This window comes from Citrobacter sp. RHBSTW-00859, from assembly GCF_013729795.1.
In the GTDB taxonomy this organism is placed as follows: domain Bacteria; phylum Pseudomonadota; class Gammaproteobacteria; order Enterobacterales; family Enterobacteriaceae; genus Citrobacter; species Citrobacter braakii.
In genome coordinates, this window is record NZ_CP056285.1 from 113,109 (window position 1) to 170,779 (window position 57,671).

Sequence of the window (57,671 nt, forward strand, 5' to 3'; positions counted from 1 at the left end):
CATCAATAAAGACATGTTCTATGGCGTAGAAACTAACCAGCCATATGAAAAGGTTGTTCAGAGGTTAGCTTATCTCCAATTGATTCATTCCACGTTGCCTGATTTTCCCTACATGGCTAATTGCCTGGAACAGGCCGATGCAGTAGAACTCTATTGTCGAATCTTTGGTGGTATTCCTTTAAACACAAATCAACATTATACCGCAGAGATTGATTTATATAGGAACTGGGAAATAGATACACGCGAACTCGTTAATGACATTAATTGCCAAAATTCAATTGCCATTTCCGGCTGCGTAGAAAAAATATTTAAATACATTGTTGAAAACTCTGTTCAGATCTATCAGCTCACAAAAGAAGCTTATAAATTAGGGCAGGGCATGACTAATAATGAAAAAGAAGAAATGGCTCTTTTACTGATTTATATGGATTGGCAACTTCAAAGGATGGATCGTGTTTTAATGGGAGAAAAAATTCAAAAGGAATGGGATTGGCACGATTTTGAGGGAAGGTTGATTTCAGACATTTCGTATACACACACCGGACAACCTGACCTATACATCCACAAAGATTAATGTCATTGACGCACAAGCTGAATATATTTCGACCTTGCACAAATAGCAAACAAACACATTAGAAAGAATTAACCATGCATCTATAATGGATTCTGTTAAGCATAAAATATGGGTAGTAATAGATCCGTTATTGAAAATGTAAGACATGCTGGTAGAGTAAAACGAATGATAACCGTTTACCTTCTCTGTTCTGGCGGATGCCAGTTTATGGATGTGCATACTGGAACTATTTGAAATATGTAGGTAGAGGGATCTACTTACTATGTAGTGTGATTAAAAATATTCTGTTTTCTATGTGGTCAAAAAGTTCAGTATGAGTGATATATGATTGATGATTACAAAAGCTTCCTCAAAAACCCCGGGAATTTACCGGAACTAATTAGTTACTCTCCGTCAGGCAGACCTAGCTTAACGAGACGAGTTGAAGATCGCCTTAAATGCGCCCTTATCCTCGGCTACCTCAAGCCCGGTGATAAGTTGGTAACAAAAAACATCGCCGATGCTATGAAAATGAGCGTCACGCCCGTCCGTGAAAGCCTGATACGTCTGTCTGCCAGTAGTGCTCTTGCTTTGACTCCATCACATGCCTTTTTTGTTCCCATCATCACCAGTGAGCAGTTCAACGAGTACATGAGAATGAGGCGATTGATTGAGCCAGAACTGGCAGAAAAGGCCGTACTGAAAATGGATGCCAATGGCTTTGAAGAATGCCTGTCTTTGTGCCAAAAGCTGCGTTCCGCATATGAACGTAGGGATGTTTATCTGGCGCACCAGCTAAACCTCACTCTGCGGCTGAAGCTTTACATATACGCCGGTCTGCCTGAGTTTTTCAAAATTGTAACCCAACTGTGGATTAACCTGTGGCCAACTCTGAGTTACACGTTCGAATCTGACTCGGAGGATAAATGGCCAATATTTTTCTCGTCGCTTGAACTCGCTCTTTCAAACAGGGATGCAGGGGCAGCAGCAGATGCCATTAGAGAGTCACTGGATAAGGGGTTGCGGATCTATCTCAGCTTGTTAACCGAGCAAGGTGAGTAAACCGGCTACTAGTAGCCGGTTCGGATTCAACGTTTGAGGGTTTGCATCATCAGGGAGGGTTTAGGAATTGGTTCTTTCTGCTCAGCAGGCTTATCCGAATCAATGATGGTTGTTGCTCGGATACCTGTGGCCTGGGTTTCCACTGGTGAAGAATTCCGTTCAACGGCAATGCCCAGCGTTTGCGACAGAATGTTGCTCAGCGTTTCGGCATTAAACGATGTCGTGGTTTGTGCGGCCAGCAAATTTATTAACCGAGGGTCGAGCTCATGCAAGGCAGACGCAATTACCAGTGCCTTACGGTAAAATTCCCCCCGGGATCGGCGGGGTAAGCGCTCCATAATATCAAGAGCTTTACCGTCTTCTGGATTATTGCCGGGGCGGAGCCAGACGAGTAAACGTTTATCTTCTTCCATCACATAACCTCGTTTAGACGCTTGCCATTGCTTTGACGAGCGCGAGCTGCGCGTCAGGCGCTTTGATGACATCCAGCTTAGGGAATAGTTCGACAATATGAGAATGGATGAGCTCAGCACCGCCCCCGGCCAGTATGATTTTGTGGACGCTGTTCTGACGACGTATATCAGCTGCAACAGCTTCGGCCAGATTTTTCGACTCAGAATCGATAACGTCAATGATGGCATCAATTTTAGAGTGATCATTGACCGCAGAAGCAATCAACGCTCTATCATGACGGTTTTTAATGATGATATCCGCAATGGCATAACTACTTGGAGACTGGGCATCCTGGAGCGCAGCCATAACAGCTTTTGTCACTCGTGAAACGCCAACATCGCTGTTGCCAAAGATATCAGATATGCCCTCCATTGCCCCCTGAATGATGGCCAGGTCTAGGGTTGTTCCCCCCAGATCGACAACCAGGGTTCGTGTAAGCTGCGTGGTTGTTTTAGGATCAATCAGATATTCAGCCGCAGGTACTGATTCAGGCATTACGTTAACTTTTACAACATGAAAAGTTTCGCCATTATTCAGGGTTATTGGGCCCATAACGTTGGCCTTTTTCTTTTCAATATTAGCTTCGTTCAACTGCGCATCGCTCGTGAAGAACATGGCCACCGGCAGTGTCACTGTAAGTTCAACATCCTGTGGCTCAAGACCGGAAGTCAAAAGGGCATGATGAATTGCTACGCGACTTACAGCGTCGAACTGGAAAGAGGTATGCGTTGTTGTAATTGCAGATGTTGAACCAATGTCGTGAGTAAATTTCCGCCCATCAATGAGATAGTTGTAGATAGTTTTACCACCAAATGCGAGTGGAGTAGCCCAGCCTTCGCGGAAGGCGTTCTGCGAAACATGAGTTTTGATTTCACCATTCTCAATCCAGGCAAGTTTTACGTTCGTTGAGCCGTCATCACAAGCGATGTTCATCATGGTATATACCTCATTAAAATGTTCAAAAGTATCAAAAATCTCTGCCATTTTAGATAGTAAGCCATCCTGAAGCAAGGAATGCGCACCTGTAGCGCACGTTTAATGTCCACAAAATGACTATGAAAAGTGAATTACGAGTGAGTAAAACAGGAACGATTCTATCGGATTGAAATCTGGCGGGGTAAACGAGAAAGAGGGATGTATACGTACATGCAGAGGTCGGTAGCCCTGGAACACCAACGGAAAAAGTAACAAACCACCCGAAAAATGAACCAGTGCCACCAGACTAAATTGTGACAATCGATAGCCAATACTGCAAGAGAACCTAAGAATAAAAGGTATCGCTATATGACAGCTCAGTCGGTAAAATCGAGGAAACCATGTCGGATCACCATTGTAGTTTCTGGTTAGTTCAATAATGAGGTATCCCCAATGACATCCATTCTGCTTACTTCTGATTCTGTTGATGGGTACACTTTTTGTATTTCTACTGATGGTAATGGATGTAAGCTGTCAGTCAGGCCAGAATACCGGCGCAATGGCACACAAACTTATGATGGCTGGTTTCCCAGATACTACTCAAAGCCTCAGTATGCTAAAGCAGCGTTAACAAGGTTCCTTGGAGAATCTGTTAACTGGTCACCACGGACGGGGCTCAGTTAGTCACAGGATACGTAACAGCCTGAGTCCGAGGATACCAACAAGTCAAGAGAACCCCCTGATAAACCCTTAACAATCAACACCTTACCTTGGTGCGCTTAATGTATTGAACATGTTAAATGGCTGCATGAAGTGCAGACATTTAGCCTTCAGCGATGAACTTTCAGACAGTTAATATCGTCTCTGATGCAGCAACATCACTGAAACTCAGATTTTACAGATTGCCCTGATGTTTATTTGTTAAGTATATAGTGCAGCTATTTATAGCATTATCATCATTTTACAGCAATGCAGTTAATGAAGGGATTCCTGATTTCCCACTGAAGCCTGAGCCAGTTCAGGTAGGATACATAAATCTGTGTATCACCCTCCGTCATGTAACTGTTTCGCTGAATCTTTCTGGTCAGGGGATAGAATGCCACCGTACCATAGGGTGTTTCTGAGATAATGATTTTAGTATTCCCGTTATATGCAATTTCATAAACAATATTGTTTTTCTTAAGTTCATCCTCCGTATCCATAACTATTTCATTTCGTATTTTATTCACTTCGTGATAATGCTGGCTCAGTATCTTCATTGCTGAGCGTCGTAATGCTGCTTCCTTTGCATTCTCCATTGTACTGATGAAAGAAACTGTGTCCGGGGAATAGAAACGACGATGTGAAAAATCTTTATCCAACTCATATTCTCCGGGGTTATTTTTCCAGCGGGCATAGCCATTAAGTTTTGGAAGGTCATCGCAGAAATGCTGGAAGTTATGCCATCTTTCGCAAACCGTCACTCCCTTATATCCTTTAAAATATTGTTTCCCTTTAACTGTCATGTAGCACCTTGCCAACATATTATGCCAGAGAATGAACGCTCTTGTTCTCTGATGGCTTCGGGTGTTTTCAATTGTGGAATGCTTTCCATTTCCAATATATCCCACATCATAATAACGGGGCTTCATCAACAGTGTTATTCGTTCATCTTCTGAGGACGGGAACGCGTCACCTGAGACTGCACCTGATTTAATATGCGTACCGTAGGCCTCTTTGATTATGCCGCTGTCTTTAAATTGCACAACATAATATCCGCGTCTTGATTTATCTTCGGAGCGACCAAGAACAGAGCATTCACCATTATGCTTCGTGGTAAATACAGCACCGGGAAATAACGTGTTATGGTTGTAGTTCTGGTGGTATCTCTTGTTTCGAAAAAGCGTCATTTAATATTTCCTGAGTAAAGAATTGGAGGGAGAAAAAGAATCGGGTCGGGTCCTGTTTTTCCCCTTTAACTTCTGTCAGGCCAGCACTCCGGGTGGAGGTCAGGAATTAAATTTAAGAATCCATTCAAAAAAATAAAATTTAAAATAATACAGACAATGCAATGTGACAGGTATCGTGTCGTTCTGTCAGCAGTAATCTGAGGTTGTCACAAAGCAGGCTCAGCACCCTGCCTTATCATGCACTGGTGCGCTCAGAATGCGCTACAGGCACTGTAAATACGGGTCAGGGCAGGGTGTGCAGAGTCTGTCTGATGGCAGGATTCCGGCATATGCACCACTGTTCATTTATACAGTTAAATGAAATTAGTGCAGATTGTGACCGGAGGTTGCACTGGCGTGATTGTGGGCTGTTTCAGGGCTGAAGTATGGCTTTGCACCGACTGCATTCCCCTGATGGCCTGTAGCGCGTTATATGCTTCTGGTTATGCTGATGTGCTGTGCCGGAATCACCCGATAGGGTGGTAAAATAAAAATAAATATAATCAATTTACAGATTCAAATATCCATGCTACCATCGCCAAATCGCCAACCGGGGTTAAACCCTTATTATGATATATTTATTCTTAATCGGTTTTCTGTACTTACTCTGAACCTCTCAATATTATCCCAATATTAAGCCCTCCGCAGGAGAGCCATACGGCTTGAGTTAACAAAGAATCAGAATAAAAAAATAAGAATCTCCACCAAAATGAAGACCCTTACATGTCAGCATCAGAGAAATATCAGCAATCTACTTTATCAAAGTCTATCCTGAAATCATCTTTCATGGCATCGGCATTATTCATTTGCTTTCCATTTCTTAATAACTGAAGCTCTTTGAGTATTTCCTTCTGAATGTCCGCCTGAGTAAACAGAACTGTTTTTAGCTCATAGGATGTAATGCTTTTGATTATCCATGCAGCACAGACAACGGTGATAATGATTTTTGCCGTATCAAAGCTGATGAAAGCATACCCCTGAAGTATCGAATACCATGACGGGTTGTCAGTTCCAATAAAATAGAGCCAAATCAGTATGGTTATTGTAAGATTGATAGCGAGCGTTAATTTTGAAAGATGTTTTGTCAAAAATGAACTGTTCATTTTTTTGTATTCCTTTTTAGTTTTGTTTTCCAGTGTTGCATCCGGCGCGATATGCCTGAGTAACTTCAATATGCTCGGCTCGTTCCATTCCTCGTAAGTTTTCCGTCTGTTTATTAAATTTCTTTATTTTCTTCTCACAGACGGAATTGCGATGCTGTATTGCGTCCCTGGCTCCGGTTATACATGCGCCATAAATAACATCCGGGTTGGCAATTCTGGAAAAATTTGCGTAAGAATCACATGTAGCAGTCACTCTCATCTGCATCTGTGATTGCGTAATCGCCAGTGACTGATTTGCAAATAACAAACCGGCGATTGATATCAATAAGGGAAGGGTGGTTGAATTTTTCATTCAGCACCTCCCTGTAAAATACAATCAATTCCCATTGCATCAGTACCCCAAAGCTTGATATCCGGTTCACCACCTGATGCACCCTGAGTGCTCATATCCAGAGCAAGGATATAGAAACTGTTTTCATCAACATCAAACTCGTAGTTAACAAGTGGAGCGCCACTGGTCTGATACACCGATTGCTGAATATCCTGAATACGTTTTTGTGAGATGAGCTTGCCGTGATGCAGTAACTTTATGACGCCAGCGTCTTTCATGTAGCTCATGAATCCACTACTGGCACTACCGGTAACGTGTCGCTCAATGCTCCAGCCATCATGACAAACAATATTGTCTGCCATTGCAGTAACCGGAATGGTCATACTGGCGGCAAAGGTAAGGATTGGTATCAATCGTTTCATTCGAATCAGGTCCTAAGAAAATTATCAGGACGCCCGGTAATCTCAGTGAAGGCCGCAAGACATTTCAATCGTTATGCGCAACAGAGAGTACGGGCAACACAGCCAGCACAAGGATGACCATAAAACATCAGATTCAGCCTTTATCTACGTTTGTCAAAGCAAGTTTAAAATGTCACCTCTTTGTGCAAGATAGAAAGGGCACTTTCAGCCTATGTAATCATATTAATGTGACTGCTGCGTTATCCCACTCAACCAATTAATAAAGCAAAAGTTAAATATGAAAGACTGGAATAAAAATATAACGAAAACATCTTAATATGGAAATATCTGTGTCAACGGGATCTTTAGTTATTGAATATCTGGTTCTAAATAGGTTCTACATTCAACGGGAAGGGAAACCAAATATCTATATGTTTTTTATAAATACCATTACGTGGCAAACAACAATCTGCATATTTTTTTAAAGAATCTCCACATGGACAAATATTTTCTGGCGATAATACTCCATCATGTTCTTTCGCCTTAAATCTCCAGGTCGTAATATTGAAAATTTGATGTGGGGATTGTATGTATTTGACAACACTAATTAAAGTTGAATAGTTATAATGATCACCATCATTGGAGAAAAAAACACTACATTTGTTAACGGGATTACTAACTATGTCATAAGTAATTAATTCAAAATCGATCACTTCATCAAAGCAAAGAACTCCATTATAAAGTTTATTTTTAACATGACCACAATCATTAATAAAACTACGGGTTGTATTACATACTGAACATTTCACTTCTTTTATTATTTCACGAGAACTACCGAAGATTTTATATGGGAATAACGCCTGCCAATTACATACCATTCTCGCTAAGAAGTTAACACCATAGAAATTAACCTCAGGCAGAAACTCATTATTTTCTTTAATATGTATTAAATCTATTTCTATCCTTTCAAGTTCTACCCATGCTTCATAAAAATCACCTCTTGTAAGTAAATTAATGACTTGAATATATTTTAAATGGGCTAGTAAAATTGTTTTGTATAAAAACAATCTGTTTGATTCATTATTCAAGCTCAAGGATTGAGCTTTTTTTAACTCAGCATTAAGATAATCAAGAATAGCACTATCTTCTTGAGTAATACACATCCAACGCTTTAACTTTTCGTGAATATTCATAATATCTATATAGATTTTTATTTGATTTTGTTAATTACTTTTAAAACATCGTCTACTTTTCCAGAAACAGTGTATTTCACATGTTTTCCTGATTTATTTTTTTTAATTATAGAGACTTTAACGTCTATATCTCTAGTTCCAAAGTTATCAATTTTTTTCTGAATATAATTTGAAACAAGATTTACTAAAAAAGGTATCATTACTGATGTGGCAAAGAAAGTGCCTAACGCTAACGTTATACTGTTTAATTGCAGGTACGAAACACCATTAGAATCTCCGTACACTTTAACATTAGAATGTGATTGCTTGGTGAACTGGAAAAAATCCAGTGCATTACCTCCAGTAATTTTTGAACTATCAAAAACGATCGCAATCTCATCATCTTGAGGTTCATATGAAGAAATGATTTTTACCTCTTCATCTTCATCACTCATTTCACTCAAAGTAATGGGGTTCATTCTCAACTCCTTGTTTTATATTTTTACATTCAAATTTTACTATACGACTGGTTAATTGCTCCTGTCCAACACACACCAGAGTTCATATGCTTAGCATACAAGGGACCAATGCCAGTAGCGACAGGCTAGTGTGTCAAAAAACCACATGAAGATCAATCTCCTGCGGAAAATTTGGCCGCAATTAGTTTCATTGTCCTTTCCATGCCTTGATAAACTGTCGCATCTGTAATGTTTAACCTTGCGAGTTCCTTAAGTATTCTAGCTTTGTTTCTGATCACTATTTTTTCTACTTTAAACTCTTGCATAGCATCATCAGGGTTTGAAACTAAATCGGGATAAACAGCATTATTCCCAAATAATAAGAATGCACCTGACTGTGATGACATCCTTTCATTATTATTTCTTCCTTTAACGAAAATTAACCTTTCCAAATCTGATGGTATAATTACATCTTTAAAATAAGGTTTTTCATCTTTAATGTAATGTATGAGTTTTTGACAAGCTTCAGTTTTATTGAAAGCCTCCTTGTCCATTTTACAATCCAGCTGATCTTTCAGTGTTTGACTTAGCATTGATATATTTGATATGCAACTTACTGTATCAGAGTCAAAGAATTTTATACGATCCCTTTTTGTTTTGAAAATAATAACATGTCCATCAACCTCATTTGTATTTTCATTATTACTAATGTCGCAACAAGCGAAATACAGAGCGATTAGTGGATTTGATGTTATATCCAACAAACGAGTTGGTAGTCCGTAGTGTTGCATCCTTACTAACTTGTCTAGCATTGTTTTATCATCAACAAACTCAGTTGGCCTTGCTGTTAGGGCTTCACGGACTAAATTTGATTCACTGTGCAAATGCTTGAAGTTACCTTTTTTGTTTTTCCTGAAAACTGATGGAGCCAACTCGTAAGATACATCAGAATGTCCACGATAAAATATTTCTGCATCTTCTTCATGATCTTGTTCTAAAACACGCGCCATGAAACTTTGAACATTATCTATTATTGGGTAGTTATCAACTTCATCAGGAAGTGCTTCAGTAGGAGGAAGTGGTGTACTTCTTGTCGTTATATTTAGAAGTGCTAATGTTTGATTTAAATCACGTGCTTTTATTCCCCAGTGAGTCCGTTTCAGCCCATATGCACCTAATTCTAAAGCTGTTTGATATAACTCTTTGTTTATCACTACGACATCATCTTGTGAGTGAGTGATTCTGAAATCAAACTCAACATTTTTGTTAACTGTTCGTAGATTTGAAATTACACCAAGTCGCAAAGTAATGTATTCAACATTGTCTCGGGAATAAAGTTCTGACATAAAAAGCGTAGGTAATTTCTCAATATAAGATAATGCTTTATCATTCAAAGGCGTTAACTTCAACCGGATGTCATCAGAGGTGCCTTCTAACATACGTGATATAGGAAAATCACAACTCCCACTAACCCGTTCATACATGGGCCAATGTTCAAAATAGTCAGGTTCTCCGCCCATAATTAGATTAAACATTAAAACTAAATCCTTATATTTTACTTAATGAATTATTTACAATCCAATCAATTGCGCCAGAGGTGCGAATCCAAGGCTTTATATTATGATTCACATAATAAATGGCTTCATCCATTCCACCTAACGTGATATATCCACTGTTAGACTTGATCTGTAATCTGCACTTCGATAACAAGCCGGGGATGTGTCTATTAGAATCAATCGCAGCTTTAGCGATATCATCGGCATCCGGGGATGACTGTCGGTAGGCGAGTAGGGCGCGTGTATACTGAAAAAACGAACGCATATCCCCAGGATAATCGTCCAGTAGCAAGGCCAGATCATCCACCATTTCAAGCTCAAGGTAATAGTTCGCTAATAAATGACGAATCCCCTGGTTATCGTTCGGGTTGAGCTTCAGCATTTCGCGGCTATGAGCCATAGCCGGATAAAAATTACCAGACTCCCATAAGGCCTCAGCCAAAGCTGCTTTTGCTCTCATATATGGACGTGTTTCGACAAATCCCCAGAAACGTCCTGCGAACTCCTGAAAATCCTCGCCAAGTGCAATGCTGGCTGCGTACAAAGCAGTCTCCAGCTTCCCGATTTTTGACTCAGGAGGTTCTTGAGATATCTCGCAGTAGAATGAGTATGCGTCAGCACAGAGCGGGGATTTCTTGATAGCTTTTCTGATGAGTTTCAGCACAACTTCCAGGTCATCATTTTCCCAGGCATCGAACATGAACTCCTGAGCCGCAACCAGATCTAGATGTAATTGCTCAGAGCTGACAGCAGTTTTATACAAATCAACGCGCTTTGTAGTCGGGAATTTAATCATCTCAAGTATCCTTTTGGGGACTCACTGTTCCGGTACTTTGCAGCACTGATGGTCGATTCTATCGCTTTGAACTTGCCACAAACAAGCTCGGGTCTGCCAGAACGGGATTGATAGCCCGGAGCTGTTCCTGGATGCGCACCTGAGCCTTACGGCTGGGCGATTTTTTGCTTCGTTCCCGTTTGCCTTCGCTTTCCCGCTCATCCTGTTTTACCTGAGCCAGTCGGAGTACAGTCCCGAGACGTTTGTTATCAACAATCTGCCCCTGGTCGACACAGGCCAGCTTATCAAATGCCTGGCACTTAAGGCTCCGGTGCCCATAGAGGAAGGCGAGGGTGCCATCGGGATAATCCAGTACTTTAATTTTTTCACCGGCAAGACGGCTATTTTCTTCTGTGGTGTCCATGAGATAAAGGATCTTATCGTACTGGAAGGTCAGTGATTTCGACACGGTACGAACATCATGCCAGGCAAAGATGTCTCTTAATTCATCGGGGCTTTCCTGCACCGGACGATGCAAATCTTTGGGGAACTTAGCCGGTCGTGAAAACCGGCTGTTAAAGTCAGCGATGAAAGTGGCAAGCCAGGCATTTGCGGCCTCAATGCCGGTTATACCTTCCAGACGCATTTCTTTGATCAGCCGATCCTGAAGTGTCTGATTCGCACGTTCCACGCGGCCTTTAGCTTCAGAGCTGTTGGCACAAATAAGCTCGATTGCCAGGTCATAAAGCACACGTCCGAACTGGGTAACGGTGGTATTGCGTTTCTCCGGACCACTGACGCGAAATATTGCGTGTTTGTCACTGTACAGCGATACCGGCTTCCCATGCTGCTCGATGTATTCCCGGGTTGCCAGCATGTAGTCAAAGGCTGTTTCTGACTCGCTGAACCGCAAATGCATCAGACGCCCGGTGGCATCATCGATAAAGACCAGCAGGCAGCATTTTGGCGCACGGCCTTCAAACCAGTCATGGTGGGAGCCGTCGATCTGGATAAGTTCACCCAGACAATCACGCCGATGTCGGGGTTGATAAACCCGTGACTTACGGCGAGCATGCGGGACCCAGAGTCCGTCAGACGTCATCCAGTTGCGGACGGTCTCGATTGAAAGCCGGATATTATGGCGCTCTCTGAGTTTTTCTGCGGCCAGTGTGGGCCCAAAGTCACTGTAGTTTTCACGTATCAGCGTGAGTACTCGTAGTTTGAGAGATTCGGTCAACCGGCGGTTGCTGGGCTGGCCGCGTTTGCGGCTGACAAGTCCTTCAGCACCAGAAACTCGGTAACGATTGATAAGTCGTTGCGCCTGACGTTCTGAAATGCCAAGCTGTGATGCTGCATCACGACGGCGTAGACGCTTTTCACAAACTGCCTGTATCACCGGTAGGCGGTGGATCTCTTTATCTGACATGGTCACCAACATGCGTTGAGCCCCTTAGAATTGCATTCAGTTTAGCTTACTCTAAGGTGACGTTTCTATCTGGATAAAAAGTGACATTACTAAATGGTTCTAACAATCTATGTCAAGGCTCAATTGAAATGTCCGTTATCCAGCTCAATTAAAATGACCACTTTGATCTCTCATTCTCTTTACTGATAGACTTTCCTCCGACTGAAACAACAGGATGATTGAGCCCATGCTTCGATACGAGTTAACGCCGAACAATGCAGGTTTTATACTGTGGGGAGATTCAGAAGCCCTGAATGAATTACATGAACTCATTCATTACATCGTGGATGAAAGCCCACTGATTAAAGTTAAAGACGGATTTATGTTATCCCTTGCCTATGATATTCGTAAAGCACGGGAAGGTAATCGTCGTGTTGAGCAACATCAGTATGATCAACATGATACATATAAGCTTTATGGTGTTGAGCTTTTATGGCCTCTGGTCCTGGTACAGTCCTCAATACTCAGAAACTCAATGGGTTATATTCAGACAGACAAAAACCAGCTGTCTGTCATGTATGCCTTTGAATACCTGATAGAATCAGCATTAACAGAGTCTGAGAGAACAACGTCGAATGATATTATGCTAACAGTAAAATATGCATCAGACTCTGATTTTAATTTCATTGAGGATAATATTGACAGCAGGTGCTGCTATTTTATCAGCCTATCTCCGGAGCAAAGAAAAAAGCAGTTAATCAGTATTGTTCGTTCTTTTCATTCATTATGGGGTAAGTATGCCCGTGAAAAGCAGGACATAAAGATGCTGAACGAAATGAATAATACATCATGGGTCTGGCCGGACAATATCAACTGGTGAGCAACCACTGTCCGGCCAGTGAGTACCATCAGCGGGCTCTTTTACCAAAAATGTCCTCTGAACGTGACTGAAGCTGTTTGAGTGCTTCGAGCATGTCATCATTATCCAGTGAGCGCTGGGATTTCTTCCCTTCCTGCTTTGGCCGTCGTCGGGAAGGGCCATCTCCAGCGGGAATTGACTGAGAGCGCGTGTTATCCCGCTTGCTCTGCACCAGACTGATAAACTCCAGGGTTCGGCCAAGACGCTTGTTATCGACAATCGCGCCCTGGTCGATTTCTGACAGTCGGTCGTAGGTAGAGTAGGGAAGTAGCGTACCGTTCAGGCGCAGCTCTTTTCTGCCATCAGGATAGTGATACACATCGATATATTTACCTATTGCACGGCGACTCAGTTCGCTGTCTTCAATCAGGTACAACATTTTATCATATTGTATCGTCAACGATTTTGAGACTTTACGTTTTTCACGAACAGTGAAAATAAGCCCCAGGTCCTCATCATGTTCTACAGCACGGTGTACGTCAAAATCATGTCGCGGTACTTTGCCAAAACGGCGGTTATAGTCAGCCATATAGGCCTCAGCGAAGTCATTTGCAGCCTCCATTGAACAAATGCCCTGTAACCGCAGCTCTTTGACCAGACGATCCTGTAAAGTGAGGTGAGCTCGTTCTACACGCCCTTTGGCGGGACTGGTTTCTGCACAGATAGTCTGGATGTTCAGTTCATGCATGGCTCGCCCAAACTGAGTATGCCCGTCTCCGCCTGTGGCGTGTTTATTGTTAACACGAAAAACACCGGCTTTATCGCTGTACAGTGCCAGCGGTTTACCATGCTTATCGATATAGCGCCGCGTGGCTTCGAAGTAAGAAAACGTGGACTCCGATTTAACAAACAACAGTTCCATCAGTTTGCTGGTTGCATCATCAACATAGACCAGCGCGGTGCAGGCCGGGCCACGGCCTTCAAACCAGTCGTGATCACAGCCATCTATTTGTATCAGCTCACCAGTACACGGACGCCGGTACCGTGGTTGAGGGATCCTTGCGGCACGTTGTTTACGGGGAACCCATAAGCCAGCCCGCACCATGATGCGCCGGACAGTTTCTTTGCCAAGAAACAGTCCGTGGAGTTCTTCGAGCTTTTCACGCGCCAGAGTCGGACCGAAATCAGCATAACGCGTCTTGATCAGTTCCAGAGCCTGATCTGCGAGCCCGGGTGGCAACTGGCGGTTACCACGCATGCCACATCGTCTGCTGGCCATACCAAGCGGTCCGCCTTCACGGTAACGGGCAAGAAGTCTGCGGCATTGCCTGTCGCTGATACCGAGGTGCTCGGCCGCACGGCGCGTTGTGATGCGACGTTCAATGACGTCCTGTATAATCTTGATCCGGTTGATCTCTTTCAAAGTAAACACTCCTGAGCTTTCTGCGCTCATGATATGCCTCCCGGTAGTTTAAACGGACCAGTGAAGCTTACCATAGCGCGGACATCTGAATTGAGCCACAGGCGGACATTACTATTGAGCCATTACAATCTATGTCAAGGCTCAATTGAAATGTCCGTTATCCAGCTCAATTAAAATGACCACTTTGATCTCTCATTCTCTTTACTGATAGACTTTCCTCCGACTGAAACAACAGGATGATTGAGCCCATGCTTCGATACGAGTTAACGCCGAACAATGCAGGTTTTATACTGTGGGGAGATTCAGAAGCCCTGAATGAATTACATGAACTCATTCATTACATCGTGGATGAAAGCCCACTGATTAAAGTTAAAGACGGATTTATGTTATCCCTTGCCTATGATATTCGTAAAGCACGGGAAGGTAATCGTCGTGTTGAGCAACATCAGTATGATCAACATGATACATATAAGCTTTATGGTGTTGAGCTTTTATGGCCTCTGGTCCTGGTACAGTCCTCAATACTCAGAAACTCAATGGGTTATATTCAGACAGACAAAAACCAGCTGTCTGTCATGTATGCCTTTGAATACCTGATAGAATCAGCATTAACAGAGTCTGAGAGAACAACGTCGAATGATATTATGCTAACAGTAAAATATGCATCAGACTCTGATTTTAATTTCATTGAGGATAATATTGACAGCAGGTGCTGCTATTTTATCAGCCTATCTCCGGAGCAAAGAAAAAAGCAGTTAATCAGTATTGTTCGTTCTTTTCATTCATTATGGGGTAAGTATGCCCGTGAAAAGCAGGACATAAAGATGCTGAACGAAATGAATAATACATCATGGGTCTGGCCGGACAATATCAACTGGTGAGCAACCACTGTCCGGCCAGTGAGTACCATCAGCGGGCTCTTTTACCAAAAATGTCCTCTGAACGTGACTGAAGCTGTTTGAGTGCTTCGAGCATGTCATCATTATCCAGTGAGCGCTGGGATTTCTTCCCTTCCTGCTTTGGCCGTCGTCGGGAAGGGCCATCTCCAGCGGGAATTGACTGAGAGCGCGTGTTATCCCGCTTGCTCTGCACCAGACTGATAAACTCCAGGGTTCGGCCAAGACGCTTGTTATCGACAATCGCGCCCTGGTCGATTTCTGACAGTCGGTCGTAGGTAGAGTAGGGAAGTAGCGTACCGTTCAGGCGCAGCTCTTTTCTGCCATCAGGATAGTGATACACATCGATATATTTACCTATTGCACGGCGACTCAGTTCGCTGTCTTCAATCAGGTACAACATTTTATCATATTGTATCGTCAACGATTTTGAGACTTTACGTTTTTCACGAACAGTGAAAATAAGCCCCAGGTCCTCATCATGTTCTACAGCACGGTGTACGTCAAAATCATGTCGCGGTACTTTGCCAAAACGGCGGTTATAGTCAGCCATATAGGCCTCAGCGAAGTCATTTGCAGCCTCCATTGAACAAATGCCCTGTAACCGCAGCTCTTTGACCAGACGATCCTGTAAAGTGAGGTGAGCTCGTTCTACACGCCCTTTGGCGGGACTGGTTTCTGCACAGATAGTCTGGATGTTCAGTTCATGCATGGCTCGCCCAAACTGAGTATGCCCGTCTCCGCCTGTGGCGTGTTTATTGTTAACACGAAAAACACCGGCTTTATCGCTGTACAGTGCCAGCGGTTTACCATGCTTATCGATATAGCGCCGCGTGGCTTCGAAGTAAGAAAACGTGGACTCCGATTTAACAAACAACAGTTCCATCAGTTTGCTGGTTGCATCATCAACATAGACCAGCGCGGTGCAGGCCGGGCCACGGCCTTCAAACCAGTCGTGATCACAGCCATCTATTTGTATCAGCTCACCAGTACACGGACGCCGGTACCGTGGTTGAGGGATCCTTGCGGCACGTTGTTTACGGGGAACCCATAAGCCAGCCCGCACCATGATGCGCCGGACAGTTTCTTTGCCAAGAAACAGTCCGTGGAGTTCTTCGAGCTTTTCACGCGCCAGAGTCGGACCGAAATCAGCATAACGCGTCTTGATCAGTTCCAGAGCCTGATCTGCGAGCCCGGGTGGCAACTGGCGGTTACCACGCATGCCACATCGTCTGCTGGCCATACCAAGCGGTCCGCCTTCACGGTAACGGGCAAGAAGTCTGCGGCATTGCCTGTCGCTGATACCGAGGTGCTCGGCCGCACGGCGCGTTGTGATGCGACGTTCAATGACGTCCTGTATAATCTTGATCCGGTTGATCTCTTTCAAAGTAAACACTCCTGAGCTTTCTGCGCTCATGATATGCCTCCCGGTAGTTTAAACGGACCAGTGAAGCTTACCATAGCGCGGACATCTGAATTGAGCCACAGGCGGACATTACTATTGAGCCATTACAATCTAAGTGCGCATAATGAACCTTATGTTGAATTATGGTTAAGTAGTCGATTTTATGGTTGGAAGTGCCTGTTTGCAGTAAAAGGGGTCGGTTCCGGCTGAGGGCGAAATGACACCCTAAGCTTTCGGTTCCTTGGGCCAAAGATATTCGCCAGTCAGTAGAATGTGCGCCCAGCCCAATGGGGATATGTGGGGAAGAAATTCAGGGGGAACATCCAACCCTTCGTTCCGCCGCTCCGTGACGGCATGACCAAGATGGACGGTATTCCAGTAAATGATCACCGCAGTCAATAAATTGAGCCCAGCGATTCGGTAGTGCTGCCCCTCTGTCGTGCGATCGCGAATTTCCCCCTGCCTCCCGATACGGAGCGCATTTTTGAGCGCATGGTGGGCCTCTCCCTTGTTAAGACCGATCTGAGCACGCCGCTGCATGTCCGTATCCAGGATCCACTCAATAATGAAAAGGGTCCGTTCAATACGACCAACTTCACGAAGCGCAACTGCAAGGTTGTTTTGTCGTGGGTAAGAAGCGAGCTTGCGCAGGAGTTGGCTGGGCCTGATTTTGCCAGCGGTCATCGTCGCGGCACAACGGAAAATATCAGGCCAGTTCGCAACGATAAGATCCTCCCGGGCTTTTCCACCTACCAACTTGCGTAACTCCCTGGGGGTCGTATCGGGATTAAATACGTACAACCGCTTCGATGGCAGATCCCTGATTCGCAGAACGAGATTGTAGCCGAGCAGGCTACTGGCTCCGAACAAATGGTCGGTGAATCCTGCTGTATCGGCATACTGTTCGCGAACATGGCGACCGACCTCGTTCATCAGTAGTCCATCGAGAATATACGGTGCCTCGCTCACGGTCGCCGGGATCGACTGACAAGCGAATGGCGCGAACTGGTCGCTTACGTGAGTATACGCTTTGAGGCCGGGAACAGAACCATATTTGGCATTGACCATGTTCATGGCTTCGCCATGCCGCGCTGTCGGGAAAAACTGACCATCGCTCGATGCTGACGTGCCCATCCCCCAGACGCGTGACATCGGCAGTTTACCCTGCGCGGCCACCACAATTGCCAATGCCTGGTTCATGGCTTCGCTTTCAACATGCCAGCGGGCAAGGCGTGAGAGCTGCCAGTAATCATGCGTGTTTGTAGCTTCCGCCATCTTACGCAGGCCCAGATTGAGCCCTTCAGCGAGCAGGACGTTGAGCAGACCGATCCGGTCGCGACATGGAGCCCCGGTTCTCAGATGGGTAAACGCATCTGTGAAACCAAGGGCTGCATCAACTTCAAGCAGCATGTCGGTAATCCGAACGGACGGCATTCGGCGATACAGATCCAGTATGAGTGCCTCGGCACCATCCGGCACGTCTGCTGTCAACCTGTCGATCCGCAACGTTCCATCTTCTATGCTACCGTGCGGAATAGTGCCGTTACGGGCAGCCCGGGCCAGCCGCTTAAGAGCGATCGTGAGTCGCGCCTTTCTGTCTGCCAGCCAATCCTGTGGGTTGGAAGGCACGGCCAGTTTTGCATTTTCCTGCGCCGCGATCATCGGCACCAGTACCTGCTTGAGGTCACCATAGCGGCGCGAATGAGCGAGCCAGATATCTCCGGAACGAAAAGCATCCCGGAGGTGAAAGAGTACCGCCACTTCCCAAAGACGGGTATCTCCTTTTTCCTGAGCTCGTAAATGACGGTTCCATTTGGAGCTGGGCCGCAGGAAACGCCTTTCTGGCGATGCAACACCTTTCATCTCTCCGATCGACAAAGCTGCTGCTACCAATGGTCCGGCGACCGGCGCGGCTTCGAGCTTCAGACTGCGCAACATGCGGGGCGCATAACGACGAAAGCGATGGTATCCCTGCCCGACATATGCAAGAGGCTCATCGGCTAGCGTGTTGCTGAGTTGAGTCCCTGTCGCTACCAGTTGAGCGAGCCGGTCCCATGCAACCGAACTGGCGACAGCCATCTCCAGCGGGGTTCCGTCACTGCGGGCCTCAAGCAACGAAGCTCCCAGCGCGGTGAAGGTACGGATCGTATCCGTGAGTGTGGCTTTAGAGCCGGAAATTGTTTCGTCATGCTGGCGCTTCGCTTCCCGCCAGGTTTTTCCTACGATCCTGTCATGGGTTTCGACTATGGCATCAGCAATCGCCGCTTCCCACTCCACAACACAGACGGCAAGGATCGCCCAGCGGCGGTCCGAAGTGATGTCACGCAAACCGTCGGTGAAGTAGCGTTCACCCTGCCGACGCAGCCGGGCAATGCGATGGGCAGGTATGCTGGCCAAAGCACTATGATTGATATTCAGGGTACGCAGAAATTCGAGCCTGTCGAGCAAACGGTTAGCAGCAGCCGAGTTGTTACCAACCTCGAAGTTGCGAAGCCAGATGAAACGACTGATATTGCCGGCGAGCATTTCACTCAGAAGTTTGTCCAGGTGATCGCGAACATCCGCTGTTAAATTTTCCGCAATCCGCGTTTCAATCCGCCGCTCAGCGGCGACCAGAGCATCCGCGCACAAGCGCTCGATTGTCGATACTGCGGGCAGAATGGTGGAAGTTTCCCGACACCGCACAATAAAACGATGAGCAAGATCCTCGTTTGATCTGGCATCTTCGGCCTGGCCGAAAGTCCACTCCCGCAGATCACGGGCACCACGGCCCGTGAAGGTCTTGTAGCCGTAAATTTCGCGCAGCGTGTCCATGTGCTGCTGACGGGTTTGGCGCCGTGTGGCATAAGTGAGAAGCGCATCAGCCGGAACTCCAAGCTGAGCACCGACGAAGGAAAGGACTTCACGCGGGATCATCTCACCAGGAGCCAGTGCACGGCCCGGATATCGTAAGGCACAAAGTTGCAGGGCAAAGCCAATCCTGTTTTCCGGTCTGCGGCGCTGCCTAATGTTTTCCAGGTCATCATCGCCCAGCGTGTAGAACTTCAGTAGCGACAGTTCGTCCGTGGGCAGATCGAACAGCGCTGCTCGCTGCCGTTCGGTGAAAATATGGCGTCGTGACATACAAATTCGTCCCTTTTGAAGTATAGTCTGTTTTGGACAACAGCCAGCCCATATAAATCAGGGCGTTCCGATACAAAAATCCAGGAGGGTTCAATTGGGACATCGTGCCGCCATTTACTGCCGGGTTTCAACAGCGGATCAGTCTTGTGAACGCCAGGAATTTGATCTGCGAGCCTTCGCCGGCCGTGCCGGCTACGACGTGGTGGGAATATTTAAGGAAACAGGTTCAGGAACTAAACTCGACCGGGCCGAGCGAAAGAAAGTCCTGGCGCTTGCCCAGTCCAGACAAATTGATGCAATCCTGGTCACTGAGCTTTCCCGGTGGGGGCGCTCGACGCTCGATCTGCTCAATACGCTACGTGAACTGGAGAACTGGAAGGTTTCCGTGATAGCCATGAATGGAATGGCGTTCGATCTTTCGTCGCCGTATGGACGAATGCTGGCGACGTTTCTTTCCGGCATTGCGGAGTTTGAGCGGGATCTCATCAGCGAGCGGGTCAAGTCAGGCCTTGCTGTTGCGAAGGCACGTGGTAAGAGGCTTGGTCGTCAGGCCGGAGTGCGACCAAAATCAGACCGACTTTTGCCTAAGGTGGTTGCGATGAGGGCCGAGGGACGCAGCTATCGCTGGATCGCACGCGAGCTCGGTATCAGCAAGAATACCGTCGCTGACATCGTGCAACGACACAGAGCTAACGCTTAGGGTGTCATTTCGCCCTCAGCCGGAACCGACCCCTTCAAGCGTCATGAGTGGGATTTCACTGAACCAAAATATGTGGATTTCCCGTCACGCGGTATTTTCCATGTGCAGGTCGGCGGCGGTGCCACCACTGGCGTGGTGAGCGCGGTCAATAACAACAGCAGCAGCTGGATGCGCGCGAAGCTGGCGGCCTATCGTAATAACCCGGTTAAACTCAAAGATTGATCGATTAAGATCGTGTTCTTTGTCTGAAACGGAAAAGCCGACGCGTTATGCGTCGGCTTTTGTTTTTTGGTTTTCCACGGTGGCGGCGCGCTGCGTCTGTCCGGGCTACCGATTATGCGGCTGTCTGGTAGCCCGGACAGGTGCGCAGCACCGCCTCCGGGAATGACTCAGGCCGTGCGCCACTTGCGCGTCAGCGGCTTCTCAATTTCCACAATCAGGAACATCACAAAACCGATAATAAAGGTGATCACCCAGTAGCGGAACGGCAGCGCTTCGGTACCGAACAGCATCTGCATAAACGGCGCGTAGATAATCAGCAGTTGCAGCACCAGCAACACGCCGCTGACAATCCAGATACCCCGGTTCGCCAGCAGCCCTTTGCTCAGTGAGAAACCATCCGCCACCCGGCAGTTGAGCATATAAAACCACTGTGCGGTGACCAGCGTCTGCAACAGTACGGTGCGGATAAACTCAGGTGAGTAGCCTCGCGGCTGTAGCCAGGCCTCCAGCACAAAGGCGCTCACGGCGATCATCGAACCGACAAAAATTACCCGCCAGATGGCAAAGCCGTCCATCGCATGCAGCTTAGGATCGCGCGGCGGACGGCGCATGATGTTCTTTTCACCGGCTTCGAACGCCAGACCAAACGACAGCGTGGCCGACGTCGCCATGTTCATCCACAAAATCAACACCGGCGTCAGCGGAATCAAATTCCCCGCCAGCAGCGCGATAATGATTAACAACCCCTGCGCCAGGTTGGTTGGCATAATGAACAAGATCGTTTTCTTCAGGTTATCGTAAACCCGCCGCCCTTCCCTGACTGCACTGGCGATGGTGGCGAAGTTATCATCGGTCAGCACCATATCAGCGGCCTCTTTGGTCACTTCGGTGCCCTTGATGCCCATCGCGATACCAACATCGGCCTGCTTCAGCGCCGGGGCGTCGTTCACCCCATCACCGGTCATCCCGACCACCTCTTTCCTGCTTTGCAGCGCCTGAACCAGACGGAACTTATCTTCCGGACTGGTACGGGCAAAAATATCGAATTTCTGCGCCGCTTCACTCAGTTGGGTATCGTCCATCACCTCCAGCTCGCGCCCGGTAATGGCGTTCCCGGCGTTGCCGATCCCCAGCATCTTGCCGATACTCATCGCCGTTTGCGGGTGGTCCCCGGTGATCATCTTCACGCGGATCCCCGCCTGCAGGCAGTCGCCGATAGCGGTAATGGCCTCTGGTCGCGGCGGGTCCATCATCCCGGCGATCCCTAACAGAATGACGCCATGCTGCAAATCCTGATGGGTGAGTTCGGTTTGCCCGTCAGCCGCCGGTTTCCACGCTGCCGCCACCATGCGCAGCCCTTCCCGCGCGTACTCTTCAATTTTCGCTTCCCAATACGGCTGGTCCAGCGGCTCCAGCCCATGGTCGGTTTGCTGATGCTGACACAGGCGGAACAGCACATCTGGCGCACCGGTAATTAAAATCGTCTCCTCATTGCCGATGCGGTACAGCGTTGACATATATTTGTATTGCGAATCAAAGGGGATCTTACTGCGCAGTTCGGTGCTCGCCGGCGAAAGCGTCACTTTCGCCGCCAGCACCTTCAGCGCCCCTTCCGTAGGGCCGCCAGTGATTTTCCACAACCCGCTTTCATCTTTGATTAGCTGGCTGTCGTTACACAGGTCGATGGTGCGCAGATAGCGCTCCAGCAGCGTGCCCGGCGCGACGGTTATCGGGTCCGGCTCATCGATCGGGTGAATATTCCCCACCGGCTCGTAGCTGTCCCCTTCCACCCGATAGACTTTATCGGCGGTGATAACGGCCTTAACCGTCATCTCGTTCATGGTCAGCGTCCCGGTTTTATCCGAGCAAATAACCGTCATCGCCCCTAGCGTTTCGACCGTCGGCAGCTTGCGGATAATCGCCTTCTGCCGGGCCATGGTTTGCACGCCAAGCGAGAGGATAATCGAGATAATCGCCGGCAGCCCTTCCGGTACCGACGCCACCGCCAGGCTAATCAGCGACAGCATCAGTTCAGAAACCGGCATATCGCGGAACAGCAGGCTAAAGACGAATAGCGCAGCCATCATCACCAGAATGATGATAAAGATGGCTTTGCCGAGCTTATCCATCTGCACCAACAGCGGAGTACGGTGTTTCTCGATATCCGCCATCATCTGGTTAATGTGGCCCAGCTCGGTATCGCCACCGGTTGCCACCACCAGGCCTTTGCCACCGCCGGAGCTTACCGTGGTGCCTGAGAACAACAGGTTCGTCCGGTCACCCAACGGCAGTTCGCCGCTAAGCGCTTCGGTACTTTTCTCCACCACCGTTGATTCACCGGTCAGAATCGCCTCTTCCACCCGTAGGTTATGCGCTTCGATAACCCGCAGGTCTGCTGGAATGCGGTCGCCGGCGCGGATCACCACGATATCGCCGGGAACCAGCGCCGTGGTCGGAATGGTTTCATGATTCCCCTGACGAACCACCACCGCTTCGCTGGAGAGCATATTGCGAATGCTCTGGAGCGATTTTTCGGCGTTACTCTCCTGAATATGACCAATCAGGGCGTTGATCACCGCCACGCCGAGGATCACCAGAGTATCGACCCAGTGGCCCATCACCGCCGTCAATAGCGCCGCCGCCAGCAAGACGTAAATCAGCACATCATTAAAATGCGCCAGAAAACGCAGCCATGCCGGTTTACCCGCTTTTTGCGGTAGCGCATTTTCACCGTACTGCTGTAAGCGCGCCGTCGCTTCAGCGCTGCTGATGCCATCGGGAGTGCTGTTGGTGCTGGTCAGGGTTTCATCCACGGAGAGCTGATAAAACGGGCCGCCCGGTTTTTCTGTATTCATAGTTATCTCCTCACTCCTGTAACGGAAATCAGGACAGCCTCAGGCTGCCCTTAGCGCACCACAAAAACCGGCACATGGGCATAACGCACGATACTTGCCGCCTCTGAACCCAACAGATGGGTTTGAATATTGGGATTGCGTGAGCCAATGATCACCACATCCGCCTTCAGTTCATCTGCCAGTTTCGTCACTTCATCGCGGACGTTGCCGCTGCGAATATGAATCTGGACATCGCTTTCCTTCAGAGAGAGTTTATTGATGAGTTCAGCGAGTTTTTCTTTTGAATTATTAACCAGATAGTCTTCCATTTTTCGCGCATCGGAAATAAATCCGCGCGTCAGTGCAGGAGAAAATGTCGGGATGACGTTGAGTAAATGAATCTGCCCGGAGGAGCTTTGCGCGAGGAATTGAGCATGGGACAAAGCCTTGTCCGCAAGGCCGGTTTCAAACACATCAACCGGGACGAGGATATTTTTATACATAGAGACAATCCTTTTATTACCTATAAAAAAAGGTGGTGAAAACAGCGCAGACAATGGCGCTGAGGAAGAAATCTCGATTCGAAGTATGATGGGTATAATTAAACGTAGCACACGGCGATTAACATTATTAAGATGCCAATTAATATATTGAAAAATATCACAGACTCAGTCGACCTCAGACAATTCAACTGAAAACCCAGCAAAATCGTCAACATTACCGCAAATTTTACTCTTTTTAACATTTCCTTTTTTCAACGACTATGCTCATTATCAGAGGCCTGCGCGCCTCTAAAAACCATTCAACAATTATGTAGATAAGAATCTACTTAGCACAAGGTTGATACCAGAGGAGGAGCAATGTTCGGCTACAGCCTGTTTCGCCTGAGCCTGTTTATTGCCCTGGCAATAATCGCCTGTACGGCTTCCGGGTTATTTACCTATTTAGTGGTCTCAGCGCTGGCTGAATAAAGCCGGCATTTGTGAAAAATATGTAAAATAAAACCTTTAGCACCGAGGGGAATACAGTGAACCGTTATTTTTCTCTCATTCCCGTTGTTATTTTAATAACAACGGCTTGCGATCAGAAAGCACCGCAAGTTACCCCGCTGCCGCGGATGGTAAAAGTTGCGGATGTCGTCGCCATTGGTGATTCACAGCAGCGCATTTTTCCTGCCCGTATTGAATCCGGGGATTCTACCGATCTGTCGTTCAAACGCGGCGGACAGATTGAATCCCTTGATGTGCGTCAGGGAGCCAGTATCTCTCAGGGGCAAGCGCTCGCCCGGCTCAACGCCCGGGAAGCGCAGCAACGCGTCAACGAACGGCAGACCGCAGCAACCCTCGCTCAGCGGCAGTTCGACCGCTTCCAGACGCTGGCCGGTCGCCAGGCCATTTCAAAAGCGGAAATGGATATCCAGCGGGCCAACCGTGATTCCGCCAACGCTGCGCTAAAAATCGCCCGCGAAGAGCTAAGTCAAATGACGCTCACCGCGCCGTTTAGCGGTATTGCCGCCAGCGTCCCGATCCGTAATCACCAGGTTGTCGCCGCCGGACAGCCGATCGTCACCCTGACGCGAACCGATCTGCTCGACGTGGTGTTCAGCATTCCGGAGAATCTTTTTACGACTATTGATATCCGCAATGCGCAGTATCGTCCGGTGGTGAAAATCAACTCTATGCCGGACCGTCAGTTCACCGCCGAATATAAAGAACATACCGGTAGCAGCGACAGCAACACTCTGACCTGGCAGATCATTTTAACCATGCCGCGCCCGGCCGATTTTCCGTCAGTGGGCGGCGTGAGTGGGACCGTGACGGTCAATCTGGCAAACCTGCCCGCCAGCGCGGGCGATAAAGCCGTCGTGGTGCCGGTTGAAGCGGTATTTAATCCGGATAATCGCCAGCGCAATGAGCCCCACGTCTGGGTAGTTAAAGGCGAAGGCGAACAGCTACAGCTTGAGGACAGAAAAGTTGGCGTCGGCCAGGTCACCTCTCAGGGAGTGGTCATTACCGAAGGGCTTAGCGTCGGCGAGCGCGTCGTGGCGGCAGGCGTCAGTGAACTGCATGCGCAGCAACCGGTTCGAATCTGGACGCGTGAACGAGGTTTGTAATGGATATCTCTCGTCAGTTTATTAACAACCCGATTCGCGTCTGGCTGACTATTTTACTGCTGGGCATCGGGGGTATTTTCGCCCTGCTGAATATCGGTCGCCTGGAAGACCCGGCGTTTACCATCAAGACCGCCGTGGTCATCACCCACTATCCGGGAGCCTCGGCGCAGCAGGTTGAGGAAGAAGTCACCCTGCCGCTGGAGAACGCGCTGCAACAGCTGCCCTATCTGGACAACGTCAGCTCAATTTCCTCCAATGGTCTGTCGCAAATCACCGTCAATATCGCCTCGAATTATCACTCCAGCGAGCTGCCGCAAATCTGGGATGAGCTGCGCCGTCGGGTAGGAGACGCCGCCCGGATGTTCCCGCCCGGCGTGGCCTCCCCCTTTGTGAACGACGATTTTGGCGATGTCTTTGGCTTCTTCTTTGCTATCTCCGGCGAGAGCTTTACCAACCCTGAGCTGGTCCGCTACGCCGAGCAGCTCAGGCGCGAACTGGTGCTGGTTCCCGGCGTTGGCAAAGTCGCTATCGGCGGTGCGATCCCACAACAAATCAATATCGATATCTCGCTGGCAAAAATGACCGCCCGCGGTATCACGCTCAACCAACTGGCGGCAATCCTCAGTCGCTTGAACGTAGTGTCTAACGCCGGTGAGATTAAATCCGGCAGCGAGTCAATTCGCCTGCATCCAACGGGGGAGTTTGAAAATCTCGACGAGCTGGGCGATTTGTTAATCAGCCCGCACGGCTCAGGTTCAGCGACGCGATTGCGCGATATTGCCACGCTATCGCGCGGACTCAGCGAATCTCCTTCCAGCATTTATCACGCTAATGGCCGCCAGGCGGTCACTATGGGGGTGTCGTTTATTCCCGGCGTCAACGTCATTGACGTTGGTCGCGCGCTGGAAAGCAAACTGGATCAGATGTCGGCGGAAAAACCGGCAGGGATCAAAATTGACCTGTTCTACGACCAGGCTGCAGAAGTGGCTCACTCGGTGAACGGCTTTATCACTAACTTCCTGATGGCACTGGCCATTGTCGTCGGCGTGCTGCTGATCTTTATGGGCGTGCGCAGCGGTATCATTATTGCCCTGTCGTTAGCGCTTAACGTGCTCGGTACGCTGCTGATTATGTATCTGTGGGGCATCGAGCTACAGCGTATCTCGATGGGGGCGCTGATTATCGCCCTGAGTATGCTGGTCGATAATGCCATCGTCATCGTCGAAGGGGTACTCATTGCCCGCCAGCAGGGGTCGACGCTGCTCACGGCGATTAATTATGTGATTCGCCGCTCGGCGCTGCCGCTGCTGGGGGCGACGGTGATTGCTATTCTCGCCTTTGCGCCGATTGGCCTGTCGCAGGACTCCACCGGAGAATACTGCAAATCACTGCTCCAGGTGCTGCTGATTTCACTCATGCTGAGCTGGTTCTCAGCGTTAACCATCACGCCAGTACTGATTAAATGGTGGCTGTTCAAAGGGCAACAGCCGCCTGCTGAAACCTCGGATACCGACCCCTACAGCGGGCGCTTTTATCGCATTTATCAGCAGATTCTGCACACCCTACTGATGCGCAAAGCGATCACCCTGACCGTCATGGCGGCGCTGCTGGCAGCTTCAATATGGGGATTCGGCTCGGTGCGGCAGAACTTTTTCCCCTCATCGAACACGCCTATCTTCTTTGTTGACCTCTGGCTTCCCTATGGCACTGATATTGCGACAACCGAAAAGATGGCCAGCGATATTGAAACCTCGATTAACGGCCAGCCGGGCGTTGTCACCACCATCGCCACCGTTGGTCAGGGCAGTATGCGTTTTATCCTCACCTACAGCGGGCAACGGCAATACAGCAACTACGCGCAGATCATGGTACGCATGGACGACCAGCGCAGTATTAACGCTCTGACGCAGCATGTTGACAGCTATATTGCGCGCAACTATCCGCAGGTTAATGCCAGCAGCAAACGCGTGATGTTCGGCCCTTCCGGCGATAGCGCCATTGAAGTGCGCATCAAAGGCCCGGATCCCGACCGCCTGCGCCTGCTCGCCAGCCAGGTGGGCGATATTCTCTCCGCAGACCCGGCCACCGACGGCGTGCGCAACGACTGGCAGAACCGCAGCAAGGTTATCCGCCCACAATATTCCGCCAGCTTAGGCCGCGAACTGGGAGTAGATAAACAGGATATCGATAACGCGCTGGAGATGAATTTCTCTGGTAGCCGTGCGGGACTCTATCGCGAAGGGGCTGACCTGCTGCCGGTGGTGGTTCGCCCACCAGCCGCCGAGCGCCAGGATGCTAACCACCTGAATAATGTGCTGGTCTGGAGCCAAAACCGCCAGCAGTATATCCCGCTCAGTAACGTGGTCAGCGGCTTTAATCTCGAGTGGGAAGATCCTTTGATCCTGCGCCGCGACCGCAGCCGCGTACTGACCGTGCAGACCGACCCCGATCCGCTGAGCAATCAAACCTCAGGCGATATTCTGGCGCGCGTGAAGCCGCAAATCGATGCCCTCGCCCTACCGCACGGCTACAGTATTGAGTGGGGCGGCGACGCGGAGAATTCCCGCGAAGCGCAGCAGGGGTTGTTCACCACCCTGCCGCTGGGTTACCTGGTGATGTTTGTTATCACTGTGCTGATGTTCAGCTCGCTGAAAAACGCGATCGCTATCTGGCTGACGGTGCCGCTGGCGCTGATTGGCGTAACGCCAGGCTTTTTGATTACCGGTATTCCTTTTGGCTTTATGGCATTGATAGGCTTGCTTAGCCTGAGCGGGATGTTGATTCGTAACGGCATCGTGCTGGTTGAGGAAATTGAGCAGCAGAAGCAGGAAAAAGCGCAGCAGGAAGCCATTATTTATGCCGCCACCTCGCGTCTGCGCCCTATTCTGCTGACCGCCTTCACCACCGTTCTCGGTCTGGCCCCTTTATTATTGGATGTCTTCTTCCAGAGTATGGCGGTAGTTATTATGTTTGGTCTGGGTTTTGCTACTATTCTGACGCTGCTGGTTCTGCCAGTGATTTACGCCTGTTTCCATAATAAGAGCCTATCCCAGTAGGCGTATATTGTTGCAGCCAGTTTGGGCACGGACAGCGCGCAACAACCGAAGCGTACACGCAGTACGTGAGGCTTGTGAGCACTGCCCAGGACCAAAATGGCAAATAAAATAGCCTAATGGGATAGGCTCTAAGGATATGAAGCCACAATAATGAACAGTACCGGATTAAATATTATTAAAACGCTGGGATGCATGACGGCGGTGACCTTCTTCACCATTTATAACACCCGGGATCACTATGATTACGACTATCACTGGATCCTCGGTTTTCTGACGTTTATTTCGACCATAGCCACGCCGCTGTTTTTTGTGGTGGCGGGCTATCTGGATTCGCAGTCACGGCACGATGCGCAGTGGCAAATGGGTAAAATCAAAAGCGTAGTTATCGTCTTCCTGTTCTGGATGACAGTGTACTATCTCTGGGAACCCTACCAGCGCGGTTATCTTATCCAGCCGTGGTTTGTTTTTGCCTTTATTGTGATTTACACCTTTCATCCGCTTATCGAGTGGCTCAGCCAGCGACGCAAGCTATTTTTCGGCGTGGTATTTGCGCTGCTGTTGCTCTCATATGGCTACGATCTGCTGTCCGCGCTGTATCCTGATGTTCATGCGCTGAGCCTGGCCCCGCAGTACCGTTTGTGGACCTGGCTGCTGTTTTACCTGACCGGCCAGCTGTTCAGCGATCCGCTGGTCGCCAGTTGGCTGACCCGCGAGAGAGTGGTGAAAGGCGCGATGATCGCCATTCCGTTTATTTATCTCTTCACCTGGTTTTACGAGCGCCATTTCTTCTTCGCCCTGTTTAAGGCTGACAGAAATGCGTTCATTCTTACCGGATCACAAATTTATATTTTGGTGGTGGCGCTGGTGATTGCCGCCAACGGCGTGCGGTTTCGTAAAAACAGCGAGTTTAAAGAGACCATTCTGGCGACTATCAGCAAAACGATGACCGGCGTCTATATTCTTCACTACTCCGTTTTTCATCTGCTGACCGCGCTTATCCCAATTAGCTCGCTGGGAACCAAGTTAATGCTGATTGTCCTGACGTTCATCGCCTCGGTGTTAATTTCAATGCTAGCGCTGTCCAATTCGCTGGTGAAAAAGGTGATTACGATTTGATGCCCTCTTAAAAACCGTAGCGCAGCCACGCAAACAGCACGTTGCCGTTATTGTAGGTGCCGGGAATATAGGTGAACTGCACGCTCAGGCGGCGATAGCTGGCGGAAAAGAGCGGCAAAATAATCGGTAGCGGTACGTAGTTGGCGAAGTCTTCTCGGGCGGTGATCCCGGCGGTCACCCCAAGCCCCAGGCGAAAATCGCGACTACTGTCCAGATACCAGCCCTTCTCCCAGCCGTAGCCGATAATCGGCTGCCACTCGTTGTGCGAATCCTTAAACATCATCGCGTAGAGTGAGCTCCAGTTACCTTCTTCGTTATATCTTGAGACACCAAATCCCCCGCCCCACGGCATCTCATTGTAGTTATCGGTTTTCTCTTTATCGTACATAAAGCGGTTGTGCCAGCTGAGAAATGGCAGATACAGGTCGTAGTTTTGCGGCTGATTCCAGGTTTGCGAGACATCGTCTTTTAGCCAGTTCCACCAGCCGCTGACGCGTTGTTCGCCATAAACCTTTGTTTCCGCCTGTACCGCAAAGGCGAAAATAAACAGAGTTCCCCACACTATCCGCAGACAACGTCGCATTGTTTTATCCTTAAAGGGGTCGTCTCAGAATTCGGAAAATAAAGCACGCTAAGGCGTAGTCACCCCGTGACTCCCCCGCGCCGATGCAGCGAGCTTCGTTCCGTCTTGCAGTGACGCAATCAGCGGGCAGGAAACGTTCCCTTTCCGCGCATGGCAGGCGCACACCAGTTCAGACAGCACGGCCTCCATGCGTGCCAAGTCGGCCATCTTCTCGCGCACATCCTTGAGCTTGTGCTCGGCCAGGCCGCTGGCTTCCTCGCAATGGGTGCCATCCTCCAGCCGCAGTAGCTCGGCGATTTCGTCCAGGCTAAAGCCCAGCCGCTGGGCCGATTTCACGAACCGCACTCGTGTTACATCCGCCTCGCCATAGCGGCGAATGCTGCCATAGGGCTTGTCTGGCTCCGGCAGCAGGCCCTTGCGCTGGTAGAACCGGATGGTCTCCACATTGACCCCGGCCGCCTTGGCAAAAACGCCAATGGTCAGATTCTCAAAATTAATTTGCATATCGCTTGACTCCGTACATAACTACGGAAGTAAGCTTAAGCTATCCAAACCAAATTTGAAAGGACAAGCGTATGTCTGAACCACAAAAGTCTGAACCACAAAAGTCTGAACCACAAAAGTCTGAACCACAAAACGGGCGCGGCGCGCTCTTCGCCGGTGGGCTGGCCGCCATTCTTGCGTCGGCCTGCTGCCTGGGGCCGCTGGTTTTGATCGCCTTGGGGTTCAGCGGGGCATGGATCGGCAACCTGACGGTGCTGGAACCCTATCGCCCGATCTTCATCGGCGCAGCGCTGGTCGCGCTGTTTTTCGCCTGGCGGCGCATCTACCGCCCGGCGCAAGCCTGCAAACCGGGTGAGGTCTGCGCGATTCCCCAAGTGCGAGCTACTTACAAGCTCATTTTCTGGATCGTGGCCGCGCTGGTCCTGGTCTCGCTCGGATTTCCCTACGTCATGCCATTTTTCTATTAATCACAGGAGTTCATCATGAAAAAACTGTTTGCCGCCCTCGCCCTCGCTGCCGTTGTTGCCCCCGTGTGGGCCGCCACCCAGACCGTCACGCTGTCCGTGCCTGGCATGACCTGCGCCTCTTGCCCGATCACTGTCAAGCACGCGCTTTCCAAGGTTGAGGGCGTGAGCAAGACCGACGTAAGTTTCGACAAGCGCCAGGCCGTCGTCACCTTCGACGATGCCAAGACCAACGTCCAGAAGTTGACCAAGGCGACCGAGGACGCGGGCTATCCGTCCAGCCTCAAACGCTGATCCGTTAACCGAACTCGGGAGCGACACATGGGACTCATCACGCGCATCGCTGGCAAAACCGGCGCGCTCGGCAGCGTCGTTTCCGCGATGGGCTGCGCCGCCTGTTTTCCTGCCATCGCCAGCTTTGGCGCGGCCATCGGACTGGGCTTCTTGAGCCAGTACGAGGGGCTATTCATTGGCATCCTGCTGCCGATGTTCGCCGGCATCGCGTTACTCGCCAATGCTATCGCTTGGCTCAATCATCGACAGTGGCGACGCACGGCGCTCGGCACGATAGGCCCGATCTTGGTGCTGGCAGCGGTGTTTTTAATGCGGGCTTACGGCTGGCAGAGCGGTGGACTGCTCTATGTCGGCCTGGCCTTGATGGTTGGGGTGTCGGTCTGGGATTTCATCTCGCCAGCACATCGCCGCTGCGGGCCGGACAGCTGTGAATTGCCAGAACAACGTGGCTGACGGCAACAGCCGTAGCCACCACAGAAAAGGAAAAATACATGACCACCCTGAAAATCACCGGGATGACCTGCGACTCGTGCGCGGCTCACGTCAAGGAAGCCTTGGAGAAAGTGCCCGGCGTGCAATCGGCGCTGGTGTCCTATCCGAAGGGCACAGCGCAACTCGCCATTGAGGCGGGCACGTCATCGGATGCGCTGACTACCGCCGTGGCCGGACTGGGCTACGAGGCAACGCTTGCCGATGCGCCACCGACGGACAACCGCGCCGGCCTGCTCGACAAGATGCGCGGCTGGATAGGGGCCGCTGATAAGCCCAGTGGCAACGAACGCCCGTTGCAGGTCGTCGTCATTGGTAGCGGTGGAGCCGCGATGGCGGCAGCACTGAAGGCCGTCGAGCAAGGCGCGCAGGTCACGCTGATTGAGCGCGGCACCATCGGCGGCACCTGCGTCAACGTCGGTTGTGTGCCGTCCAAGATCATGATCCGCGCCGCCCACATCGCCCATCTGCGCCGGGAAAGCCCATTCGACGGCGGCATGCCACCCACACCGCCGACGATCTTGCGCGAGCGGCTGCTGGCCCAGCAGCAGGCCCGTGTCGAAGAACTCCGTCATGCCAAGTACGAAGGCATCCTGGACGGCAATTCAGCCATCACCGTTCTGCACGGTGAAGCGCGTTTCAAGGACGACCAGAGCCTTATCGTTAGTTTGAACGAGGGTGGCGAGCGCGTCGTGATGTTCGACCGCTGCCTGGTCGCCACGGGTGCCAGCCCGGCGGTCCCGCCGATTCCGGGCTTGAAAGAGTCACCCTACTGGACTTCCACCGAGGCCCTGGCGAGCGACACCATTCCCGAACGCCTTGCCGTAATCGGCTCGTCGGTGGTGGCGCTGGAGCTGGCGCAAGCCTTTGCCCGGCTGGGCAGCAAGGTCACGGCCCTGGCGCGCAATACCTTGTTCTTCCGTGAAGACCCGGCCATCGGCGAGGCGGTGACAGCCGCTTTCCGTGCCGAGGGCATCGAGGTGCTGGAGCACACGCAAGCCAGCCAGGTCGCCCATATGGACGGTGAATTCGTGCTGACCACCACGCACGGTGAATTGCGCGCCGACAAGCTGCTGGTCGCCACCGGCCGGACACCGAACACGCGCAGCCTGGCATTGGAAGCGGCGGGGGTAGCCGTCAATGCGCAGGGGGCCATCGTCATCGACAAGGGCATGCGCACCAGTAGCCCGAACATCTACGCGGCCGGCGACTGCACCGACCAGCCGCAGTTCGTCTATGTGGCGGCAGCGGCCGGCACTCGTGCGGCGATCAACATGACTGGCGGCGATGCGGCCCTGGACCTGACCGCAATGCCGGCCGTGGTGTTCACCGACCCGCAGGTCGCCACCGTGGGCTACAGCGAGGCGGAAGCACATCACGACGGGATCGAGACCGACAGTCGCCTGCTAACACTGGATAACGTGCCGCGTGCGCTTGCCAACTTCGACACACGCGGCTTCATCAAGCTGGTCATCGAGGAAGGTAGCGGACGGCTCATCGGCGTGCAAGCGGTGGCCCCGGAAGCGGGTGAACTGATCCAGACGGCGGTGCTCGCCATTCGCAACCGTATGACCGTGCAGGAACTGGCCGACCAATTGTTCCCCTACCTGACCATGGTCGAAGGGCTGAAGCTCGCGGCGCAGACCTTCAGCAAGGACGTGAAGCAGCTTTCGTGCTGCGCCGGATGAGGAAAAGGAGGTGTTCAATGAGCGCCTACACAGTGTCCCGGCTGGCCCTTGATGCCGGGGTGAGCGTGCATATCGTGCGCGACTACCTGCTGCGCGGATTGCTACGGCCGGTCGCGTACACCACGGGCGGCTACGGCTTGTTCGATGACACCGCGTTGCAACGGCTGCGCTTTGTACGGGCTGCCTTCGAAGCGGGTATCGGCCTGGACGCACTGGCGCGGCTGTGCCGGGCGCTGGATGCTGCGGACGGTGACGGTGCGTCTGCGCAGCTTGCCGTGTTGCGGCAACTCGTCGAGCGTCGGCGCGAGGCCCTGGCCAGCCTCGAAATGCAACTGGCCGCCATGCCAACCGAACCGGCACAGCACGCGGAGAGTCTGCCATGAACAGCCCAGAGCACTTGCCGTCTGAGACGCACAAACCGATCACCGGCTACTTGTGGGGCGCGCTGGCCGTGCTCACCTGTCCCTGCCATTTGCCGATTCTCGCCATTGTGCTAGCCGGCACGACGGCCGGCGCGTTCATCGGGGAGCACTGGGGTATTGCAGCCCTCACGCTGACCGGCTTGTTTGTCCTGTCTGTGACGCGGCTGCTGCGGGCCTTCAAGGGAAGATCATGACCGCTTCCCAGCCAGCCGAGAGTGGGCAGCTTTGAGCTTCGCTACCAATCTGGAGGAGTACCACCATGAACGCAAACGCCCCGAACACTGCCAGTTGCACCACCTGCTGCGTATGCTGCAAAGAAATTCCGCTCGATGCCGCCTTCACCCCGGAAGGCGCGGAATACGTCGAACATTTCTGCGGGCTGGATTGCTATGAACGCTTCCAGGCACGCGCCAAGGCCGCGACAGAATCTGACATTGCACCTGTCCCTGGCGGTTCGCAGCCGTCAGATTGAGGCATACCCTAACCTGATGTCAGATGTTGAGCACAAACAACGTCAGAGTAGGGTATTAATTTATATTTATTGACACATTCAGCCAAGGGTAATAGATTTCATCCTGACATTTTTACCTTTGGAGGCATCTTGCAAGGTCAACGTATCGGCTACGTTCGCGTCAGCAGCTTCGACCAGAATCCTGATCGACAACTGGAACAAATAGAAGTCGGCAAGGTATTCACCGATAAGGCTTCAGGCAAGGACACACAACGTCCCGAACTTGAAAGGCTGCTGGCCTTCGTCCGCGAGGGCGACACCGTGGTGGTGCATAGCATGGACAGGTTGGCACGCAACCTTGATGACCTGCGCCGCATCGTCCAAGGGCTGACACAACGGGGCGTGCGCATGGAGTTCGTCAAAGAAGGGCTAACGTTCACCGGCGAGGACTCACCGATGGCCAATCTGATGCTGTCGGTCATGGGAGCCTTTGCTGAGTTCGAGCGCGCTCTGATCCGCGAACGTCAGCGCGAGGGAATCGTGCTGGCTAAGCAGCGCGGGGCCTACCGGGGACGAAAGAAATCGCTGAACAGCGAACAAATTGCCGAGTTGAAACGGCGAGTTGCGGCAGGCGACCAGAAAACCTTGGTGGCCCGTGACTTCGGCATCAGCCGCGAAACCTTGTACCAGTACCTGCGGGAAGACTGACCATGCCACGCCGCTCAATCCGGCACTGTTGCAAATAGTCGGTGGTGATAAACTTATCATCCCCTTTTGCTGATGGAGCTGCACATGAACCCATTCAAAGGCCGGCATTTTCAGCGTGACATCATTCTGTGGGCCGTACGCTGGTACTGCAAATACGGCATCAGTTACCGTGAGCTGCAGGAGATGCAGGAGATGCTGGCTGAACGCGGAGTGAATGTCGATCACTCCACGATTTACCGCTGGGTTCAGCGTTATGCGCCTGAAATGGAAAAACGGCTGCGCTGGTACTGGCGTAACCCTTCCGATCTTTGCCCGTGGCACATGGATGAAACCTACGTGAAGGTCAATGGCCGCTGGGCGTATCTGTACCGGGCCGTCGACAGCCGGGGCCGCACTGTCGATTTTTATCTCTCCTCCCGTCGTAACAGCAAAGCTGCATACCGGTTTCTGGGTAAAATCCTCAACAACGTGAAGAAGTGGCAGATCCCGCGATTCATCAACACGGATAAAGCGCCCGCCTATGGTCGCGCGCTTGCTCTGCTCAAACGCGAAGGCCGGTGCCCGTCTGACGTTGAACACCGACAGATTAAGTACCGGAACAACGTGATTGAATGCGATCATGGCAAACTGAAACGGATAATCGGCGCCACGCTGGGATTTAAATCCATGAAGACGGCTTACGCCACCATCAAAGGTATTGAGGTGATGCGTGCACTACGCAAAGGCCAGGCCTCAGCATTTTATTAGGCACTGTTGCAAATAGTCGGTGGTGATAAACTTATCATCCCCTTTTGCTGATGGAGCTGCACATGAACCCATTCAAAGGCCGGCATTTTCAGCGTGACATCATTCTGTGGGCCGTACGCTGGTACTGCAAATACGGCATCAGTTACCGTGAGCTGCAGGAGATGCTGGCTGAACGCGGAGTGAATGTCGATCACTCCACGATTTACCGCTGGGTTCAGCGTTATGCGCCTGAAATGGAAAAACGGCTGCGCTGGTACTGGCGTAACCCTTCCGATCTTTGCCCGTGGCACATGGATGAAACCTACGTGAAGGTCAATGGCCGCTGGGCGTATCTGTACCGGGCCGTCGACAGCCGGGGCCGCACTGTCGATTTTTATCTCTCCTCCCGTCGTAACAGCAAAGCTGCATACCGGTTTCTGGGTAAAATCCTCAACAACGTGAAGAAGTGGCAGATCCCGCGATTCATCAACACGGATAAAGCGCCCGCCTATGGTCGCGCGCTTGCTCTGCTCAAACGCGAAGGCCGGTGCCCGTCTGACGTTGAACACCGACAGATTAAGTACCGGAACAACGTGATTGAATGCGATCATGGCAAACTGAAACGGATAATCGGCGCCACGCTGGGATTTAAATCCATGAAGACGGCTTACGCCACCATCAAAGGTATTGAGGTGATGCGTGCACTACGCAAAGGCCAGGCCTCAGCATTTTATTATGGTGATCCCCTGGGCGAAATGCGCCTGGTAAGCAGAGTTTTTGAAATGTAAGGCCTTTGAATAAGACAAAAGGCTGCCTCATCGCTAACTTTGCAACAGTGCCTTTTTGAGCCACTCAGTTCGGCCAGATAATGGATTGCTGACAACGTGAGCTCCCCGGCCGGGGCGGCCTGAAAGTGTAAGTCACGCAACATCGCGGACAGGAAACGCTTCACCCGTCCATATTGTTCCACCATTTCATCCTGAAACTGAGTATCTTGCGGGCGCGCCAGCTCATTTACCTTGCCGACGGATTCAGCCAGTTTGTCCTTTGGTATGCGGCGAAAAATAGCCTGCCGCAGAGCTGCTTCATCGGTGTTCTCATCAAGTAATAACGTGCATGCCCGTGCCAGTAATAGCGGGGCACGATCAAGATCTTTCAGGGTCCTGAGCCGCTTTTTCTGCCCGATATTTTTTGCAGAACGCGTGATATCCAGAATAAGCATATCCAGCACATCCACGGCCTCGTCAAGCGCCGAAATTTCCTGTGCTTTCACAAACGCAGTAAGCACGGCCAGTCGCCGTTCGTCAGGCATTCTTGAAATGTATTTCACCGAAGCCATTCCGGCATAACGGGCCAAATTCCGCAGCTGGATGGCAGGCAGACCGGAGAAATTCAACCGGGAAAACTCCATGCTACGCAGTCGGGTATATCGCTCCAGGGCGTCTGTAAATGACGGCCCACTGATAGTGACAGGACCTTTTCGCATCTCCTCCAGCACCGATATACGCTGCCCTTCAGGTATTTCAAGTAAACCGTCCAGTTGTGTTTTCTGCCAGCTGTCAGGCAACAAAGCCAGCCTTCGCCATAATCGTCGACTTGCCCGTTCGCGTACTTCGCCAATCAGCCTTGTCAGAGTCGAGGCTGCGGGTAGCAGGATCTTATTTTGCAGCAACCATGCGGTAGCAAAATCAAACAGCAGACCTGGACGCTCATTGCTGAGCCAGGCGCGAGTATAGAGCAAACGCTTCAGTCTGAATGTCCAGGGGAAATCACCAAAATCATGATAATCATAATAGAGCTTGATAAGCCCCTGATGCTCCCAGCGGGTATTTTCTCTTTCAGCATACCGGGAAAGGATCTCTGGTCGGCTGATGTTCAACTGTGCCGCAATGTAAAAACGGATGAATGAGGGAATTTGAAGGGGATCAGGAAGAAACGTTCCCAGAAAGCGCGCCGTAGTCAGCTGAAGTGCAATCCCCAGCCGGTTATGTTTTCCGGCACTGTTGCAAATAGTCGGTGGTGATAAACTTATCATCCCCTTTTGCTGATGGAGCTGCACATGAACCCATTCAAAGGCCGGCATTTTCAGCGTGACATCATTCTGTGGGCCGTACGCTGGTACTGCAAATACGGCATCAGTTACCGTGAGCTGCAGGAGATGCTGGCTGAACGCGGAGTGAATGTCGATCACTCCACGATTTACCGCTGGGTTCAGCGTTATGCGCCTGAAATGGAAAAACGGCTGCGCTGGTACTGGCGTAACCCTTCCGATCTTTGCCCGTGGCACATGGATGAAACCTACGTGAAGGTCAATGGCCGCTGGGCGTATCTGTACCGGGCCGTCGACAGCCGGGGCCGCACTGTCGATTTTTATCTCTCCTCCCGTCGTAACAGCAAAGCTGCATACCGGTTTCTGGGTAAAATCCTCAACAACGTGAAGAAGTGGCAGATCCCGCGATTCATCAACACGGATAAAGCGCCCGCCTATGGTCGCGCGCTTGCTCTGCTCAAACGCGAAGGCCGGTGCCCGTCTGACGTTGAACACCGACAGATTAAGTACCGGAACAACGTGATTGAATGCGATCATGGCAAACTGAAACGGATAATCGGCGCCACGCTGGGATTTAAATCCATGAAGACGGCTTACGCCACCATCAAAGGTATTGAGGTGATGCGTGCACTACGCAAAGGCCAGGCCTCAGCATTTTATTATGGTGATCCCCTGGGCGAAATGCGCCTGGTAAGCAGAGTTTTTGAAATGTAAGGCCTTTGAATAAGACAAAAGGCTGCCTCATCGCTAACTTTGCAACAGTGCCTTCCTGAATACTCCAAGCTCATTAATCAAGGTATCGTGCCTGAAAAACTAAGTACGGGGGCTATTCACTTCCACGAAACGGCAAAGAGCGACATTGCTCAAGCCTGTTGTGAGTTGTATCAGCAATCACCTGAAAATAGTCGCGTCATGGCACCGACCAAGTGACCTGCCCCCACGATTAGATACAACACTCAGTTAGTAACGTCGGAATCTTCATTCTCAGAATGACCCTTTCTCCAGCCCGCTGCAAATTCAGACGGTGTCTGATAATTCAGCGTGGAGTGCGGGCGGCATTCGTTATAATCCTGCCGCCAGTCATTAATAATTTTCCTGGCATGAACGATATCGCTGAACCAGTGCTCATTCAAACATTCATCGCGAAATCGTCCGTTAAAGCTCTCAATAAATCCGTTCTGCGTTGGCTTGCCCGGCTGGATTAAGCGCAACTCAACACCATGCTCAAAGGCCCATTGATCCAGTGCACGGCAAGTGAACTCCGGCCCCTGGTCAGTTCTTATCGTCGCCGGATAGCCTCGAAACAGTGCAATGCTGTCCAGAATACGCGTGACCTGAACGCCTGAAATCCCAAAGGCAACAGTGACCGTCAGGCATTCCTTTGTGAAATCATCGACGCAGGTAAGACACTTGATCCTGCGACCGGTGGAAAGTGCGTCCATGACGAAATCCATCGACCAGGTCAGATTGGGCGCCGCCGGACGGAGCAGCGGCAGACGTTCTGTTGCCAGCCCTTTACGACGTCTTCTGCGTTTTACGCCCAGGCCACTGAGGTGATAAAGCCGGTACACGCGCTTATGATTAACATGAAGCCCTTCACGGCGCAGCAACTGCCAAATACGACGGTAGCCAAAACGCCTGCGCTCCAGTGCCAGCTCAGTGATGCGCCCTGATAAATGCGCATCAGCAGCCGGACGGTGAGCCTCATAGCGGCAGGTCGACAGGGATAAACCTGTAAGCCTGCAGGCACGACGTTGCGACAGACCGGTCGCATCACACATCAACATCACGGCTTCCCGCTTCTGGTCTGTCGTCAGTACTTTCGCCCAAGAGCCACCTGAAGCGCCTCTTTATCCAGCATGGCTTCGGCAAGCAGCTTCTTGAGTCTGGCGTTCTCTTCCTCAAGCGACTTCAGGCGCTTAACTTCAGGCACCTCCATACCGCCATACTTCTTACGCCAGGTGTAAAACGTGGCATCGGAAATGGCATGCTTGCGGCAGAGTTCACGGGCGGGTACCCCAGCTTCGGCTTCGGCTTCGCGGAGAATACTGATGATCTGTTCGTCGGAAAAACGCTTCTTCATGGGGATGTCCTCATGTGGCTTATGAAGACATTACTAACATCGGGGTGTACTAATCAACGGGGAGCAGGTCAGTTTTTACTATATACTCCGCAGGGGCGTTTTATTTTATTTCGACAGATATTTAATATTAGACTCTATCAAATAAGTAAGCCTACGGCCATTTCTAACCGTCAGCAGTATAATCACCACAAAAATTACGGCAAGTATAAAAAATATTAGAGCAGTACTTTTTATAATATATTTAATATAATTGGATTTAAGATCATTTCCCGACTTCCAAGCAGAAAGAGGATTTGAAGCAAGCGCACCAGACTTGTAACCAATGTCATAAATATGGTAATCAATAGCTTTATAAAGTTGTGAATCAAACAGTGTGTTTTTGTCTTTGACACTATCCTCTTTATATTCAGGCATTAACAAAACCAAGTTTCCAAGATGATTTTTATAATTGCTATCAGATACTTTTTCAGCAGTAATTATTACACCTCTGAGTAACAGGCCATCGATATCTCCCAGTTTTTTTGCAGTAGCTGGTTTAGGATCTGCAAGTGCTTTTTCAACTGACTTTCTTAGTAAACTCCCTCTGTCTCCATAGATTTCATACAAAGAGTCCAAGTCTCCAGTTTTCATAGCAGTACTTATTTTGTCGGTATTGTATTTATAATTATGAGGCTCATCACCAAATGCAGCAATAAATAAATTAAACCCTACAAACAATACTATGCAACTTGTCATTATCTCAAGTTGTAAACCATTCCCATTAATAATTGCCCCTAGTATTACAATCAATATACATACACCCACACCAACTCTTCCATATATGGAAATAAATGATCCTATCGTATCAAAAGCATTTTCAGGAACTAACTCATTGGAGCGTAGAATGTTGAATATATCGTCAGAAACCTGTTTGACTTGCTCATCTACTGGCATGTCTGATGGAATACAAAACCATAATATTAGAAATATAATAGCGAAGATTAGAGATATAGCTAAGGTAAAATATATAGCTCTATCACGCTTCCGTCTAATAGCATTCTCAACATCATCATATGGATTACTTTGTCTGATTCTAGCCATAGCACATCCTCTAAATTTAACTATTATTTGGAAGACAGTTCTTTTGCTACCATAAAACGCTTCTCCTTCCATTGCGCTGCGCGAGCTTCAAGCTGGGTATGTTGCGTCTTGGCTCGGTCGTGGATTTTTTTAATTTCTCGACCGGCCTCATTGATCTGGTTTGATATGTAATCAATTGTCTCAACATCATATACAGTACGATTAGCTGTTTTGGCTACACGAATACTGCTCTCTTTTACTAACAAAGCTTGACGTCTGGCTTGTTGATTTACAGAATCACCAATTGCCTGAATCAGTAATGAGCTTTTATCACTCCTTTCGGCCTGGTCAATAATAAGATGGCTGCGTTTAGAAGATGGTATCGTTACTTTAATAATAGTTTCAAACTGGTCTACCATCGAGAGGTTATTGAACTTCATCATTTTCATCATCTTTAGGTCTTCAAATGCCTTTTGTTGTTCCGTGATCATGTCATTTCGACGTTTTGTTATGAGGGCGATTTGATGTTCAATATTCATTGCTTCCATGCTCAGCATGGTATTATCAGGCTGATTTTTTAGTTCCTTACGAATAGAAGCCTGAACTGTTTGTAACTTCTCCAGAATGTAATAGGCAGCTACAATGTTAACCCCTGTATTTTTTACACTAGTTAAAGCTTGGTCATACATTCCATCAATATTTTTATTCATTTCAAACAACCCCTCCGATATGCTTTCGATATCCGAGGTTAAAATATCGATTTGTCCTTTAACTAAATCAAATCTTGACATTGCACTAAAATGAAGACCGATGGCTTTCATTATGAAAGGCCCAACATACGGTATCCGTGACAGTTTCTTTTGAAGATAACTTGGTTCGACTGCATTACTGACTTCACGAGCCAGTGCAACAATCTCATTCAGAGTCTCTCCCTTCTTGCCCTGAGATGATGAGCTGACGCTGAGAAGGAGGTTATCAAGATAATTAATATCAGTAGTGTCCTCCAATCGTCCAAAGTTATGCGCGGCATCAATATCACCAATCTGGAAAGATCTGACTGCATCTTTTATTGATGATTCCATACTTACATCAACAGCATATTTATCAAATTCCTTAGCCACTTTGACATCTAATATATCAATACTATTTATGATCTTCATGTTATCTCACCTTATGTTCTTATTTAATTTATTGACCAGCTTCTTGAATTTTTCATGAGCCACTTCATCAATACCACTACAAACACCACTGGCGTTGATGTTCTTAGCCTGCCCTTCCCACATAGGTAATAAATTATCTTTAATATCTCGAAGGCTATCTTTTACATCGACAGCTGTTTCATAGCTCATTTGTGCTTGAACCTGACTTAGTTTTAAACCAACAAGAACTCCCTGAAAGTTATTAACTCTTATCCGTAGCCTGTTAATTGCCATATATTCATTGCTTGTGACACTATAGTCACACTCGTTCTTATTTTTCAGATATGACTCAACAACATCTATGAAAACCTCTAGCTGATGAATATCTTGCGCATAGATTGCCTCCAAACCCTTCGTGATTTCAGCATGAGCGGTTAGCATTTTGAAATGATCAGGTATCCGTTCGCATAGTTTCATAACTACTTTGTTATAAATATCTAGCTGGGCTTTCCGTAAGATTTCGGAACCTGTTAAATGATCGAACATCCGACGAAAAAGATTCTTTTTTCCCTTTGAGAAATTGACTTCCGCTTTTGTCATTGCGTCTATGAGATGGTAAATTTCATCTAAGAGCGACTTTTCAATATCACTCATCTTAACTGCTTCATCAATTGACATTTCATGCCCATTGATGTTGAGGACACATTTTTGATTTGAAATAAGCTCTGGCCCAAATCTATCGTAACTTAATGGGTCTTTAACAAAGGCTTCAACCATCTTAGTGGCATCACTGCTCATTTCAATTCTCCACAAATTTCGATAGAAAAAATTTACCATGTTCTCTTAAACTATCGAAATTCCTGACCATATAATGTCCGTTTTTCGGGGTCGTTTTGCGTTCAAAAAAAGTCGGAGAAAATTTGTCTGTCTATAAGATGGTGTAAACAAGTATAACTATGGTGGATTTCATGGTTAAATTTATACCCATTATGGTGGTAGCGGGCAGAACGCAGGCCAACTCTATTGCCAGGTTTCTACTGGATTCAGTGCTGGTGTGGTCATTATTGTGCTGGCTCAATACAATTATTCCATTCTATGTGCCGTTGGTAATAACCATTACAACATGCACAATTTATGCACGAGTTGGTTATAAAGTATTTTTCAAGCCGTTAACCTTCATGAAAACTAGAAGTTTTTATGTCGATGCTGAAAAACCAACAGTTCAACTCAATTACACATTAGCTGGTGGGCAGGCGAACCAATTTTTCACTTTAGCCCAAAAAACCACCAGCATCCATTTTGTTTACCTTTTCACCTGTCTCGTATACCTGTTTTTGGGTAAATCGCTCTCTAATTACGCAAAAAATATTAAGCGTGGTATATAACTCCATGAAACCGTTAATTATTGTTTTTATCATCTCTGCACTTTACCTCTCTTATCAGCTGATAAGGTCTCGTCGTCCAAAACATTGGTTGATAGTTTCCTCCTCATTGTCGCTTGCGGTTATTGTGTCCTTTCAGTTTCTCGGCGGTGTATTCCTGATCCCGACAGAATCCATGTACCCAACTATAAAACCTGGAGACTTGGTTATCGCTCAGCGTGTAGGTGGTTTATTCGATCATCGCGCTATTAGGCGTGGGGACGTACTCGTTTTTAACGCCCCTTCTGTTCCCGGCGTTTACTATGTCAAACGCGTATTAGGTATTCCTGGCGATACCGTCACATACAACGAAGAGAAAATCTTCTCGATAAACGGTAAACAAAACGGAAACCAGATTAAAAAAGATGGTTTTACTACTCAATACCAGGCAGATACCGACACTGCCGGTCAAAGTTATATCTTCCAGACAGATAACCGTATCGGCTACGTGAAAACGGGTAAGAAATGGATCATTCCCGAAGGATACTACTTTATGGCCGGTGATAACCGAGACCATTCGCTTGATTCCCGTTACTGGGACAATCCCCCTGGCACACCTAGGAACCTCAGAGGTCTCATTCCCCATGATAGTCTCGTAGGGCGAGTAAATTTCAGGATCGTCAATTTAGGCTTTCTGGCGCGTGGGGATTCAGGTGACCGTTCCATTAAACAACGACAGCAGCCGCATCAAAGGTAATCAGTCATGATGATCGAAACCTTTTACAAAACCAATAATGTGGAGGTCAGAAGCACTTACGAGGAGGTACTATCTGCCTACCAATTGTGGTTCAGGTTAACAAACCAGCTCTGTAACGATGAAGGATTCGAAGGTTTTACTGCTCATGATTTTTGTGTGCCTGATTTGTTTCTGCGATCAGTCGAATGCCATATCCAACGTGTGTCTGGTTTCCGTCAATTCAAAGAGCAATGCTTAATTAGCCCCGACAATACTATTCCTTTTGCCCTAAGAACAGACCATGAACATGGCTCTGCGCTATTCAATAGGTTTAATGATATATCGAAGTCTGCACTGACATCGCTGGGTATCGATCCAATACGCTTTGGTAACCCACCATTTGGTTTTGCGAAGGCTGTATTTTCGATTCTGAAAATTCACCATGAAGCAAAATTAAATGGATTAGTTGGGTACAGCCAGTTGTGGGCACTTGAAAACCAGTTCGACGAAATCCTGTTTGTTTGTTCTCTACCCGTAGCAGGCTGCGGGAGAATTCCATTTTATGAGGCTCCAGCCATCCCTCCTTACTGGATACCCATCACGGGAACTGAAGCCATCGACCTCTTTAATACCCACAACACCAAAATGAGGAAGAGAGAATGAAATCTATCACGACTGTTCTTTTATGCTTCCTTATCCTGGGTTGTGGAAGTCGGGATAAATTACCAATTCCCGCAACCAAGGCAATAAACGCGCTTCCAGATGCGATGGCAACCCTTTCTAATGCTGGTCTCTGGAATGAAAATGAACTTTCTGGCGCTGAATTCCTTGAAAACAGTGACAGAAGTATGATAGTTGCGAACTTAACGAGCGTTCCATGCAGAATGGTGTTCAGTTACGTCAAGACTTCAAATCATCCTTATTGGATGCCGAGCCAAATTGCTTGTGAGGGAGATGAGAATGATTAACTAGATACACTGATATGCTTCGTCAATCGCTACACGGTGGTATTCTGTTATACAGGCCTGTAAAGTGTATGAGGAAACCATGAACTCTCTACTCCAGCGTGTTGTGATTTACGCCATTGTGATTCTGATATGTAGCGTTTATTGCGTTCTGTACTTTGTGCCGCTCACTTCCATAAAGACGATCAACGCCATAGGCATTGCAAACTTAGTGGTACTGGCGTTACTCACATGGTTGTTAGTAAGACCACGGTTGTTCCAATTGTGGGGTGGGTATCTTGTACTGTCAGCAATTTATTTAGGTGCGATTTACCCTGATTTTCCATATGTTGAAGAAATCATCGTTTATACATTTGCCCTGATTTGTTTATCAGTCATGTTTTACGATGTATTCATTGATAACTGTAATGGGATACTGAGGCGCACCTTTCTTAGAATTAATTCTGAATGAATGGTGACCATATGGTTTTTAGAAAATTGGCAGCAAAAGGAATGTCCCGATGCGCCAAATTCCAGTGGTGCTTTTTCCTGCTAGCGTCATTAGCTTTATTCTTTCTACATGATGGCCCGTTGGTCATTGCGGGCCTCTTTATTACACAATTGTCTCTCCAGATGTCGATGACCCGTACAGGAAAGGAAGTCTTCGGCGTTATTTTTAATATCCAGTCATGGAGAAACAGTGGTGCTAGCCAGCAAACCTATTTTTTCCGGTGGTATATCGGCTTCCCGATTTCCTGCTTGCTATATATTCTTTCTCTTACTAATTATGTGTACGTTCCAGGCGATTTGTATTATCAGTTTATTGCAAGCAGTACTGATGACCTAGCACTCGTAATGAATCGTTTTGCTGTAGGCGTGAGTAACATACTCCCTGAAATCCTTCGAGGCGCATCTCTAACCCTTTCGATGATGATGTTTGTCGCAACATTGCTAAAAAATGTACAACTTGCTGAAGTACGTCGAATTTACTCCTCCATTCAGGATGGAAATGATTCCCAGAAAATTCTCTCGAATATGACATGGGAGCAATTCGAAAAGATTATAAGACTGCATTTCGAACTCAATGGCTACAAAGCAACTCTGACTAATACAGGAGCTGACGGCGGAGTCGACATTCTGCTGCAAAAAGATGGTCGCCGCGAAATGGTACAGTGCAAATTATGGAAAACCAGCAAAGTAGGAGTCTCGGTAGTCCGCGAAATTTACGGTGTAGTGCAAGCCAATGCATATGAGCGGGGTTATATCATCACCTCTGGGTTCTTTACTCAGGATGCATGGGAATTCGCTCTTAGCGCAAATGTTAAGGAAGGTGCGAATAAGCGGGGAAATTCTTCTCGGCTGACTCAGTCATTTCATTTCTTCATGTTTGAGCCGATTTTTTCTCCCGTAAATGCCTTGAATCAGCCTATTTAGACCGTTTCTTCGCCATTTAAGGCGTTATCCCCAGTTTTTAGTGAGATCTCTCCCACTGACGTATCATTTGGTCCGCCCGAAACAGGTTGGCCAGCGTGAATAACATCGCCAGTTGGTTATCGTTTTTCAGCAACCCCTTGTATCTGGCTTTCACGAAGCCGAACTGTCGCTTGATGATGCGAAATGGGTGCTCCACCTTGGCCCGGATGCTGGCTTTCATGTATTCGATGTTGATGGCCGTTTTGTTCTTGCGTGGATGCTGTTTCAAGGTTCTTACCTTGCCGGGGCGCTCGGCGATCAGCCAGTCCACATCCACCTCGGCCAGCTCCTCGCGCTGTGGCGCCCCTTGGTAGCCGGCATCGGCTGAGACAAATTGCTCCTCTCCATGCAGCAGATTACCCAGCTGATTGAGGTCATGCTCGTTGGCCGCGGTGGTGACTAGGCTGTGGGTCAGGCCACTCTTGGCATCGACACCAATGTGGGCCTTCATGCCAAAGTGCCACTGATTGCCTTTCTTGGTCTGATGCATCTCCGGATCGCGTTGCTGCTCTTTGTTCTTGGTCGAGCTGGGTGCCTCAATGATGGTGGCATCGACCAAGGTGCCTTGAGTCATCATGACGCCTGCTTCGGCCAGCCAGCGATTGATGGTCTTGAACAATTGGCGGGCCAGTTGATGCTGCTCCAGCAGGTGGCGGAAATTCATGATGGTGGTGCGGTCAGGCAAGGCGCTATCCAGGGATAACCGGGCAAACCGACGCATGGAGGCGATTTCGTACAGAGCATCTTCCATCGCGCCATCGCTCAGGTTGTACCAATGCTGCATGCAGTGAATGCGTAGCATGGTTTCCAGCGGATAAGGTCGCCGGCCATTACCAGCCTTGGGGTAAAACGGCTCGATGACTTCCACCATGTTTTGCCATGGCAGAATCTGCTCCATACGGGACAAGAAAATCTCTTTTCTGGTCTGACGGCGCTTACTGCTGAATTCACTGTCGGCGAAGGTAAGTTGATGACTCATGATGAACCCTGTTCCATGGCTCCAGATGACAAACATGATCTCATATCAGGGACTTGTTCGCACCTTCCTTAAAGGAACATTATCGCTTATCGATGGTTCCAGACTTCTGAAAATAATCAAGGATAAAGAAATCCCCCCGCCTGCCACTGAGATAATAAATGTTGGTCCAGGTGAGAATCAAATATACGATCTTAATGTCATACCTAGCTGTCCCCGTTGCCATAGCAAAATGGTTAGAAGAATGTCGAATGGAAATTATTTCTATGGTTGCTCGGCTTACCCAATTTGTAAAGGAACCCGTAACCTCTAGAAATCTATTTTCAAGAAAACCATCTCATTTTGCGGTCGTTTTCAGGCCGCAAAATTTCGAGAGCTACCTCCCTCAAGATATAATCCGTTTATTATCGCGAGAGCATATTTTCCTAATCAATTCCGGGGCAACCATCTCACGCGATTATGGGGCTTTCCATATCATGCTCACTTTCATATACACCGTGAGTTGGGGCTTCGGCCAGAACGAATAGTGATCAACGAGGTTTTCAATGACGAGTGAAAAACGTGGCACAAGTGCTGAATACGGCCAGGAGAAATTACGCGAACGCGCAGCGCAGAATGCTGGAGATGAAACCCCCAGTGTTAAGGCGCGATTTTCTAAAAAAACCTTGAGTATCCTGGTTGCCGGTATCTTTGCGGTAAGCACATTAGGCGCATTTATTTTAATGAATGGTAAACCAGACAAAGAACCGAACCTATCTATCGTCGAAGTTGCAAAGAGTGGGATCAGCGTTAACCCGGATATTGCAAAACAACATGGTATCGATGTGGATGACGATGACCTTGATACCGATGAGGCTGGGCCTCAGCCAACACTGACACTTCCTATCACAAATAATGAACAGGAACCCGCATCAGCGCCCCCTGATGATGATAAAAGTGAACCTACTGTCACAAAGCAAGATAGCGCCGGTGTTTCCCCTGCATCGTCTGATAATCTTGGCGATCAGATGCTAAAAATGGCCACAACCACGCCACCAGCTAACCCGGATGCAAATTCACCAGTTGTATCTAAGTCAGATCCTGCTACGCAGTCATTGGTTGACTCAATTAAGGCTGAACCTGGGTTTACTGACGGTAGCGAGGTTTCACAAAACGCAGAGCAACCTGGAACGGTTGAGATAACTCCTGCACAGGAAATCGCTAAAAAAGCACTATCTGGGGCCACTAGTGAAGCCCCGGCTTCAGCTCCAGTTACAGCAGAACCAAATCAACACGCTGCGGCGCAGACCAACCCGGTTCAAACACCGCCATCACCTACCACACGTGATATTGCAGGTGTTGAAAACATCACTAAAGATACCTCTGGCCATCAAATTGACCCAGCTGAGTTCGGTTATACGGAACCCACTAAAACTACTGCTACGTCAGACTATAAAGCAGCATCAGAAGGCTATACAGCCCAACAGTTTGTTGTTCAGGAGAAGAATGCGCTTACTGGCGCTGACCTGGACTATAGTGGGCACTTTAAAACTGTTGAATACAATTCGCAGGGACAAAATACGGTATTCGTTTATTCAACCTTTTCATCAAAAGTATTCTTGTTACCATCGAAAGGTAAGGTCAACGTATACCTTTCTGATGAAAAAGGTTGGTCAGTCTCACTCCTCCCAGGAAATATCCTGCGGGTACAGCGTTCTGAAAACAAGGGGGCATGGTCGCAGGCAACCGACCTCTTTGTACTCAATGGCGAAAACTCCTACTCGTTGATTCTTCAGGCTGTTGGCGATCCTGATAAACGAACCGATTCCCTCAAATTCACAAAAAAGGAACTTTCTAAGCAAACGGACAAGTTGGCCAAAAAATCCAAAGCCTGACTGTTGAATTGAAAATACGAGCGCATCTTTGGTGCGCTTTTTTTTCGGGAGAAGTTACATGACAGATTCATGCATCGACGGCTTAAGGCTGGTTTCGACCAGTTACCACATTGGTTTACCCTGGATTGAATGGTCAGAGGCGAGATCCTACATCGTATGCCGAGCACTGGTAGATCAGGGAGTAATTGCCGGAACTGCTACTATAGGAACACGTCGAAAAAAGGTCAAAGAACGCATCAATCCAGGAGATCGTGGGTTATACCAAGTCACTGAAACTCAGTACGGATGGATAGCACTTAAGGGTGGTGGCGTGATCGATCCCTGCGGCTTTCTTGGTAACTCTTTTTCCGGCCCGGAACCCCAGTTTTGTATCCTTGAGAATGATGAGTGCTATATCAGGGGTATAAATCCTGTTCAGTGCCCGAGAACTCACTTACCTGAACATCTTGTAAGTGATGAGTTATTCCCGCTAACACGCGGTGTTATGCGCGATACATGCAGCCGTCTGCTGGGTTACAGGTTGCATATACAGGGATTGACTATGTCAGAGGCAGCATACCTTCTGTCGAGACCGCTTACCGATTTTGACCGGTACAGCCGCCTGGTATATGAATACTTTATTAAAATGGGACTAAGCAGCATTATGCCATTAAGCAACATCAAAATGCTGCATCCGAATTTAGCCCGTAAAGGTTGGCGTTCATTTTATAACGACCTGGATATGGACGAACTTGAAGCGTTTCTTAAATGATAAAATCAGGGTTCATCCCGAACCCTGATTAAAATTCAATAATTAGGTATGTAATCCACACCACCAGTCCAACGAGATTCCCAGTGGGCCAGATACAGCGCTGTAACATCTGGTGCGTTATAAAGTACAAGGCTATTTTCACTATTTTTATTGAAAGCCGAACTTGAGTAATTATAACTACCGGTTTCAACAGATATCCTATCAACACACAAATACTTATCATGGTGCAGAAGAAATTGATCATTCGTCCGTAACGGAATGCCCGCGTTAACTACTGTATTCATAGTCGAGACTGCATATCGGTTATTATTTTGCCCTTTGTCAACTACGATCCTGACATCTACTCCCCTTCGGTGAGCATTAATTAATGCTTTCGCAATTACGGGTGACGTAAAAGAGTATGCCGCCATACGGATTTCCTGCTGAGCTGAATTGATCAGATCCAGTATTGCTTTCTGTGCAGACCCTTCAGGTGAAAATCCGACAACGACTCTAACGCCACCAGCCGGTAGCATTACTTCTGTTGGATTATCAGCCTGTGCAAAAGTAGAAAAAAATAATAATCCCAACGATGTCAACGTACTGACCAACACCTCTGATTTCAACATATCCACCTCGTTTAAATGTGACACTAGTAAAGTTGGCTTTCATACTCAAAAAGAAGTTTTCATCCAGATTTTCATATATGTTAATAGACACGGATAAATGTCACCTTATATCACACATTGCTATTGTATAACGCCCTGCTTTAACAATGAAATCAAACAAAACAAATTTTATATTAATAAAGTTCCCGGCTCAAACTCGTTAAATAGCTGGAGAACATCCAAAGATCGAAATTATTAAAACTCGTTATTAAGGATGTTTAAATGAACGCTATCAAATTTGAGAAGTTTAAAACCCCGCTGGTGATCACCGGCATTCTGATTCTTGCCATTGTTACCGCTCACGCTTCTGGTTCAACCCAGGCAGGTTTTGACGATGTATGGCTCAAAATCTCTGATTACATGCAGGGTTCTCTGGGTAAGGTGCTGATCGGTCTTATCGTTCTGGTTGGTCTCGCAGCTGCTGTTGTACGTCAGAGTCTGATGTCACTGGCGGTTGCTGTTGGTGGTGCGATCTCCCTGTACTACTCACCGGACATTATCAATGGCATGATGGCCGCATCCCACGCAGTGCAAACCACTTTACCGGCATTCATGTAACCATCATGGATGTAAAAAAAACCGGCTCTGGCCGGTTTTTTTACATCTTCATATTTTATTTCCCGCCCATAGAAAATTCCATAATCCGATGTAAAGAACTATCCAGACCGCAACGATAACCCGGAACCGACGTTGGTAAGCACTGCGTGTTTTGTGTTTAAACATTCGTTGAGCAATGAAACAACCTGGCCACCCGCCCAGCACAATGAGCGCATCCAGCGTCAGTTCATCCACACGGTACTCGCCAGCAGTCGCGGCCTTTTTATCTTTGTAATAGATGTAAATCGAAATCAGACTCCAGATTGACATCCAGACAAAGGACGATAAATAAAACATAGATTACCTCCTGTTGAGGGCCGCAGTAATAGTTTGATGGTACTATCTTATTGTATTACTCATGAACAGATAAATTTGTATTCTTAAAAATGGGTACAATTTGCCCCCATTTTTAAATCATTCGCGCCGTGTCAAAAGGTACTATGAAACGATATCTAACATAAAGGTAATTCTGATGCCGGTAACTGATGAACAGAACGTGATCATAGGTTTCAAACCTACACCTGGCAGTATTGTTTCAGTACAGGCATACGCGGGGTCTGGTAAGACCTTTACACTAAAAGAATTCGCGGATGCAAACCCCTCACTCAAAATTCTCTATATCGTTTTTAATAAAGCTATTAAAGATGATGCAAAAAAGAAATTCCCAAAAAACGTCGAGTGTAAAACATCTCATGGTTTGGCCGTGACCCGGTACAAACACTTTGCTCATAAATACAGACAGTTTATATCCGTGAGCGAATACCGCGCAATGATGGGTGAAGATGACTGGAGAGTGGTTAAGCTTGCAATAAATGGGCTTACCCATTTCATGAATTCAGATGAACACGAAATTACTACTGAACACGTACTTAAAGACTTAAGTAAAACCGATAAAATATCTCAAAGCAGGTTGGATCAAGCGCTACGAGCAGCAAAACGTACATGGCAAATGCAATCTGACCCACTCAACGATGCCTATTGCTCACCGAATACCATCCTCAAGTTGTTCCAGTTATCGAACCCAGCCCTAGACCAGTTCTACAATGTCATTCTCTTCGACGAATCGCAGGACGCAAATCCGGTAACGATCGATATCGTTCTTAGAAACAACTGCTGCAAAGTTTTTGTCGGCGACCAGCACCAAGTGATAAACCGCTGGCGCGGTGCGGAAAACGCCCTTGAGATTGTTGAAGACCACGGGGCTCAGGTTATGCGCCTGACTAAGTCATTCCGGTTTGGGCCTCTTGTTGCAGCACTGGCCAACGTTGTGCTGTCAATGAAGGGTGAAACGTTCCCCTTGGTAGGCCTGGGTAGTCTTGATGCTATCGTTGAGCCATCGGCGATACAGGATCAAAACTTTTACGCCATCATCAGCCGCACCTACATGGGAGTCATACAATCTGCCTACGAGTCGATTATGTGGGGCAAACGGGTGATGTGGAATGGAGGTATTTCAAAATACCGTCTCGACGAGCTCCTTGATTTACATGCGCTAAAAACAGGTAACATTGCTGCTATTAAAAATAACCGTATCACTACGGAATACGGGAACTGGGCAAATTTTTTAGAGATCGCAGAAACCACCAAGGACGTGGACATGGTGCGGGCGATTAAGTTAATGGAAGTCTATGCTGATATCCCCGGGATGGTTGAGACCATGAGGATGAATGAAGCCAGAACAGAAAAGGAAGCTGATTTAATTGTTACCACAGCCCATACCTCGAAGGGAAAGGAATTTGACCATGTCATCATCAATGACGACTTCCCATCCATTATAGAAGCCGTTGTGATGAAGAAGCCACGGGAAGTAATTATTGACGAACTTAATCTGCTGTACGTAACTATTACCAGAACCAAGAAATCTGTAAACATCAATACTTCGTTAATGGAGCTATTAGAAGAATACCGAAGTCGTATTGAGCGAAATGTTTCAGTAGTGATAATCTGACAAAAAAAGCCCTGGTTAATTCAGGGCTCTTTTTTATTTCTATTTATCTTGTTGAGCTGGTGAGGCTTCGCCTGATGTGTCTCTCTGAGAATCGACAACCATAGACTGGATCACTTCAACGAATTTTGAGAAGGGCTGTGCGCCTACAACAGAGACTTCTTTACCGGTGACATTATCACGCACAATCGTGGTTGGTGTACCATCAACACCGGCAGCTGAACCGGCCTCCATATCCTGCTTAATGCGCTTAATCACTTCAGTACTGCCCATACAGGTATCAAATTTCGCCTGGTCTACCTCAAACAGTGCTGGGATGCTGTCCGCATCCTTAAAACCTTTACCGTTTGTTTCAGTATGGTTAAACCAATAATCAGTAACGGCCCAGAAAGCACTCGGCCCTTTCTGCTCCGCAATACACTCAGCAACAGCTGCGCCCTTCGATGCGACCGGCTCATGGAATGACATAGGGTAATGACGCCATTCCCAGTTAACAGCCCCGGCTGTCGCGGTATCAACGATATACTTCGGCGTTTCTTTGAAGCGTTTGCAGAATGGACACTCCAGATCTTCATAGTTGATCAACGAAAACCGAGCGCCAGGCTCGCCATAGATATAACGGCCATCAGTATTTTTATTTGCTTTGTCCCAGCCTTTATAGAGTGCCTTTCGTTCTTCCGCGAGCTTTTGGTCGGCGATAGACTTAAGAGCACCCTTTACTTCGTCCTGAATATTTCCGTTCACTCCCTGTTGAACTGCGGGGTTCTTGGCCAGCGATGTACTAATTTTATCCAGCAGTTGATTGGTCATCACCTGGGTTTTGTACGAGATAAAACTAATTACCATCAACCAAACCATTCCGATTACAACAACGATTCCCCCGGCCCAGGCAAAAATTGTTTTATTTCCAGAACTGCACTTTTCATTTCTTTGCTTATCCATTGTACCCTCGCATTTTGATGGATTAGGACTTAGGTTGTTGGTTATCGATCTGCATCTGAATTCGATATTTCCGCAGCTCTTCCGGTTCACCACTGGAAAGCACATTTAATTCGTGGGCACTTAACCGATAGCCAGGTGTTGAGCAGTATTTATCTTTGATACGGAGGTATTCAGCCCTACTGGCGTTCTGTGTGTTATTAGGAAGGAGAAAGGTATTTTCCCCGCAAAATGCTGGGGTCTGTGTGAACGTGCCACGCGGCCCATTGGCATACTTTGTGTTTGCCACTGAAGTGAGCAAGACCTGGGTGTAATTGTCATGTGCCACATATCGCTTCCCGGATGGATCATTGATGGCATACGGACTCACGAGCGTATGCTCATACCCAGGGTAACGTATAGCCGCGCCACCGCGTTCTGTACCACGCCAGGATTCGGAGTACTGATACTGGTAGGGGTACTCGGCCCTGGCGGGGAGATTGCGCGTTTCGTCGAGGTAAGTACGTTGTGGCTTACCTGTCCCACTGCAACCGCTGGTGATTACGCCGGTAATAACCACCAGCAGGGGCAAAACAATTTTATTCGCCAATTTCATTGCTTAGTCTCCAATTGGATAGCAACGTCATTATCTTAATTTCTCACCCTTGACGTTATGTTTTATGAAGACAAAACGTCGTCATTTTCCAGCACGATTTTTTTCTCAATCGGTTAACTTACAAGGTACTTAACCGGAGAAATCTTTTAATGCTGAGACACATTAAAAATATTCTGAATACTTTTTTGCCTGATAACAAAAAGGCTACCACTGATCTATTCGGTGACGAAATCGATATGTCAGTAGATGAAGAAATCGGGAAACTCATTTCATCACGAGATAATATGCGCTATCCGGCAAGCGAAATCGGATTCCCGGCTCAAGTACCGGGTGAGTACGTATTACGTCATTACCAGAAACCACTTGTGATGGCGATTAAACGAGAACTGGATATTAGGGACTCTGAGTTTAATCAGCTTATTCTTCCTATGCTGATAAATTTCGCTAACTTTGTTCACCTCTTCCCGGCATCCGAAAACCATCATCACCGTGCTGCAACCGGATTGTTGCGTCATTCATTGGAAGTGTGTTTCCAGTGTATCCGGCGTTCTAAAAACATCGAGTTTGATTCAATGGCGGTTCCCGTACATAAATCAAATCGTGCATTAGCATGGCGACTTGCAGTCGCAGCTGGTGGGCTACTTCATGACCTCGGGAAACCATTTACCGATTTTGAAGTATGGAACGAAGACGGGAAAATTCACTGGCCTCCAGGCCATGAACCAATCCATGTCTGGGCAAAAGAGAACAATGTAAAAAGATACTATCTTGTATGGAAACCAGGCCGTCACCGCCAGCATACCTCCAGCACGAGCAATATGTTGTTGATGATCATGCCAAAAGAAATGCATGTTTACCTTCTTAACGGCGGGAATGATATTTTCAATGAATTGACCCGGGCACTGAATGCCAGTGCGCAGCTCAATGCAGAAAAAATCAGTGGTCAGGACGTCAAAAACAAGATCCTCACTACCATTAAGGCCGCCGACTCAGCATCCGTTAACTATGATATGCGGCAATACGCCGGTGATGCGATTCGTGCAAGCCAGTCAGGTGTACCTGCGGTTCAGCGTGTAGTTGATGCCATGCGCCATAGATTGAAAAAAGGAGATTGGATTCCCAACAAGCCAGGAAGCCCTGTATGGGTGACTACCTATGGCGTATTCATCGTCTGGGGTGTTGCGGTCAAGGATATTATTGAGACCGTTAGGAACTCCGGCGCTGTTATTCCACAAACCCAGAATAGTCTGGCTGACCTGATGCTAAGTTATCATCTCTGTCGACCAAACGTTCACCAGGACGATGACACTGCATACTGGCGTATTGCCCCTCATATCTTGAATGATAAAAGTTCAAGAGAAAGCAAAGACCCTAAAGTTGCGTTGAGCTGCATCCTTCTGATATCTCCAGAAGTACTATTTGTCGATACTGTTGACCCTCTACCATGCAGCAGCCGCATCCGTATTGAAGGTAAATGGGTGGAATACCTGACCGGGAGGCCAAACCAGCCAAAACTCGTCGAAAGCGAACCCTACATTGGTCAGAAGCCGGTTCCGTCAACCGGAATACCGAATGAGGTCGACCGCTCAGTTTTACAGGGCGGAACAATCATTGCTGATGAACAGGAATCTCCACTGGAGAGTATTTTTGGAAACCGACAGGTTACGCCGGAAAACGCCCACGAACTGCTGCATAAGCTCAATCTGCTTTCTGATGAGGACTACAATCGTGTAAAGGAAAGAAATACCAGTACCAAAAATCAAAAAGATTGTCTGGATGACACTAATTCACCAACAACTGAGCTGGCGGGCAGCGGGGAATCAAAAGGGCTCAAAGATAATCAACCAAAGCCAGTGTCGGAGAATAATGAACCCAAGCGCCGTCTTTCCCTCAAAGAAACCCTGGCATCGGCACAAACAGAGATTGAGTTCTCTGTACCCAGTTCACTTATAAAAGAACCAAACCATAAAACTCTGAACGAAACCCTTGAGTTTCATTCAATCATCAACTCGTATAATAGCAACGAACCAACTTCAAGCGATGCATTGGATCAGACCCAGCCCTCACCTACCCGTCAGGCATTAAAGGAAATTCAGCTGCACCAGGATGCTGTCGATACCGGCATTCAGTCTGGTGAGGTAATTGATGATTATTCAATTTACGAAGATTATGATTCCATGTGGCAGGATGACGTGAAAGCTGATAACGATTTTGGTTACTCGGCTCATGCGGATACTTCGGCCAACATACCGGCTAACGTAAAATTTTACGATAAATTTAGTCAGCTATACGTATCTGGTCTTGAAGCGGCCAA

At 48.3% G+C, this 57,671-nt stretch carries 57 protein-coding genes and 2 pseudogenes (2 of these 59 cut by a window edge); 31 read left to right on the forward strand and 28 right to left on the reverse strand.

The features are described from left to right. Both HV302_RS26595 and HV302_RS26600 read left to right on the forward strand, forming a co-directional pair. Positions 1-574, forward strand: the 3' portion of a protein-coding gene (locus HV302_RS26595) for a hypothetical protein (protein ID WP_043016718.1). It extends 32 nt beyond the left edge of the window; 574 of the gene's 606 nt are visible here — the last part of the coding sequence; its start codon lies off the left edge, out of view; the stop codon is at positions 572-574. Positions 575-898: 324 nt separating this feature from the next. Continuing rightward, complete coding sequence (locus HV302_RS26600; RefSeq protein ID WP_080940394.1) at positions 899-1,615, forward strand: GntR family transcriptional regulator; 717 nt, start codon at positions 899-901, stop codon at positions 1,613-1,615. A gap of 26 nt (positions 1,616-1,641) precedes the next feature. Here HV302_RS26600 and HV302_RS26605 read toward each other — a convergent pair whose 3' ends face one another. The 11 genes from HV302_RS26605 to HV302_RS26655 form a co-directional block, all read right to left on the reverse strand. Beyond that, positions 1,642-2,028, reverse strand: a complete 387-nt coding sequence (locus HV302_RS26605) for a plasmid partitioning/stability family protein (RefSeq protein WP_009652914.1) — start codon at positions 2,026-2,028, stop codon at positions 1,642-1,644. 13 nt (positions 2,029-2,041) lie between these two features. Then, positions 2,042-3,052 carry a plasmid segregation protein ParM domain-containing protein gene (gene parM, locus HV302_RS26610; RefSeq protein ID WP_223883253.1) on the reverse strand — a complete coding sequence of 337 codons (1,011 nt, stop codon included), beginning with the start codon at positions 3,050-3,052 and terminating at the stop codon, positions 2,042-2,044. Positions 3,053-3,939: 887 nt separating this feature from the next. Continuing rightward, positions 3,940-4,872 (reverse strand): hypothetical protein, encoded by a 933-nt coding sequence (locus HV302_RS26615; protein WP_045269653.1) that lies wholly within the window; start codon positions 4,870-4,872, stop codon positions 3,940-3,942. 782 nt (positions 4,873-5,654) lie between these two features. Continuing rightward, positions 5,655-6,014, reverse strand: coding sequence for a hypothetical protein (locus HV302_RS26620; protein ID WP_045269654.1), 360 nt, complete (start codon positions 6,012-6,014; stop codon positions 5,655-5,657). 16 nt (positions 6,015-6,030) lie between these two features. Continuing rightward, positions 6,031-6,366, reverse strand: a complete 336-nt coding sequence (locus tag HV302_RS26625; RefSeq protein WP_045269657.1) for a hypothetical protein — start codon at positions 6,364-6,366, stop codon at positions 6,031-6,033. Continuing rightward, positions 6,363-6,767 carry a hypothetical protein gene (locus HV302_RS26630; protein WP_045269655.1) on the reverse strand — a complete coding sequence of 135 codons (405 nt, stop codon included), beginning with the start codon at positions 6,765-6,767 and terminating at the stop codon, positions 6,363-6,365. Before HV302_RS26630 ends, HV302_RS26625 begins: the two co-directional genes overlap by 4 nt. Positions 6,768-7,132: 365 nt before the next feature. Then, on the reverse strand, positions 7,133-7,939 hold the full coding sequence (locus HV302_RS26635) for a hypothetical protein (protein ID WP_016239971.1): 807 nt from the start codon (positions 7,937-7,939) through the stop codon (positions 7,133-7,135). Positions 7,940-7,956: 17 nt separating this feature from the next. After that, positions 7,957-8,397: a hypothetical protein gene (locus HV302_RS26640; protein WP_016239970.1), complete on the reverse strand. Its 441-nt coding sequence runs from the start codon at positions 8,395-8,397 to the stop codon at positions 7,957-7,959. A 152-nt stretch (positions 8,398-8,549) separates the two neighbouring features. Next, the gene (locus HV302_RS26645) at positions 8,550-9,911 is read right to left on the reverse strand and encodes an FRG domain-containing protein (RefSeq protein ID WP_000482601.1); all 1,362 of its coding nucleotides are present in this window, start codon (positions 9,909-9,911) and stop codon (positions 8,550-8,552) included. A gap of 13 nt (positions 9,912-9,924) precedes the next feature. Beyond that, the gene (locus HV302_RS26650; protein WP_000589340.1) at positions 9,925-10,728 is read right to left on the reverse strand and encodes a hypothetical protein; all 804 of its coding nucleotides are present in this window, start codon (positions 10,726-10,728) and stop codon (positions 9,925-9,927) included. Positions 10,729-10,786: 58 nt separating this feature from the next. Next, positions 10,787-12,133: an ISNCY-like element ISLad2 family transposase gene (locus HV302_RS26655; RefSeq protein ID WP_076611902.1), complete on the reverse strand. Its 1,347-nt coding sequence runs from the start codon at positions 12,131-12,133 to the stop codon at positions 10,787-10,789. Positions 12,134-12,359: 226 nt separating this feature from the next. Between HV302_RS26655 and HV302_RS26660 the strand changes: the two genes are divergently transcribed. Next, the gene (locus HV302_RS26660; protein ID WP_001567369.1) at positions 12,360-12,992 is read left to right on the forward strand and encodes a DUF6904 family protein; all 633 of its coding nucleotides are present in this window, start codon (positions 12,360-12,362) and stop codon (positions 12,990-12,992) included. Positions 12,993-13,020: 28 nt separating this feature from the next. Here HV302_RS26660 and HV302_RS26665 read toward each other — a convergent pair whose 3' ends face one another. Beyond that, positions 13,021-14,424, reverse strand: coding sequence for an ISNCY-like element ISKpn21 family transposase (locus tag HV302_RS26665; protein ID WP_001567368.1), 1,404 nt, complete (start codon positions 14,422-14,424; stop codon positions 13,021-13,023). 218 nt (positions 14,425-14,642) lie between these two features. Between HV302_RS26665 and HV302_RS26670 the strand changes: the two genes are divergently transcribed. Next, complete coding sequence (locus tag HV302_RS26670) at positions 14,643-15,275, forward strand: DUF6904 family protein (protein ID WP_001567369.1); 633 nt, start codon at positions 14,643-14,645, stop codon at positions 15,273-15,275. 28 nt (positions 15,276-15,303) lie between these two features. On the opposite strand, the gene HV302_RS26675 is transcribed toward HV302_RS26670, so the two are convergent. Both HV302_RS26675 and HV302_RS26680 read right to left on the reverse strand, forming a co-directional pair. Beyond that, positions 15,304-16,707 (reverse strand): ISNCY-like element ISKpn21 family transposase, encoded by a 1,404-nt coding sequence (locus HV302_RS26675; protein WP_001567368.1) that lies wholly within the window; start codon positions 16,705-16,707, stop codon positions 15,304-15,306. Between the two features lie 213 nt (positions 16,708-16,920). Further along, positions 16,921-19,818, reverse strand: a complete 2,898-nt coding sequence (locus tag HV302_RS26680; protein WP_191212346.1) for a Tn3-like element Tn5403 family transposase — start codon at positions 19,816-19,818, stop codon at positions 16,921-16,923. 94 nt (positions 19,819-19,912) lie between these two features. Between HV302_RS26680 and HV302_RS26685 the strand changes: the two genes are divergently transcribed. Together HV302_RS26685 and HV302_RS26690 are read left to right on the forward strand one after the other, a co-directional pair. Next, positions 19,913-20,518 carry a recombinase family protein gene (locus HV302_RS26685; protein ID WP_000509966.1) on the forward strand — a complete coding sequence of 202 codons (606 nt, stop codon included), beginning with the start codon at positions 19,913-19,915 and terminating at the stop codon, positions 20,516-20,518. Between the two features lie 72 nt (positions 20,519-20,590). Beyond that, the gene (locus HV302_RS26690; protein ID WP_176564481.1) at positions 20,591-20,740 is read left to right on the forward strand and encodes a hypothetical protein; all 150 of its coding nucleotides are present in this window, start codon (positions 20,591-20,593) and stop codon (positions 20,738-20,740) included. Between the two features lie 167 nt (positions 20,741-20,907). Here the strand turns inward: HV302_RS26690 and HV302_RS26695 are convergent, their stop codons facing one another. Beyond that, the gene (locus HV302_RS26695; protein ID WP_016241527.1) at positions 20,908-23,595 is read right to left on the reverse strand and encodes a cation-transporting P-type ATPase; all 2,688 of its coding nucleotides are present in this window, start codon (positions 23,593-23,595) and stop codon (positions 20,908-20,910) included. 50 nt (positions 23,596-23,645) lie between these two features. Next, complete coding sequence (locus HV302_RS26700) at positions 23,646-24,077, reverse strand: universal stress protein (RefSeq protein WP_016241528.1); 432 nt, start codon at positions 24,075-24,077, stop codon at positions 23,646-23,648. A 524-nt stretch (positions 24,078-24,601) separates the two neighbouring features. Between HV302_RS26700 and HV302_RS26705 the strand changes: the two genes are divergently transcribed. The 3 genes from HV302_RS26705 (at position 24,602) to HV302_RS26715 (ending at position 29,859) form a co-directional block, all read left to right on the forward strand. Then, a complete protein-coding gene (locus tag HV302_RS26705; protein WP_016241530.1) occupies positions 24,602-25,687 on the forward strand; it encodes an efflux RND transporter periplasmic adaptor subunit in 1,086 nt (361 codons plus the stop codon). Next, entirely contained in the window at positions 25,687-28,743 is a 3,057-nt protein-coding gene (locus tag HV302_RS26710) for an efflux RND transporter permease subunit (protein WP_191212347.1), read from the forward strand. Before HV302_RS26705 ends, HV302_RS26710 begins: the two co-directional genes overlap by 1 nt. 192 nt (positions 28,744-28,935) lie before the next feature. Continuing rightward, positions 28,936-29,859 carry an acyltransferase gene (locus HV302_RS26715; RefSeq protein ID WP_024196075.1) on the forward strand — a complete coding sequence of 308 codons (924 nt, stop codon included), beginning with the start codon at positions 28,936-28,938 and terminating at the stop codon, positions 29,857-29,859. Positions 29,860-29,866: 7 nt separating this feature from the next. Here HV302_RS26715 and pagP read toward each other — a convergent pair whose 3' ends face one another. Continuing rightward, the gene (gene pagP, locus HV302_RS26720) at positions 29,867-30,442 is read right to left on the reverse strand and encodes a lipid IV(A) palmitoyltransferase PagP (RefSeq protein WP_045270086.1); all 576 of its coding nucleotides are present in this window, start codon (positions 30,440-30,442) and stop codon (positions 29,867-29,869) included. Positions 30,443-30,490: 48 nt separating this feature from the next. After that, positions 30,491-30,946 (reverse strand): Hg(II)-responsive transcriptional regulator, encoded by a 456-nt coding sequence (gene merR, locus HV302_RS26725; RefSeq protein ID WP_001166628.1) that lies wholly within the window; start codon positions 30,944-30,946, stop codon positions 30,491-30,493. A 71-nt stretch (positions 30,947-31,017) separates the two neighbouring features. Here merR and merT point away from each other — a divergent pair, with 71 nt between their 5' ends. From merT to HV302_RS26775, 10 genes and pseudogenes are all read left to right on the forward strand, one after another. After that, a complete protein-coding gene (gene merT / locus HV302_RS26730; RefSeq protein WP_001294653.1) occupies positions 31,018-31,413 on the forward strand; it encodes a mercuric ion transporter MerT in 396 nt (131 codons plus the stop codon). Positions 31,414-31,428: 15 nt separating this feature from the next. Next, the gene (merP, locus tag HV302_RS26735) at positions 31,429-31,704 is read left to right on the forward strand and encodes a mercury resistance system periplasmic binding protein MerP (RefSeq protein ID WP_000732275.1); all 276 of its coding nucleotides are present in this window, start codon (positions 31,429-31,431) and stop codon (positions 31,702-31,704) included. A 27-nt stretch (positions 31,705-31,731) separates the two neighbouring features. After that, positions 31,732-32,157 carry an organomercurial transporter MerC gene (gene merC, locus HV302_RS26740; protein WP_000522996.1) on the forward strand — a complete coding sequence of 142 codons (426 nt, stop codon included), beginning with the start codon at positions 31,732-31,734 and terminating at the stop codon, positions 32,155-32,157. 38 nt (positions 32,158-32,195) lie between these two features. Continuing rightward, the gene (gene merA / locus HV302_RS26745; protein ID WP_000209296.1) at positions 32,196-33,881 is read left to right on the forward strand and encodes a mercury(II) reductase; all 1,686 of its coding nucleotides are present in this window, start codon (positions 32,196-32,198) and stop codon (positions 33,879-33,881) included. 17 nt (positions 33,882-33,898) lie between these two features. Next, positions 33,899-34,264 carry a mercury resistance co-regulator MerD gene (gene merD, locus HV302_RS26750; RefSeq protein WP_001277466.1) on the forward strand — a complete coding sequence of 122 codons (366 nt, stop codon included), beginning with the start codon at positions 33,899-33,901 and terminating at the stop codon, positions 34,262-34,264. Next, positions 34,261-34,497: a broad-spectrum mercury transporter MerE gene (gene merE, locus HV302_RS26755; protein ID WP_001087807.1), complete on the forward strand. Its 237-nt coding sequence runs from the start codon at positions 34,261-34,263 to the stop codon at positions 34,495-34,497. The genes merD and merE overlap by 4 nt, the downstream gene beginning before the upstream one ends. A gap of 50 nt (positions 34,498-34,547) precedes the next feature. Then, a pseudogene (locus HV302_RS26760) lies at positions 34,548-34,775 on the forward strand (DUF3330 domain-containing protein); the annotation flags it as partial. 129 nt (positions 34,776-34,904) lie between these two features. After that, positions 34,905-35,462 (forward strand): recombinase family protein, encoded by a 558-nt coding sequence (locus HV302_RS26765; protein WP_001162010.1) that lies wholly within the window; start codon positions 34,905-34,907, stop codon positions 35,460-35,462. An 84-nt stretch (positions 35,463-35,546) separates the two neighbouring features. Further along, a complete protein-coding gene (locus HV302_RS26770) occupies positions 35,547-36,209 on the forward strand; it encodes an IS6 family transposase (protein WP_181627502.1) in 663 nt (220 codons plus the stop codon). A gap of 62 nt (positions 36,210-36,271) precedes the next feature. After that, positions 36,272-36,976 carry an IS6-like element IS26 family transposase gene (locus HV302_RS26775; RefSeq protein ID WP_001067855.1) on the forward strand — a complete coding sequence of 235 codons (705 nt, stop codon included), beginning with the start codon at positions 36,272-36,274 and terminating at the stop codon, positions 36,974-36,976. Here the strand turns inward: HV302_RS26775 and HV302_RS26780 are convergent. After that, positions 36,973-38,184: pseudogene (locus HV302_RS26780) on the reverse strand (DUF4158 domain-containing protein); the annotation flags it as partial. The gene HV302_RS26775 and the pseudogene HV302_RS26780 overlap by 4 nt on opposite strands. Positions 38,185-38,247: 63 nt before the next feature. Here HV302_RS26780 and HV302_RS26785 point away from each other — a divergent pair. Continuing rightward, positions 38,248-38,952, forward strand: coding sequence for an IS6-like element IS26 family transposase (locus HV302_RS26785; RefSeq protein ID WP_001067855.1), 705 nt, complete (start codon positions 38,248-38,250; stop codon positions 38,950-38,952). Positions 38,953-39,194: 242 nt separating this feature from the next. Here the strand turns inward: HV302_RS26785 and HV302_RS26790 are convergent. From HV302_RS26790 to HV302_RS26805, 4 genes are all read right to left on the reverse strand, one after another. Continuing rightward, a protein-coding gene (locus HV302_RS26790) for an IS3-like element ISSen4 family transposase (RefSeq protein WP_115168518.1) occupies positions 39,195-40,321 on the reverse strand; the annotation gives its coding sequence in 2 pieces (ribosomal slippage) (positions 39,195-40,057 and positions 40,057-40,321; 1,128 coding nt in all). 105 nt (positions 40,322-40,426) lie between these two features. Next, positions 40,427-41,401: a hypothetical protein gene (locus HV302_RS26795; protein WP_016241600.1), complete on the reverse strand. Its 975-nt coding sequence runs from the start codon at positions 41,399-41,401 to the stop codon at positions 40,427-40,429. A 23-nt stretch (positions 41,402-41,424) separates the two neighbouring features. Next, entirely contained in the window at positions 41,425-42,540 is a 1,116-nt protein-coding gene (locus tag HV302_RS26800) for a toxic anion resistance protein (protein ID WP_016241599.1), read from the reverse strand. Positions 42,541-42,546: 6 nt separating this feature from the next. Next, entirely contained in the window at positions 42,547-43,317 is a 771-nt protein-coding gene (locus tag HV302_RS26805) for a hypothetical protein (protein WP_016241598.1), read from the reverse strand. A gap of 170 nt (positions 43,318-43,487) precedes the next feature. Between HV302_RS26805 and HV302_RS26810 the strand changes: the two genes are divergently transcribed. The 5 genes from HV302_RS26810 (at position 43,488) to HV302_RS26830 (ending at position 46,994) form a co-directional block, all read left to right on the forward strand. Then, the gene (locus HV302_RS26810) at positions 43,488-43,904 is read left to right on the forward strand and encodes a hypothetical protein (protein WP_016241597.1); all 417 of its coding nucleotides are present in this window, start codon (positions 43,488-43,490) and stop codon (positions 43,902-43,904) included. Positions 43,905-43,908: 4 nt separating this feature from the next. Then, the gene (gene lepB, locus HV302_RS26815; protein WP_007372211.1) at positions 43,909-44,637 is read left to right on the forward strand and encodes a signal peptidase I; all 729 of its coding nucleotides are present in this window, start codon (positions 43,909-43,911) and stop codon (positions 44,635-44,637) included. Between the two features lie 6 nt (positions 44,638-44,643). Then, a complete protein-coding gene (locus HV302_RS26820) occupies positions 44,644-45,279 on the forward strand; it encodes a hypothetical protein (protein ID WP_016241596.1) in 636 nt (211 codons plus the stop codon). Beyond that, on the forward strand, positions 45,276-45,584 hold the full coding sequence (locus HV302_RS26825; protein WP_016241595.1) for a hypothetical protein: 309 nt from the start codon (positions 45,276-45,278) through the stop codon (positions 45,582-45,584). Before HV302_RS26820 ends, HV302_RS26825 begins: the two co-directional genes overlap by 4 nt. 459 nt (positions 45,585-46,043) lie before the next feature. Beyond that, positions 46,044-46,994, forward strand: a complete 951-nt coding sequence (locus tag HV302_RS26830) for a restriction endonuclease (RefSeq protein ID WP_326928805.1) — start codon at positions 46,044-46,046, stop codon at positions 46,992-46,994. A 37-nt stretch (positions 46,995-47,031) separates the two neighbouring features. Here the strand turns inward: HV302_RS26830 and HV302_RS26835 are convergent, their stop codons facing one another. Then, complete coding sequence (locus tag HV302_RS26835) at positions 47,032-48,012, reverse strand: IS5-like element IS5 family transposase (protein ID WP_042934497.1); 981 nt, start codon at positions 48,010-48,012, stop codon at positions 47,032-47,034. A 241-nt stretch (positions 48,013-48,253) separates the two neighbouring features. Here HV302_RS26835 and HV302_RS28495 point away from each other — a divergent pair, with 241 nt between their 5' ends. From HV302_RS28495 to HV302_RS28500, 3 genes are all read left to right on the forward strand, one after another. After that, positions 48,254-48,322 carry a hypothetical protein gene (locus HV302_RS28495; RefSeq protein ID WP_240935396.1) on the forward strand — a complete coding sequence of 23 codons (69 nt, stop codon included), beginning with the start codon at positions 48,254-48,256 and terminating at the stop codon, positions 48,320-48,322. 232 nt (positions 48,323-48,554) lie between these two features. Further along, positions 48,555-49,883, forward strand: a complete 1,329-nt coding sequence (locus HV302_RS26845) for a hypothetical protein (RefSeq protein ID WP_007372213.1) — start codon at positions 48,555-48,557, stop codon at positions 49,881-49,883. Between the two features lie 58 nt (positions 49,884-49,941). Beyond that, positions 49,942-50,634, forward strand: a complete 693-nt coding sequence (locus tag HV302_RS28500) for a hypothetical protein (RefSeq protein ID WP_016241592.1) — start codon at positions 49,942-49,944, stop codon at positions 50,632-50,634. Positions 50,635-50,669: 35 nt separating this feature from the next. Here HV302_RS28500 and HV302_RS26855 read toward each other — a convergent pair whose 3' ends face one another. Then, positions 50,670-51,242 carry a phospholipase D family nuclease gene (locus HV302_RS26855; RefSeq protein ID WP_016241591.1) on the reverse strand — a complete coding sequence of 191 codons (573 nt, stop codon included), beginning with the start codon at positions 51,240-51,242 and terminating at the stop codon, positions 50,670-50,672. Between the two features lie 261 nt (positions 51,243-51,503). Between HV302_RS26855 and traA the strand changes: the two genes are divergently transcribed. Then, a complete protein-coding gene (gene traA / locus HV302_RS26860; RefSeq protein ID WP_007372215.1) occupies positions 51,504-51,839 on the forward strand; it encodes a TraA family conjugative transfer protein in 336 nt (111 codons plus the stop codon). Between the two features lie 48 nt (positions 51,840-51,887). On the opposite strand, the gene HV302_RS26865 is transcribed toward traA, so the two are convergent. Beyond that, on the reverse strand, positions 51,888-52,175 hold the full coding sequence (locus tag HV302_RS26865) for a DUF1294 domain-containing protein (RefSeq protein WP_007372216.1): 288 nt from the start codon (positions 52,173-52,175) through the stop codon (positions 51,888-51,890). A 175-nt stretch (positions 52,176-52,350) separates the two neighbouring features. On the opposite strand from HV302_RS26865, the gene HV302_RS26870 reads away from it, so the two are divergent. Then, positions 52,351-53,826, forward strand: a complete 1,476-nt coding sequence (locus HV302_RS26870) for a UvrD-helicase domain-containing protein (protein WP_007372217.1) — start codon at positions 52,351-52,353, stop codon at positions 53,824-53,826. Positions 53,827-53,865: 39 nt separating this feature from the next. Here HV302_RS26870 and HV302_RS26875 read toward each other — a convergent pair whose 3' ends face one another. Beyond that, complete coding sequence (locus tag HV302_RS26875; RefSeq protein ID WP_016241590.1) at positions 53,866-54,765, reverse strand: DsbA family protein; 900 nt, start codon at positions 54,763-54,765, stop codon at positions 53,866-53,868. A 22-nt stretch (positions 54,766-54,787) separates the two neighbouring features. Continuing rightward, positions 54,788-55,357: a hypothetical protein gene (locus HV302_RS26880; protein WP_016241589.1), complete on the reverse strand. Its 570-nt coding sequence runs from the start codon at positions 55,355-55,357 to the stop codon at positions 54,788-54,790. Between the two features lie 149 nt (positions 55,358-55,506). Here HV302_RS26880 and mobH point away from each other — a divergent pair, with 149 nt between their 5' ends. Further along, positions 55,507-57,671, forward strand: the 5' portion of a protein-coding gene (gene mobH, locus HV302_RS26885; protein ID WP_007372219.1) for a MobH family relaxase. The gene runs 538 nt beyond the window's last position; 2,165 of the gene's 2,703 nt are visible here — the first part of the coding sequence; it begins with the start codon at positions 55,507-55,509; the stop codon falls past the right edge of the window.

Coding starts and splice junctions, on each gene's coding strand:
- HV302_RS26600 (WP_080940394.1), top strand. CDS start 899: ATGATTGATGATTACAAAAGCTTCCTCAAAAACCCCGGGAATTTACCG.
- HV302_RS26605 (WP_009652914.1), bottom strand. CDS start 2,028: ATGGAAGAAGATAAACGTTTACTCGTCTGGCTCCGCCCCGGCAATAAT.
- parM (WP_223883253.1), bottom strand. CDS start 3,052: ATGGCAGAGATTTTTGATACTTTTGAACATTTTAATGAGGTATATACC.
- HV302_RS26615 (WP_045269653.1), bottom strand. CDS start 4,872: ATGACGCTTTTTCGAAACAAGAGATACCACCAGAACTACAACCATAAC.
- HV302_RS26620 (WP_045269654.1), bottom strand. CDS start 6,014: ATGAACAGTTCATTTTTGACAAAACATCTTTCAAAATTAACGCTCGCT.
- HV302_RS26625 (WP_045269657.1), bottom strand. CDS start 6,366: ATGAAAAATTCAACCACCCTTCCCTTATTGATATCAATCGCCGGTTTG.
- HV302_RS26630 (WP_045269655.1), bottom strand. CDS start 6,767: ATGAAACGATTGATACCAATCCTTACCTTTGCCGCCAGTATGACCATT.
- HV302_RS26635 (WP_016239971.1), bottom strand. CDS start 7,939: ATGAATATTCACGAAAAGTTAAAGCGTTGGATGTGTATTACTCAAGAA.
- HV302_RS26640 (WP_016239970.1), bottom strand. CDS start 8,397: ATGAACCCCATTACTTTGAGTGAAATGAGTGATGAAGATGAAGAGGTA.
- HV302_RS26645 (WP_000482601.1), bottom strand. CDS start 9,911: ATGTTTAATCTAATTATGGGCGGAGAACCTGACTATTTTGAACATTGG.
- HV302_RS26650 (WP_000589340.1), bottom strand. CDS start 10,728: ATGATTAAATTCCCGACTACAAAGCGCGTTGATTTGTATAAAACTGCT.
- HV302_RS26655 (WP_076611902.1), bottom strand. CDS start 12,133: ATGTCAGATAAAGAGATCCACCGCCTACCGGTGATACAGGCAGTTTGT.
- HV302_RS26660 (WP_001567369.1), top strand. CDS start 12,360: ATGCTTCGATACGAGTTAACGCCGAACAATGCAGGTTTTATACTGTGG.
- HV302_RS26665 (WP_001567368.1), bottom strand. CDS start 14,424: ATGAGCGCAGAAAGCTCAGGAGTGTTTACTTTGAAAGAGATCAACCGG.
- HV302_RS26670 (WP_001567369.1), top strand. CDS start 14,643: ATGCTTCGATACGAGTTAACGCCGAACAATGCAGGTTTTATACTGTGG.
- HV302_RS26675 (WP_001567368.1), bottom strand. CDS start 16,707: ATGAGCGCAGAAAGCTCAGGAGTGTTTACTTTGAAAGAGATCAACCGG.
- HV302_RS26680 (WP_191212346.1), bottom strand. CDS start 19,818: ATGTCACGACGCCATATTTTCACCGAACGGCAGCGAGCAGCGCTGTTC.
- HV302_RS26695 (WP_016241527.1), bottom strand. CDS start 23,595: ATGAATACAGAAAAACCGGGCGGCCCGTTTTATCAGCTCTCCGTGGAT.
- HV302_RS26700 (WP_016241528.1), bottom strand. CDS start 24,077: ATGTATAAAAATATCCTCGTCCCGGTTGATGTGTTTGAAACCGGCCTT.
- HV302_RS26710 (WP_191212347.1), top strand. CDS start 25,687: ATGGATATCTCTCGTCAGTTTATTAACAACCCGATTCGCGTCTGGCTG.
- HV302_RS26715 (WP_024196075.1), top strand. CDS start 28,936: ATGACGGCGGTGACCTTCTTCACCATTTATAACACCCGGGATCACTAT.
- pagP (WP_045270086.1), bottom strand. CDS start 30,442: ATGCGACGTTGTCTGCGGATAGTGTGGGGAACTCTGTTTATTTTCGCC.
- merR (WP_001166628.1), bottom strand. CDS start 30,946: ATGCAAATTAATTTTGAGAATCTGACCATTGGCGTTTTTGCCAAGGCG.
- merT (WP_001294653.1), top strand. CDS start 31,018: ATGTCTGAACCACAAAAGTCTGAACCACAAAAGTCTGAACCACAAAAG.
- merP (WP_000732275.1), top strand. CDS start 31,429: ATGAAAAAACTGTTTGCCGCCCTCGCCCTCGCTGCCGTTGTTGCCCCC.
- merC (WP_000522996.1), top strand. CDS start 31,732: ATGGGACTCATCACGCGCATCGCTGGCAAAACCGGCGCGCTCGGCAGC.
- merA (WP_000209296.1), top strand. CDS start 32,196: ATGACCACCCTGAAAATCACCGGGATGACCTGCGACTCGTGCGCGGCT.
- merD (WP_001277466.1), top strand. CDS start 33,899: ATGAGCGCCTACACAGTGTCCCGGCTGGCCCTTGATGCCGGGGTGAGC.
- merE (WP_001087807.1), top strand. CDS start 34,261: ATGAACAGCCCAGAGCACTTGCCGTCTGAGACGCACAAACCGATCACC.
- HV302_RS26770 (WP_181627502.1), top strand. CDS start 35,547: ATGAACCCATTCAAAGGCCGGCATTTTCAGCGTGACATCATTCTGTGG.
- HV302_RS26775 (WP_001067855.1), top strand. CDS start 36,272: ATGAACCCATTCAAAGGCCGGCATTTTCAGCGTGACATCATTCTGTGG.
- HV302_RS26785 (WP_001067855.1), top strand. CDS start 38,248: ATGAACCCATTCAAAGGCCGGCATTTTCAGCGTGACATCATTCTGTGG.
- HV302_RS26795 (WP_016241600.1), bottom strand. CDS start 41,401: ATGGCTAGAATCAGACAAAGTAATCCATATGATGATGTTGAGAATGCT.
- HV302_RS26800 (WP_016241599.1), bottom strand. CDS start 42,540: ATGAAGATCATAAATAGTATTGATATATTAGATGTCAAAGTGGCTAAG.
- HV302_RS26805 (WP_016241598.1), bottom strand. CDS start 43,317: ATGAGCAGTGATGCCACTAAGATGGTTGAAGCCTTTGTTAAAGACCCA.
- HV302_RS26810 (WP_016241597.1), top strand. CDS start 43,488: ATGGTTAAATTTATACCCATTATGGTGGTAGCGGGCAGAACGCAGGCC.
- lepB (WP_007372211.1), top strand. CDS start 43,909: ATGAAACCGTTAATTATTGTTTTTATCATCTCTGCACTTTACCTCTCT.
- HV302_RS26820 (WP_016241596.1), top strand. CDS start 44,644: ATGATGATCGAAACCTTTTACAAAACCAATAATGTGGAGGTCAGAAGC.
- HV302_RS26825 (WP_016241595.1), top strand. CDS start 45,276: ATGAAATCTATCACGACTGTTCTTTTATGCTTCCTTATCCTGGGTTGT.
- HV302_RS26830 (WP_326928805.1), top strand. CDS start 46,044: ATGGTTTTTAGAAAATTGGCAGCAAAAGGAATGTCCCGATGCGCCAAA.
- HV302_RS26835 (WP_042934497.1), bottom strand. CDS start 48,012: ATGAGTCATCAACTTACCTTCGCCGACAGTGAATTCAGCAGTAAGCGC.
- HV302_RS26845 (WP_007372213.1), top strand. CDS start 48,555: ATGACGAGTGAAAAACGTGGCACAAGTGCTGAATACGGCCAGGAGAAA.
- HV302_RS28500 (WP_016241592.1), top strand. CDS start 49,942: ATGACAGATTCATGCATCGACGGCTTAAGGCTGGTTTCGACCAGTTAC.
- HV302_RS26855 (WP_016241591.1), bottom strand. CDS start 51,242: ATGTTGAAATCAGAGGTGTTGGTCAGTACGTTGACATCGTTGGGATTA.
- traA (WP_007372215.1), top strand. CDS start 51,504: ATGAACGCTATCAAATTTGAGAAGTTTAAAACCCCGCTGGTGATCACC.
- HV302_RS26865 (WP_007372216.1), bottom strand. CDS start 52,175: ATGTTTTATTTATCGTCCTTTGTCTGGATGTCAATCTGGAGTCTGATT.
- HV302_RS26870 (WP_007372217.1), top strand. CDS start 52,351: ATGCCGGTAACTGATGAACAGAACGTGATCATAGGTTTCAAACCTACA.
- HV302_RS26875 (WP_016241590.1), bottom strand. CDS start 54,765: ATGGATAAGCAAAGAAATGAAAAGTGCAGTTCTGGAAATAAAACAATT.
- HV302_RS26880 (WP_016241589.1), bottom strand. CDS start 55,357: ATGAAATTGGCGAATAAAATTGTTTTGCCCCTGCTGGTGGTTATTACC.